Origin of the sequence: Streptomyces sp. SID14515 (genome assembly GCF_010548505.1) — a bacterium.
GTDB classification, from domain to species: Bacteria; Actinomycetota; Actinomycetes; order Streptomycetales; family Streptomycetaceae; genus Streptomyces; species Streptomyces caviscabies.
Window position 1 is genome coordinate 56,676 of sequence record NZ_JAAGMH010000136.1, and the last position, 56,776, is coordinate 113,451.

The 56,776-nt window shown below is 71.7% G+C and carries 51 protein-coding genes and 1 riboswitch (2 of these 52 only partly in view); of the genes, 35 read left to right on the forward strand and 16 right to left on the reverse strand.

From position 1 onward, the window contains the following. The 6 genes from G3I54_RS32855 to G3I54_RS32880 all read left to right on the forward strand — a co-directional run. Window positions 1–208 carry the 3' portion of a DUF2469 domain-containing protein gene (locus G3I54_RS32855; protein WP_003965949.1) on the forward strand. 101 nt of this gene lie to the left of the window's left edge, so only the last 208 of its 309 coding nucleotides appear in the window; the start codon falls outside the window, past its left edge; the stop codon is at window positions 206–208. Window positions 209–369: 161 nt separating this feature from the next. Next, the gene (locus G3I54_RS32860) at window positions 370–729 is read left to right on the forward strand and encodes a YraN family protein (RefSeq protein WP_164620104.1); all 360 of its coding nucleotides are present in this window, start codon (window positions 370–372) and stop codon (window positions 727–729) included. Continuing rightward, window positions 729–2,351 carry a YifB family Mg chelatase-like AAA ATPase gene (locus G3I54_RS32865; protein WP_164620105.1) on the forward strand — a complete coding sequence of 541 codons (1,623 nt, stop codon included), beginning with the start codon at window positions 729–731 and terminating at the stop codon, window positions 2,349–2,351. Before G3I54_RS32860 ends, G3I54_RS32865 begins: the two co-directional genes overlap by 1 nt. A gap of 416 nt (window positions 2,352–2,767) precedes the next feature. Continuing rightward, the gene (gene dprA, locus G3I54_RS32870) at window positions 2,768–3,904 is read left to right on the forward strand and encodes a DNA-processing protein DprA (protein WP_203687520.1); all 1,137 of its coding nucleotides are present in this window, start codon (window positions 2,768–2,770) and stop codon (window positions 3,902–3,904) included. Between the two features lie 254 nt (window positions 3,905–4,158). After that, window positions 4,159–4,995 carry an RNA polymerase sigma factor WhiG gene (gene whiG, locus G3I54_RS32875; RefSeq protein ID WP_003965944.1) on the forward strand — a complete coding sequence of 279 codons (837 nt, stop codon included), beginning with the start codon at window positions 4,159–4,161 and terminating at the stop codon, window positions 4,993–4,995. A 115-nt stretch (window positions 4,996–5,110) separates the two neighbouring features. Then, a complete protein-coding gene (locus G3I54_RS32880; RefSeq protein WP_164620226.1) occupies window positions 5,111–5,668 on the forward strand; it encodes a TetR/AcrR family transcriptional regulator in 558 nt (185 codons plus the stop codon). Here G3I54_RS32880 and G3I54_RS32885 read toward each other — a convergent pair. Continuing rightward, complete coding sequence (locus tag G3I54_RS32885) at window positions 5,619–6,344, reverse strand: M23 family metallopeptidase (RefSeq protein WP_164620107.1); 726 nt, start codon at window positions 6,342–6,344, stop codon at window positions 5,619–5,621. The genes G3I54_RS32880 and G3I54_RS32885 overlap by 50 nt on opposite strands. A 322-nt stretch (window positions 6,345–6,666) precedes the next feature. Here G3I54_RS32885 and rpsB point away from each other — a divergent pair, with 322 nt between their 5' ends. The 9 genes from rpsB to G3I54_RS32930 all read left to right on the forward strand — a co-directional run bounded on the left by rpsB (window position 6,667) and on the right by G3I54_RS32930 (window position 16,578). Then, a complete protein-coding gene (gene rpsB / locus G3I54_RS32890) occupies window positions 6,667–7,608 on the forward strand; it encodes a 30S ribosomal protein S2 (RefSeq protein WP_030629544.1) in 942 nt (313 codons plus the stop codon). A gap of 99 nt (window positions 7,609–7,707) precedes the next feature. Then, complete coding sequence (tsf, locus tag G3I54_RS32895; protein ID WP_164620109.1) at window positions 7,708–8,544, forward strand: translation elongation factor Ts; 837 nt, start codon at window positions 7,708–7,710, stop codon at window positions 8,542–8,544. 161 nt (window positions 8,545–8,705) lie between these two features. Continuing rightward, window positions 8,706–9,482 (forward strand): UMP kinase, encoded by a 777-nt coding sequence (gene pyrH, locus G3I54_RS32900; RefSeq protein ID WP_137234463.1) that lies wholly within the window; start codon window positions 8,706–8,708, stop codon window positions 9,480–9,482. 122 nt (window positions 9,483–9,604) lie between these two features. Continuing rightward, window positions 9,605–10,162 carry a ribosome recycling factor gene (gene frr / locus G3I54_RS32905; RefSeq protein WP_006127917.1) on the forward strand — a complete coding sequence of 186 codons (558 nt, stop codon included), beginning with the start codon at window positions 9,605–9,607 and terminating at the stop codon, window positions 10,160–10,162. Further along, window positions 10,162–11,247: a phosphatidate cytidylyltransferase gene (locus G3I54_RS32910; RefSeq protein ID WP_164620111.1), complete on the forward strand. Its 1,086-nt coding sequence runs from the start codon at window positions 10,162–10,164 to the stop codon at window positions 11,245–11,247. Before frr ends, G3I54_RS32910 begins: the two co-directional genes overlap by 1 nt. Window positions 11,248–11,356: 109 nt before the next feature. Further along, the gene (gene rlmN / locus G3I54_RS32915) at window positions 11,357–12,463 is read left to right on the forward strand and encodes a 23S rRNA (adenine(2503)-C(2))-methyltransferase RlmN (RefSeq protein WP_103531716.1); all 1,107 of its coding nucleotides are present in this window, start codon (window positions 11,357–11,359) and stop codon (window positions 12,461–12,463) included. An 85-nt stretch (window positions 12,464–12,548) separates the two neighbouring features. Continuing rightward, a riboswitch (TPP riboswitch) is annotated at window positions 12,549–12,665 on the forward strand. Window positions 12,666–12,746: 81 nt separating this feature from the next. Continuing rightward, window positions 12,747–13,844 (forward strand): thiamine ABC transporter substrate-binding protein, encoded by a 1,098-nt coding sequence (locus G3I54_RS32920; RefSeq protein WP_164620113.1) that lies wholly within the window; start codon window positions 12,747–12,749, stop codon window positions 13,842–13,844. A gap of 80 nt (window positions 13,845–13,924) precedes the next feature. Continuing rightward, complete coding sequence (locus G3I54_RS32925) at window positions 13,925–15,541, forward strand: iron ABC transporter permease (protein ID WP_164620228.1); 1,617 nt, start codon at window positions 13,925–13,927, stop codon at window positions 15,539–15,541. A 5-nt stretch (window positions 15,542–15,546) separates the two neighbouring features. Further along, on the forward strand, window positions 15,547–16,578 hold the full coding sequence (locus G3I54_RS32930; protein ID WP_164620115.1) for an ABC transporter ATP-binding protein: 1,032 nt from the start codon (window positions 15,547–15,549) through the stop codon (window positions 16,576–16,578). A gap of 38 nt (window positions 16,579–16,616) precedes the next feature. Here the strand turns inward: G3I54_RS32930 and G3I54_RS32935 are convergent, their stop codons facing one another. Then, window positions 16,617–17,288 carry a response regulator transcription factor gene (locus G3I54_RS32935; RefSeq protein WP_164620117.1) on the reverse strand — a complete coding sequence of 224 codons (672 nt, stop codon included), beginning with the start codon at window positions 17,286–17,288 and terminating at the stop codon, window positions 16,617–16,619. Beyond that, window positions 17,282–18,538: a sensor histidine kinase gene (locus G3I54_RS32940; protein ID WP_164620119.1), complete on the reverse strand. Its 1,257-nt coding sequence runs from the start codon at window positions 18,536–18,538 to the stop codon at window positions 17,282–17,284. The genes G3I54_RS32935 and G3I54_RS32940 overlap by 7 nt, the downstream gene beginning before the upstream one ends. Before the next feature lie 142 nt (window positions 18,539–18,680). Between G3I54_RS32940 and G3I54_RS32945 the strand changes: the two genes are divergently transcribed. From G3I54_RS32945 to G3I54_RS32955, 3 genes are all read left to right on the forward strand, one after another. Further along, on the forward strand, window positions 18,681–19,937 hold the full coding sequence (locus tag G3I54_RS32945; RefSeq protein WP_239144691.1) for a hypothetical protein: 1,257 nt from the start codon (window positions 18,681–18,683) through the stop codon (window positions 19,935–19,937). Beyond that, window positions 19,934–21,118 (forward strand): glycosyltransferase family 4 protein, encoded by a 1,185-nt coding sequence (locus G3I54_RS32950; protein ID WP_164620121.1) that lies wholly within the window; start codon window positions 19,934–19,936, stop codon window positions 21,116–21,118. The genes G3I54_RS32945 and G3I54_RS32950 overlap by 4 nt, the downstream gene beginning before the upstream one ends. 141 nt (window positions 21,119–21,259) lie before the next feature. Continuing rightward, window positions 21,260–21,715: an SRPBCC domain-containing protein gene (locus G3I54_RS32955; RefSeq protein WP_164620123.1), complete on the forward strand. Its 456-nt coding sequence runs from the start codon at window positions 21,260–21,262 to the stop codon at window positions 21,713–21,715. A 7-nt stretch (window positions 21,716–21,722) separates the two neighbouring features. Here the strand turns inward: G3I54_RS32955 and G3I54_RS32960 are convergent, their stop codons facing one another. From G3I54_RS32960 to G3I54_RS32975, 4 genes are all read right to left on the reverse strand, one after another. Next, on the reverse strand, window positions 21,723–22,883 hold the full coding sequence (locus G3I54_RS32960; protein ID WP_164620125.1) for a hypothetical protein: 1,161 nt from the start codon (window positions 22,881–22,883) through the stop codon (window positions 21,723–21,725). Next, window positions 22,865–23,602, reverse strand: coding sequence for an ATP-binding cassette domain-containing protein (locus G3I54_RS32965; RefSeq protein ID WP_164620133.1), 738 nt, complete (start codon window positions 23,600–23,602; stop codon window positions 22,865–22,867). Before G3I54_RS32965 ends, G3I54_RS32960 begins: the two co-directional genes overlap by 19 nt. A 216-nt stretch (window positions 23,603–23,818) precedes the next feature. After that, window positions 23,819–25,198, reverse strand: a complete 1,380-nt coding sequence (locus tag G3I54_RS32970; RefSeq protein WP_164620135.1) for an aspartate aminotransferase family protein — start codon at window positions 25,196–25,198, stop codon at window positions 23,819–23,821. Further along, window positions 25,183–25,674: an Lrp/AsnC family transcriptional regulator gene (locus G3I54_RS32975; protein WP_007452460.1), complete on the reverse strand. Its 492-nt coding sequence runs from the start codon at window positions 25,672–25,674 to the stop codon at window positions 25,183–25,185. The genes G3I54_RS32970 and G3I54_RS32975 overlap by 16 nt, the downstream gene beginning before the upstream one ends. 177 nt (window positions 25,675–25,851) lie before the next feature. Between G3I54_RS32975 and G3I54_RS32980 the strand changes: the two genes are divergently transcribed. From G3I54_RS32980 to G3I54_RS32990, 3 genes are all read left to right on the forward strand, one after another. Beyond that, window positions 25,852–27,291 carry a gamma-aminobutyraldehyde dehydrogenase gene (locus G3I54_RS32980; RefSeq protein ID WP_164620139.1) on the forward strand — a complete coding sequence of 480 codons (1,440 nt, stop codon included), beginning with the start codon at window positions 25,852–25,854 and terminating at the stop codon, window positions 27,289–27,291. Window positions 27,292–27,457: 166 nt separating this feature from the next. Then, complete coding sequence (locus tag G3I54_RS32985) at window positions 27,458–28,621, forward strand: spermidine/putrescine ABC transporter substrate-binding protein (protein WP_164620141.1); 1,164 nt, start codon at window positions 27,458–27,460, stop codon at window positions 28,619–28,621. Window positions 28,622–28,675: 54 nt separating this feature from the next. Further along, entirely contained in the window at window positions 28,676–29,218 is a 543-nt protein-coding gene (locus G3I54_RS32990; protein ID WP_164620143.1) for a hypothetical protein, read from the forward strand. 63 nt (window positions 29,219–29,281) lie between these two features. Here G3I54_RS32990 and G3I54_RS32995 read toward each other — a convergent pair whose 3' ends face one another. The 6 genes from G3I54_RS32995 to G3I54_RS33020 all read right to left on the reverse strand — a co-directional run bounded on the left by G3I54_RS32995 (window position 29,282) and on the right by G3I54_RS33020 (window position 35,132). Next, window positions 29,282–30,496 (reverse strand): serine hydrolase domain-containing protein, encoded by a 1,215-nt coding sequence (locus tag G3I54_RS32995; protein WP_164620145.1) that lies wholly within the window; start codon window positions 30,494–30,496, stop codon window positions 29,282–29,284. Window positions 30,497–30,569: 73 nt separating this feature from the next. Further along, entirely contained in the window at window positions 30,570–31,298 is a 729-nt protein-coding gene (locus G3I54_RS33000; protein ID WP_164620147.1) for a response regulator transcription factor, read from the reverse strand. Beyond that, the gene (locus G3I54_RS33005; RefSeq protein WP_164620149.1) at window positions 31,295–32,473 is read right to left on the reverse strand and encodes a histidine kinase; all 1,179 of its coding nucleotides are present in this window, start codon (window positions 32,471–32,473) and stop codon (window positions 31,295–31,297) included. Before G3I54_RS33005 ends, G3I54_RS33000 begins: the two co-directional genes overlap by 4 nt. Beyond that, window positions 32,473–33,270 carry an SAM-dependent methyltransferase gene (locus tag G3I54_RS33010; protein ID WP_164620151.1) on the reverse strand — a complete coding sequence of 266 codons (798 nt, stop codon included), beginning with the start codon at window positions 33,268–33,270 and terminating at the stop codon, window positions 32,473–32,475. Before G3I54_RS33010 ends, G3I54_RS33005 begins: the two co-directional genes overlap by 1 nt. A 91-nt stretch (window positions 33,271–33,361) precedes the next feature. After that, on the reverse strand, window positions 33,362–34,075 hold the full coding sequence (locus G3I54_RS33015) for a glycerophosphodiester phosphodiesterase (RefSeq protein WP_164620153.1): 714 nt from the start codon (window positions 34,073–34,075) through the stop codon (window positions 33,362–33,364). Window positions 34,076–34,097: 22 nt separating this feature from the next. Continuing rightward, window positions 34,098–35,132, reverse strand: coding sequence for an adenosine deaminase (locus G3I54_RS33020; protein ID WP_164620155.1), 1,035 nt, complete (start codon window positions 35,130–35,132; stop codon window positions 34,098–34,100). 121 nt (window positions 35,133–35,253) lie between these two features. Between G3I54_RS33020 and G3I54_RS33025 the strand changes: the two genes are divergently transcribed. Continuing rightward, on the forward strand, window positions 35,254–35,964 hold the full coding sequence (locus tag G3I54_RS33025) for a DUF4190 domain-containing protein (RefSeq protein WP_164620157.1): 711 nt from the start codon (window positions 35,254–35,256) through the stop codon (window positions 35,962–35,964). Between the two features lie 177 nt (window positions 35,965–36,141). On the opposite strand, the gene G3I54_RS33030 is transcribed toward G3I54_RS33025, so the two are convergent. After that, window positions 36,142–36,690: an NADAR family protein gene (locus tag G3I54_RS33030; RefSeq protein WP_164620159.1), complete on the reverse strand. Its 549-nt coding sequence runs from the start codon at window positions 36,688–36,690 to the stop codon at window positions 36,142–36,144. A gap of 206 nt (window positions 36,691–36,896) precedes the next feature. On the opposite strand from G3I54_RS33030, the gene G3I54_RS33035 reads away from it, so the two are divergent. The 8 genes from G3I54_RS33035 (at window position 36,897) to G3I54_RS33070 (ending at window position 46,676) form a co-directional block, all read left to right on the forward strand. Beyond that, a complete protein-coding gene (locus G3I54_RS33035) occupies window positions 36,897–38,411 on the forward strand; it encodes a gamma-aminobutyraldehyde dehydrogenase (protein ID WP_164620161.1) in 1,515 nt (504 codons plus the stop codon). Window positions 38,412–38,484: 73 nt separating this feature from the next. Continuing rightward, window positions 38,485–39,732, forward strand: coding sequence for a spermidine/putrescine ABC transporter substrate-binding protein (locus tag G3I54_RS33040; RefSeq protein ID WP_164620164.1), 1,248 nt, complete (start codon window positions 38,485–38,487; stop codon window positions 39,730–39,732). Window positions 39,733–39,813: 81 nt separating this feature from the next. Continuing rightward, on the forward strand, window positions 39,814–40,968 hold the full coding sequence (locus tag G3I54_RS33045) for an ABC transporter ATP-binding protein (protein WP_164620166.1): 1,155 nt from the start codon (window positions 39,814–39,816) through the stop codon (window positions 40,966–40,968). Then, window positions 40,965–41,906 carry an ABC transporter permease gene (locus G3I54_RS33050; RefSeq protein ID WP_164620167.1) on the forward strand — a complete coding sequence of 314 codons (942 nt, stop codon included), beginning with the start codon at window positions 40,965–40,967 and terminating at the stop codon, window positions 41,904–41,906. The genes G3I54_RS33045 and G3I54_RS33050 overlap by 4 nt, the downstream gene beginning before the upstream one ends. Further along, complete coding sequence (locus G3I54_RS33055; RefSeq protein WP_164620170.1) at window positions 41,906–42,709, forward strand: ABC transporter permease; 804 nt, start codon at window positions 41,906–41,908, stop codon at window positions 42,707–42,709. Before G3I54_RS33050 ends, G3I54_RS33055 begins: the two co-directional genes overlap by 1 nt. A gap of 23 nt (window positions 42,710–42,732) precedes the next feature. After that, window positions 42,733–44,148, forward strand: a complete 1,416-nt coding sequence (locus G3I54_RS33060; RefSeq protein ID WP_164620172.1) for an FAD-binding oxidoreductase — start codon at window positions 42,733–42,735, stop codon at window positions 44,146–44,148. A gap of 137 nt (window positions 44,149–44,285) precedes the next feature. Then, on the forward strand, window positions 44,286–44,759 hold the full coding sequence (locus tag G3I54_RS33065; RefSeq protein WP_164620175.1) for a hypothetical protein: 474 nt from the start codon (window positions 44,286–44,288) through the stop codon (window positions 44,757–44,759). A gap of 90 nt (window positions 44,760–44,849) precedes the next feature. Next, window positions 44,850–46,676, forward strand: a complete 1,827-nt coding sequence (locus tag G3I54_RS33070) for a glycoside hydrolase family 18 protein (protein WP_164620177.1) — start codon at window positions 44,850–44,852, stop codon at window positions 46,674–46,676. On the opposite strand, the gene G3I54_RS33075 is transcribed toward G3I54_RS33070, so the two are convergent. After that, complete coding sequence (locus G3I54_RS33075) at window positions 46,642–47,487, reverse strand: phosphatase PAP2 family protein (protein WP_164620179.1); 846 nt, start codon at window positions 47,485–47,487, stop codon at window positions 46,642–46,644. The two genes, G3I54_RS33070 and G3I54_RS33075, sit on opposite strands and share 35 nt — an antisense overlap. A gap of 159 nt (window positions 47,488–47,646) precedes the next feature. Further along, entirely contained in the window at window positions 47,647–48,987 is a 1,341-nt protein-coding gene (gene gabT / locus G3I54_RS33080; RefSeq protein ID WP_164620181.1) for a 4-aminobutyrate--2-oxoglutarate transaminase, read from the reverse strand. A gap of 249 nt (window positions 48,988–49,236) precedes the next feature. Between gabT and G3I54_RS33085 the strand changes: the two genes are divergently transcribed. The 5 genes from G3I54_RS33085 to G3I54_RS33105 all read left to right on the forward strand — a co-directional run. Then, window positions 49,237–51,636 carry an ATP/GTP-binding protein gene (locus G3I54_RS33085; protein WP_164620183.1) on the forward strand — a complete coding sequence of 800 codons (2,400 nt, stop codon included), beginning with the start codon at window positions 49,237–49,239 and terminating at the stop codon, window positions 51,634–51,636. 183 nt (window positions 51,637–51,819) lie between these two features. Further along, a complete protein-coding gene (locus G3I54_RS33090; protein ID WP_164620185.1) occupies window positions 51,820–53,394 on the forward strand; it encodes a PucR family transcriptional regulator in 1,575 nt (524 codons plus the stop codon). Window positions 53,395–53,449: 55 nt separating this feature from the next. Further along, window positions 53,450–54,046, forward strand: a complete 597-nt coding sequence (locus G3I54_RS33095) for a TetR/AcrR family transcriptional regulator (protein ID WP_164620187.1) — start codon at window positions 53,450–53,452, stop codon at window positions 54,044–54,046. Window positions 54,047–54,157: 111 nt separating this feature from the next. After that, a complete protein-coding gene (locus G3I54_RS33100) occupies window positions 54,158–55,390 on the forward strand; it encodes an MFS transporter (protein WP_164620189.1) in 1,233 nt (410 codons plus the stop codon). A 111-nt stretch (window positions 55,391–55,501) separates the two neighbouring features. Then, a protein-coding gene (locus G3I54_RS33105) for an aldehyde dehydrogenase family protein (RefSeq protein ID WP_164620191.1) crosses the window boundary here: on the forward strand, window positions 55,502–56,776 show its 5' portion. 171 nt of this gene lie beyond the right edge of the window; 1,275 of the gene's 1,446 nt are visible here — the first part of the coding sequence; its start codon is at window positions 55,502–55,504; its stop codon lies beyond the right edge, outside the window.

Sequence of the window (56,776 nt, forward strand, 5' to 3'; positions counted from 1 at the left end):
CGAACGGCGCTTCTACCTCACCAACGACTACGAGATGCAGGTGCACTCGGTCCAGGGTGAGGTTTTCTTCGAGGTGTCCATGGCGGACGCCTGGGTCTGGGACATGTACCGGCCCGCGAGGTTCGTCAAGCAGGTCCGCGTGCTGACCTTCAAGGACGTCAACATCGAAGAGCTCAACAAGAGCGATCTGGAACTTCCGGGAGGCTGACCCCGCGCGGCCCGCGGTGCGGGGCCGCCGATACGCGCGTTGCAGTGAGTGACCCGGTCACCCGTGTGGGTGGCCGGGTTTTCCACATCCGCGGAGTTGTCCACCAAGATCCACATCTTCGGGCGGGCCGGGTCACAGTCGGTGCCGGAGGTGGTGCCGATATGAACGCACGGGGGGCACTCGGGCGGTACGGCGAGGATCTGGCGGCACGGCTGCTGACCGAAGCCGGAATGGCGGTGGTCGAGCGCAACTGGCGCTGCCGCGCCGGAGAGATCGACATCGTGGCCAGGGACGGTGACGTCCTGGTCTTCTGCGAGGTGAAGACCCGCAGGTCAGACGCTTTCGAACACCCCATGGCCGCGGTCGGCCCGGTCAAGGCGGACCGGCTGCGACGGCTCGCCGAGATCTGGCTCGACCGGCACGGCGGGCCACCGTCCGGCGGCGTCCGTATCGACCTGATCGGGGTGATCGTGCCCCGGCGCGGGGCCCCGGTCACGGAGCACGCCCGGGGGGTGTCCTGATGGGCTTCGCACGAGCGTGCTCCGTGGCGCTGGTCGGCGTCGAGGGCGTGGTGGTGGAGGTCCAGGCGGACCTGGAGCCGGGGGTGGCGGCCTTCACCCTGGTCGGACTGCCGGACAAGAGCCTGGTGGAGAGCCGGGACCGGGTGCGGGCCGCGGTGGTCAATTCCGGGGCGGAGTGGCCGCAGAAGAAGCTCACGGTCGGGCTCTCCCCGGCCTCCGTGCCGAAGAGCGGTTCGGGCTTCGACCTCGCCGTCGCGAGCGCGGTCCTCGGAGCGGCGGAGCGGATCGACCCCGCCACGATCGCCGATGTGGTGATGATCGGCGAACTGGGTCTGGACGGCCGGGTGCGTCCGGTACGGGGCGTGCTGCCGGCCGTCCTCGCGGCGGCCGAAGCGGGATACGAGCAGGTCGTCGTCCCCGAGCAGTCGGCCGGGGAAGCGGCCCTGGTGCCGGGGGTCTCGGTCCTCGGGGTCCGGAGCCTGCGCCAGCTCATCGCGGTTCTGTGCGACGAACCGGTGCCCGAGGAGCCCGCCGACGACCAGGGGCGGCCCGACGCCATGCTGGCCGGGCTCATGATCCCCGGCACGGGCCTCGGCGCGGGGCTCGCCCCGGCCTCCGCGCGCGGTGACGGGCACCGGCCCGATCTGGCGGACGTCGCGGGGCAGCCGCGTCCGCGCCGGGCCCTGGAGGTGGCCGCGGCCGGAGGACACCATCTGCTGTTCTCGGGCCCGCCGGGCGCGGGCAAGACCATGCTGGCCGAGCGGCTGTCGGCGGTCCTGCCGCCGCTGACCCGGCAGGAATCCCTCGAAGTGACGGCGGTCCACTCCGTGGCGGGCATCCTCCCCCCGGGTGAACCGCTCGTCTCCCGGGCGCCCTACTGCGCCCCGCACCACTCGGCGACCATGCAGTCCCTGGTCGGCGGGGGCAACGGGATCCCGAGGCCCGGGGCGGTTTCCCTGGCGCATCGCGGGGTCCTGTTCCTCGACGAGGCCCCGGAGTTCTCGGGCAAGGCTCTCGACGCGTTGCGTCAGCCCCTGGAGTCCGGTCATGTGGTGGTCGCGCGGGCGGCGGGCGTGGTGCGGCTGCCCGCCCGGTTCCTGATGGTGCTGGCCGCCAATCCGTGCCCCTGCGGCCGGCACACGCTCACCGGCGCGGGCTGCGAGTGCCCGCCCTCGGTGGTCCGCCGCTACCAGGCGCGCCTGTCCGGGCCCCTGCTCGACCGGGTGGACCTGCGGGTCGAGGTGGAGCCGGTCGACCGCGCCGACCTCCTGGGGCAGGGCGGCCGGGGCGAGTCGACGGCCGTCGTCGCCGCACGGGTACGGGAGGCCAGGGCGCGGGCGGCCGAGCGGCTGGCCGGCACCCCGTGGACCACGAACAGCGAGGTGCCCGGCCATGAGCTGCGGACCCGGCTGCTCGCGGCTCCGGGAGCGCTGGCGGCGGCGGAGCGGGACCTGGAACGCGGCATCCTCACGGCCCGGGGCCTGGACCGGGTGCTGAGGGTGGCCTGGACCGTGGCGGACCTGCGCGGCGCGGACCGCCCGGACGACTCCGATGTGGCGGTCGCCCTGGAACTGCGGACGGGCATCCAGCGCGGGGTGCCGATGGGGGCGGGGGAGCGGTGAGCGGCGTGACGGGGGAACGATGGCACGGGCTGCCGGAGCGGGGCGGGGAACGCGGCGTGGGCCGGGAGCACGGGTTTGACCGGGAGCGCGGGGCGGACCTGGGGCGGGAGCATGAGTCGGGGAGCGGACCGGGACGGGAGAGTAGCGCGGAGGCGGACCGGGAATGCGGAGCGGAGCCGGCGAGGGGGCACCTGCCGGAGCCTGCCCGGGTGCGTGCGCCGGAGGTGGAGCGGGCGTGCCTGCCGGAGCCGCTGTGGGGGCACTCGCCGGAGCCCGACCGGGAGCGTGGTCGCCGTGGGCGTCCGGGCCGGGGGCGCGCGCCCGGCCCGGACGACGGGGACGGCGGCCGGGGCGAGGGCCGCGACCGGGGCGAGGGCCACGGCGGCGGCCGGGGCGAGGACCGGGAGCGGGAGCGGTTGGCCAGGGCTGCGTTGACCCGGGTGTTGGAGCCGGGGGACGAGCGGGCCGGGCGTTGGCTGCGGCGGACGGGTCCGGTCGAGCTGCTGCGGAGGCTCACCGTCGAGGACGGGTCCGCCGAGAGGCTGCCGGGGATGACCGCCCTACGGCTCGGCGGCTATCGGCTGCGTGCGGCCGCCGCGGAGCCGGAACGGGATCTGGCCGCGGTCGCCGAGGTGGGCGGGCGCTTCGTCTGCCCGGGGGACCGGGAGTGGCCGAGTCAGCTGGACGACCTGGGCGACGCGCGGCCCGTCGGACTCTGGGTGCGCGGGCGGCCCGACCTGCGGCTGTGGTCCCTGCGCTCGGTCGCGGTGGTCGGTGCGAGGGCCTGCACCCCGTACGGGGCGCATATGGCCGCGACCCTCGGCTCCGGGCTCGCGGAGCGCGGCTGGGTGGTGGTGTCGGGGGCGGCGTTCGGGGTGGACGGGGCCGCCCACCGCGGCGTGCTCGCGGCGGGCGGCGCGACGACGGCCGTGCTCGCCTGCGGTGTCGACGTGCCCTACCCGCGCGGGCACGCCGAGTTGCTCGGTCGGCTGGCCCAACAAGGGCTCGTCGTCGCCGAGTTGCCGCCGTCCTCGCATCCCACCCGCAGCAGATTCATCCTGCGTAACCGGGTCATCGCCGCGCTGACCAGGGGAACGGTCGTGGTCGAGGCCGAATACCGCAGCGGTTCGCTGGTCACCGCCCGCCAGGCGCAACGGCTCGGCCGCTTCGCGATGGGGGTGCCCGGACCCGCCACCAGCGGGTTGTCGGCAGGGGTCCACGAGCTGTTGCGCGGCGAGGGTGTGCTCGTCACCGATGCCGACGAAGTGGTCGAGCTGGTCGGGGACATCGGCGACCTCCCGCCGGTCCGACGCGGCCCGGTGCTGCCCAGGGACCACCTGGACGCGGCCACCGCGCGCGTCCTCGAAGCGCTCCCGTACCACGGTGTCAGCCACCCCCGTGACCTCGCCCGCGCTGCGGGGACGTCGGCCGACGAAACGCTCGGTCGACTGTACGAACTGCACTCACTGGGGTTCGTCGAACGCGAAGGCGACGGCTGGCGGTTGACGCTTCCTTCGGCACGCAACGACGACGCGCGGCGAGGCGGTTCTTGACCTGGAGCATTCGGGTGAAAAGGTAAGGCCGATGACCTCGCACGATCGATCGGTGACCTGTCCGGGACCCGCGCCCACTGCGTCGGCCCCGGCCCCCGGCGGGCGCGGGCAGCGCGAACGGCGACGCGCAATCACGCGGCATGGATCTCCCGTCCTGCGCGGACTGCGACGCCGCAGTCACGCTACGCTCACAAGGATTTCGCCCCAGACAAAAGTCCTCCAGCACTTCACGGCAGAACGGCTCAAGGCACCACATGCCCCAGCACACCTCCGGGTCTGACCGCGCGGCAGTACCACCGGTTGCGCGTGGCACTGTGCGCCCTCCCGCCCCCTCCTCCCTCGACGAGTTGTGGCGTTCCTACAAGACCACGGGCGACGAGCGGCTGCGAGAGCAGCTGATCCTGCACTACTCGCCGCTCGTGAAGTACGTCGCGGGCCGGGTGAGCGTGGGGCTGCCGTCCAACGTCGAGCAGGCCGACTTCGTCTCCTCCGGGGTCTTCGGGCTGATCGACGCCATCGAGAAGTTCGACATCGAACGGGCCATCAAGTTCGAGACGTACGCGATCACCCGGATCCGCGGCGCGATGATCGACGAACTCCGGGCGCTGGACTGGATCCCGCGGTCCGTCCGGCAGAAGGCGCGGAACGTGGAGCGCGCGTACGCCACGCTGGAGGCCCAGTTCCGGCGTACGCCGTCGGAGGCCGAGGTGGCTTCGGAGATGGGCATCGCTCTGGAGGAACTGCACGCTGTTTTCAGCCAGTTGTCGCTGGCGAACGTGGTCGCCCTGGAGGAGTTGCTGCACGTCGGCGGCGAGGGCGGCGACCGGCTGAGCCTGATGGACACCCTGGAGGACACCGCCGCCGACAATCCGGTGGAGGTCGCCGAGGACCGTGAGCTGAGAAGACTGCTCGCGCGGGCCATCAACACCCTCCCCGACCGCGAGAAGACCGTGGTGACCCTCTACTACTACGAGGGCCTCACCCTCGCGGAGATCGGCAACGTCCTCGGGGTGACCGAGAGCCGGGTCAGCCAGATCCACACCAAGTCCGTGCTGCAGCTCCGCGCGAAGCTCGCCGACGCGGGCCGCTGACGACCCCTTCCCGGCCCTCTCCGGCCCTCTCCGGCCATTCGGTCGGACGCCGCGCCCTTCCCCCGCACGTCTGCCGCCGTAGAGTGGACACGTGCCCAGGATTCGAGCGGCCTCCGTGGCCGAGCACCGGACCATGCAGCGCGGCGCCCTCCTGGACGCCGCGCGCTCCCTGCTGTCCGAGGGCGGTACGGAGGCGTTGACCTTCCCCGCACTCGCCGAGCGCACGGGCCTCGCCCGGTCCTCCGTGTACGAGTACTTCCGCTCCCGAGCCGCCGTGGTCGAGGAGCTGTGCGCCGTCGACTTCCCCGTCTGGGCGGCCGAGGTCGAGAACGCCATGCAGCGCGCCGAGACGCCCGAGGCGAAGATCGAGGCGTATGTGCGCCGGCAGCTCGACCTCGTCGGGGACCGCCGCCACCGCGCGGTCGTCGCGATCTCCGCGAGCGAGCTGGACGCGGGCGCCCGCGAGAAGATCCGGGCCGCGCACGGCGGGCTGATCGCCATGATCGTCGAGGCGCTGGGCGACCTCGGCAACGAGCAGCCGAGGCTGGCCGCCATGCTCCTGCAGGGTTCGGTCGACGCCGCCGTGCGCCGTATCGAACTGGGCGTCGCGGAGGAGCCGGGCGTCATCGCGGACACCGTCGTCGCGATGGTCCTGCGCGGTGTGAGCGGCTGACCCGGACGGCGTCCGGCTCCGGCTCCGGTACACCGAACACCGGAAGCAGCCGCGAAGGGCCCCTGCGCAGCAGTGCGGGCGGCAGCAGCGAGAGCGGGTCCAGATAAGCGTCCCCGCGCCGCAGCCCCCAGTGCAGGCAGCCCTCCGCGCAGTGGAACGGCCCCTCCTCCAGCACCCCGACCGGCTGCCCGGCCCGTACGCGCGCGCCCTCCTCGACCAGCGCCCGCACCGGTTCGTACGTGGTGCGCAGCGGCGGCGAACCGCTGCCAGCCACCTCGATGGCGAGCACCCCGCGTCCCGCCACCCGCCCCGCGAACGAGACCCGGCCCCCGGCGGCCGCCAGCACCCGCGCGCCCGGCCCCGCCGCGAGGTCCACGCCGCGATGGCCGGGCCCGTACGGACCGGCGGGCGGCTCCCACCCCCGTAACACCGCGGGCCTCCCGGCCAGCGGCCAGCTCCGGCCACCGTCGTCTGCGTTCACGTCCGCGGCGGCGTCCGCTTCCGCACTCGGCAAGGGCGCTGCGGCCCCGGTCGGCGCGATAGCTGCTTCCGGCGTGGACGGCCCGGCCGGGAGCAGCCCGCACAGCACGAGCAGGGGGAGCGGCAGGACCAGGGCCAGGAGCAGGAGCAGCGTGCGGCGGGCGGGGGAGTGGTGTGGGGCGGGCTGATGGCGCATGCCGCCACGATGGCCCGGAGGCCGGGGTTCCGGGGATCATGGACCGTTCCTGTGGACTACTCGCCGGTTGTGGATATCGCCGCCACCCGGCCGTGGGCGTCGCCGTCATCCGGTTGTGGACATCGCGGTCACCCGGCACTCAGCCGGTCCCGTACACTTCTTACGGCGATCCGGGTCACCGGGTCGACTTCGCACGCCCCGCCACCTCCCTCTTCTCGGAGGTGGCCGCGCTCCTCGGTCCCTCGTGGCACGGCGCGTCGGGGCGTCAGGCGCGAGCGCAAACCTGCGCTCGCGATAACCGAGTACCTCAAGGAGTACGGCCATGGCCGTCGTCACGATGCGGGAGCTGCTGGAAAGCGGCGTCCACTTCGGTCACCAGACCCGTCGCTGGAACCCGAAGATGAAGCGCTTCATCTTCACCGAGCGCAACGGCATCTACATCATCGACCTGCTCCAGTCGCTGTCGTACATCGACCGCGCCTACGAGTTCGTCAAGGAGACCGTCGCCCACGGCGGCTCCATCATGTTCGTGGGTACGAAGAAGCAGGCCCAGGAGGCCATCGCCGAGCAGGCGACGCGCGTCGGCATGCCGTACGTCAACCAGCGTTGGCTCGGTGGCATGCTCACCAACTTCTCCACCGTCTACAAGCGCCTTCAGCGTCTGAAGGAGCTTGAGCTCATCGACTTCGAGGACGTGGCCGCCTCCGGCCTCACCAAGAAGGAGCTCCTGGTCCTCTCGCGCGAGAAGGCCAAGCTGGAGAAGACCCTCGGTGGTATCCGCGAGATGCAGAAGGTGCCCAGCGCCGTCTGGATCGTCGACACCAAGAAGGAGCACATCGCCGTCGGTGAGGCGCGCAAGCTCCACATCCCGGTCGTCGCGATCCTCGACACCAACTGCGACCCCGACGAGGTCGACTACAAGATTCCGGGCAACGACGACGCGATCCGCTCCGTCACCCTGCTCACCCGCGTGATCGCCGACGCCGTCGCCGAGGGCCTCATCGCCCGCTCCGGTGCCGCCACCGGTGACTCGAAGCCGGGCGAGAAGGCCGCCGGCGAGCCCCTCGCCGAGTGGGAGCGCGACCTGCTCGAGGGCGACAAGAAGGACGAGACCGCGGCTGCCGCCGAGGTCCAGTCCTCCGCCGAGACCGAGAAGGTCGCCGACGCCGAGAAGCCGGCCGAGGCCGTCGCCGAGGCCGAGGCCGCTGTCGAGGCTCCGGCCGCCGACGCCCCGGCCGCCGACGCGGACGCCGAGCAGGCCTGACACCCGTCACGGCTGCTGACGGCGGGGGCCGACGCCACAAGCGTCGCCCCCGCCGTTCACCCGTAGATCTTTCAGACTTCGAGAGAGACATACAGACTCATGGCGAACTACACCGCCGCTGACGTCAAGAAGCTCCGCGAGCTCACCGGCGCCGGCATGATGGACTGCAAGAAGGCGCTCGACGAGGCCGACGGCAACGTCGACAAGGCCGTCGAGGCGCTCCGTATCAAGGGCCAGAAGGGCGTCGCCAAGCGCGAGGGCCGTTCTGCCGAGAACGGTGCCGTTGTCTCCCTCATCTCCGAGGACCAGACGTCCGGCGTCATCCTCGAGCTGAAGTGCGAGACGGACTTCGTCGCCAAGGGCGAGAAGTTCCAGGCCGTCGCCAACACGCTCGCCGCGCACGTCGCCGCGACCTCCCCGGCCGACATCGAGGCGCTGCTCGCCTCCGAGATCGAGTCCGGCAAGACCGTCCAGGCGTACGTCGACGAGGCCAACGCCAACCTCGGCGAGAAGATCGTCCTGGACCGCTTCGCGCAGTTCACCGGCGCCTACGTCGGTGTGTACATGCACCGCACCATGCCCGACCTGCCCCCGCAGATCGGTGTTCTGGTCGAGCTGGACAAGGCCGACGCCGAGCTGGCCAAGGGCATCGCGCAGCACATCGCCGCCTTCGCCCCGAAGTACCTGTCCCGCGAGGACGTCCCGGCCGAGGTCGTCGAGGCCGAGCGCCGCGTCGCCGAGGAGACCACGCGCGCCGAGGGCAAGCCCGAGGCCGCGCTCCCGAAGATCGTCGAGGGTCGCGTCAACGGCTTCTTCAAGGAGGCCACCCTCCTCGGCCAGCCGTACGCGCTGGACGCCAAGAAGTCCGTCCAGAAGGTCCTGGACGAGGCCGGTGTCACCCTGAAGCGCTTCTCGCGCATCAAGGTCGGCATCTGAGTCCGTCCGGGCGAACAGCACCGGACCCGATAGGGTCTGGTGCAGTCGACGGCCGCACCCACGCCGGACGACCGCAGATCTGACGAGGAGGCCATTGCCGCTGTAGGGACACCAGACCCACCGGCGATGGCCTTCTTCGTATGTGCACGAGGAGAATTTCCATGGACAAGGGCGCGGACGCCATTCAGGCCGACGACAAGCACGACGACGACAAGGGCTCCGGGCGCTTCATGCTGAAGCTCTCCGGTGAGGCGTTCGCCGGTGGCGGCGGCCTCGGCGTCGACCCCGACGTCGTGCACACCATCGCCCGCGAGATCGCCGCCGTCGTACGCGACGGCGCCCAGATCGCGGTGGTCATCGGAGGAGGCAACTTCTTCCGTGGTGCCGAGCTCCAGCAGCGCGGCATGGACCGGGCCCGGTCCGACTACATGGGCATGCTCGGCACCGTCATGAACTGCCTGGCACTCCAGGACTTCCTGGAGAAGGAGGGCATCGACTCGCGCGTCCAGACCGCCATCACCATGGGCCAGGTCGCCGAGCCGTACATCCCGCTCCGTGCCGTGCGGCACCTGGAGAAGGGGCGCGTCGTGATCTTCGGCGCTGGCATGGGCATGCCGTACTTCTCCACCGACACCACCGCCGCCCAGCGCGCCCTGGAGATCGACGCCGAGGCGCTGCTCATGGGGAAGAACGGCGTGGACGGGGTCTACGACTCCGACCCGAAGACCAACCCCGACGCGGTCAAGTTCGACGCACTGGAGTACGGCGAGGTGATCACCCGCGACCTGAAGGTCGCCGACGCCACCGCCATCACGCTCTGCCGCGACAACGAGCTCCCGATCCTCGTCTTCGAGCTGACCGCCGAGGGCAATATCGCTCGCGCGGTCAAGGGTGAGAAGATCGGCACGCTCGTGAGCGACGCGAGCACCCGGGCCTGACGGCCCCCCAGGATGGACAACGGCCTGCCGGTCGGACACCGTGCAGGTGAGGACGCGACGCAGGACCCGCAGGGCGCGGCGATGACGACGCCGGGCCCACCCAAGACACGCAGGAGCACGTGGTGATCGAAGAAATCCTCCTCGAGGCCGAGGAGAAGATGGAGAAGGCCGTTGTCGTCGCGAAAGAGGACTTCGCCGCGATCCGTACCGGCCGCGCGCACCCGGCGATGTTCAACAAGATCGTCGCCGACTACTACGGCGCGCTGACCCCGATCAACCAGCTGGCCTCGTTCTCGGTTCCCGAGCCGCGGATGGCCGTCGTGACGCCGTTCGACAAGACCGCGCTGCGCAACATCGAGCAGGCGATCCGCGACTCCGACCTCGGCGTCAACCCGAGCAACGACGGCAATATCATCCGGGTGACGTTCCCCGAGCTCACCCAGGACCGCCGCAAGGAGTACATCAAGGTCGCCAAGACCAAGGCCGAGGACTCCAAGATCTCGATCCGCTCCATCCGCCGCAAGGCCAAGGAGAACCTCGACAAGCTCGTCAAGGACAAGGAGTCCGGCGAGGACGAGGTGCGCCGCGCCGAGAAGGAGCTCGACGACACCACCGCGAAGTACGTCGCGCAGGTGGACGAGCTGCTCAAGCACAAGGAAGCCGAGCTGCTCGAAGTCTGATGAACGACTCTTCCTGGGGCGCCCCGCAAGGAGCCGGTTACTGGGGCACGCCCGAGATGAGCGCTGCCCCGGCGGGTCCTGCCCACGATGTGCGTGATGCCCAGCAGACTCGGCCCATGCCCAACGTGCCGGACGTGCCCGACGCAGGTAGAGACGCAGCCGACCGCGACGACCGGGACAGGGATGCCGCTCACGTCAGCGGCCCCCTGTTCCGTGACGAGATGCCGCAGGAGCCCATGTCCACCCCGCTGCCGCCCCCGCCGCAGAAGAAGCGTGCGGGGCGTGATCTGCGCGCCGCCATAGGGGTCGGCGTGGGTCTCGGCGCCGTCATCGGCCTCTCGCTGTTCATCGTGAAGGCCGTCTTCATCGGCGTGATAGTGATCGCCGTCGTCGTCGGCCTGTGGGAGCTCACCTCCCGCCTCCAGGAACGCAAGGGCATCAAGGCGCCCCTGGTGCCGCTGGCCGTCGGCGGAGCCGCGATGGTCGTCGCCGGTTACGCGCGGGGTCCCGAGGGGGCCTGGATCGCGATGGCCCTGACGGCCCTCGCGGTGCTGGTCTGGCGGATGGCCGAGCCGCCGGACGGGTATCTCAAGGACGTCACGGCCGGGGTCTTCGCGGCGTTCTACGTGCCGTTCCTGGCCACCTTCGTCGCCCTGCTGCTGACGGCGGACGACGGGTCGTGGCGGGTGCTGACCTTCCTGGTCCTCACCGTGGTCAGCGACACGGGGGCCTACGCCGTCGGCTGGCGCTTCGGCAAGCACAAGCTCGCCCCGCGCATCAGCCCCGGCAAGACCCGCGAGGGCCTGTTCGGAGCCGTCGCCTTCGCGATGGTCGCCGGCGCGCTGTGCATGGAGTTCCTGATCGACGGCGGCGCCTGGTGGCAGGGTCTGCTGCTCGGCTTCGCGGTCGCCGCCAGCGCCACCCTCGGCGACCTGGGCGAGTCCATGATCAAGCGGGACCTCGGGATCAAGGACATGGGCACCCTGCTCCCCGGCCACGGCGGCATCATGGACCGGCTGGACTCGCTCCTGCCGACCGCACCGGTCGTATGGCTGCTGCTGGTGCTGTTCGTGGGCTCCGGCTGAGCTCCCCGGCACACCGGCACCCTGTCCCACCTGCACGTTCTTCGAGTGAGGGTCCGTCGTCCACAGGGCGGCGGGCCCTCACCCGTCTGTCTGCCACACTGGATGAACCATGCCTAAGCCCGGAGAACTCACTTTCGTCGCGCCCCGCGGAGCCAAGAAGCCGCCGCGGCACCTCGCCGACCTCACGCCCGCCGAGCGCAAGGAAGCGGTCGCCGCGACCGGTGAGAAGCCGTTCCGCGCCCAGCAGCTCTCGCAGCACTACTTCGCGCGGTACGCGCACGACCCGGCGGAGTGGACCAACATCCCGGCCGCTTCGCGGGAGAAGCTCGCCGAGGCGCTGTTCCCCGACCTGATGTCCGTGATCCGGCACATCAGCTGCGACGACGACACCACACGCAAGACCCTGTGGAAGCTGCACGACGGCACGCTCGTCGAGTCCGTCCTGATGCGCTACCCGGAGCGCGTCACGATGTGCATCTCCTCGCAGGCCGGCTGCGGCATGAACTGCCCCTTCTGCGCCACCGGACAGGCCGGCCTGGACCGCAACCTGTCGACCGCCGAGATCGTGCACCAGATCGTCGACGGCATGCGCGCCCTGCGCGACGGCGAGGTGCCCGGCGGCCCCGCGCGGCTCTCCAACATCGTCTTCATGGGCATGGGCGAGCCGCTCGCCAACTACAACCGCGTCGTCGGCGCGATCCGCCGGCTCACCGACCCCGAGCCGGACGGCCTCGGCCTCTCCCAGCGCGGGATCACCGTCTCCACCGTGGGCCTGGTCCCGGCCATGCTGCGCTTCGCCGACGAGGGCTTCAAGTGCCGCCTCGCCGTCTCGCTGCACGCCCCGGACGACGAGCTGCGCGACACCCTGGTCCCCGTCAACACCCGGTGGAACGTCCGCGAGGTGCTGGACGCCGCCTGGGAGTACGCGGAGAAGTCCGGCCGCCGGATCTCCATCGAGTACGCCCTGATCCGCGACATCAACGACCAGGCCTGGCGCGGCGACCTCCTCGGCCGGCTGCTCAAGGGCAAGCGGGTGCACGTCAACCTGATCCCGCTCAACCCCACGCCCGGCTCCAAGTGGACCGCCTCGCGGCCCGAGGACGAGAAGGCGTTCGTCGAGGCCATCGCGGCCCACGGCGTGCCCGTCACCGTCCGGGACACCCGTGGCCAGGAGATCGACGGGGCCTGCGGGCAGCTGGCGGCCTCCGAGCGCTAGCCGCTCCCGGGCGGCCTCGTGAAGACCGGTGGCCTCACGGTCCGGCCGAAAACCGCCGGTGTAGCCTGGGCCCGAAATCAACTTCATATTCCGACAGGGGAGCGCCACAGCGCTGAGAGTGCGGCACCAAGGACAGGTTGGCCGCAGACCCTCTGAACCTCGCCCGGGTCATTCCGGGTAGGAAGTTCGGACCTTACTCAAGCTGTTGCGCCCTGCCCGCTTCCGGTTTGCCGGACAGCGGGCGGGGCCGCGTCTCTTCCTGGTCACCTCCAGGAGGAATCACATGAACACCACCACGAAGTACGCGGCGACCGCGCTCGCCGCCGCTCTCGGCGTCACCGTGCTCGCGGGCTGCGGCAGCGACGACGGCCCGTCGGGCTCCGGGGCGTCCAAGGGCAGCGGCTCCAAGACCGTCACCCTGGTCAGCCACGACTCCTTCAACGTCTCGGACAAGGTGCTGAAGGCGTTCACGAAGGAGACCGGCTACACGGTCGAGATCCTCAAGAGCGGCGACGCCGGGGCCGCGCTCAACCAGGAGATCCTGACCAAGGGCTCCCCGCGCGGCGACGTCTTCTTCGGCGTCGACAACACCCTGCTCTCCCGCGCCCTCGACAACGGCCTGTTCACCGCGTACGAGGCCAAGGGCCTGGACACCGTCACGGCGGACACGCAGACGGACGAGAAGCACCGCGTCACGCCCGTCGACACCGGCGACATCTGCGTCAACTACGACAAGAAGTACTTCGCCGACAAGAAGCTCGCGCCGCCGAAAACCTTCGAGGACCTGGTCAAGCCCGCGTACAAGAACCTCCTCGTCACCGAGAACGCCGCCAGCTCCTCACCCGGTCTCGGCTTCCTCCTCGGCACCATCGCCGCCGAGGGCGAGGACGGCTACGAGGCGTACTGGAAGAAGCTCAAGGCCAACGGCGTCAAGGTCGTCGACGGCTGGGAGCAGGCGTACAACGAGGAGTTCTCCGGCTCCGCGGGAGGCAAGAAGGCCAAGGCCGACCGGCCGCTCGTCGTCTCCTACGCCTCCAGCCCGCCCGTCGAGGTGCTCTACGCCGACCCGCAGCCCAAGGAGGCCCCCACCGGGGTCGCCACCGGCACCTGCTTCCGGCAGACCGAGTACGCCGGGCTGCTGACCGGGGCGAAGAACGAGGCGGGCGGCAAGGCGCTGCTGGACTTCATGATCAGCAAGACGTTCCAGGAGGACATGCCGCTCAACATGTTCGTGAACCCGGTCGTGAAGGACGCGAAGCTGCCGGAGCTGTTCACGAAGCACGGCGAGAGTGTCGAGACGCCGCCCACCGTCGCGCCCGAGAAGATCACCGCCAACCGTGAGCAGTGGATCCAGTCGTGGCAGTCGCTGGTCCTGAAGTAGGGCCCAAGGAGAAGGCCACCCGCCCCGCGCCGCCCGTCCGGGGGGCCGGGCGGCGTGGAGCCGCGGTGCGGCTCGGCCTGATGGCCGTGCCCGTCGCGTTCTTCGCGGTGTTCTTCGCCTACCCCGTGACCGCGATCGTCGGCCGTGGGCTCAAGGCGGGCGGCGACTGGCAGTTCGGGCGGATCGGTGACGTACTGGCCCGCCCGGACATTCTCGACGTCCTCTGGTTCACCACCTGGCAGGCCCTCGCCTCGACCGCGCTCACCCTGCTGATCGCGCTGCCCGGGGCGTATGTCTTCGCGCGCTTCGACTTCCCGGGCAAGCAGCTGCTGCGGGCGGTCGTCACCGTTCCGTTCGTGCTGCCGACCGTCGTGGTCGGCACCGCGTTCCTGGCGCTGCTCGGACGCGGCGGGCTCCTCGACGAACTCTGGGGCGTCCGCCTCGACACCACCGTGTGGGCGATCCTGCTGGCCCACGTCTTCTTCAACTACGCCGTGGTCGTCCGCACGGTGGGCGGGCTCTGGTCCCAGCTGGACCCGCGTCAGGAGGAGGCCGCCCGGGTGCTCGGCGCCGGACGGTTCGCCGCCTTCCGCCGGGTGACGCTGCCCGCGCTCGCCCCGGCCGTCGCCGCCGCCGCGCTGATGGTCTTCCTGTTCACCTTCACTTCCTTCGGCGTCGTACAGATCCTCGGCGGACCGGCGTACTCCACCCTGGAGGTGGAGATCTACCGGCAGACCGCGCAACTGCTGGACCTGCCGACGGCCGCCGTGCTGACCCTGGTGCAGTTCGCCGCGGTCGGCGGGATCCTCGCCGTGCACGCCGCGACCGTACGCCGCCGGGAGCGGGCGCTGAAGCTGGTCGACCCGGCGCAGACCTCCCGCCGGCCGCGCGGCCCCGGGCAGTGGGCGCTGCTCGGCGGTGTCCTGCTCACCGCGCTGCTGCTGATCCTGCTGCCGCTAGGGGTGTTGGTGGAACGCTCCTTCGATGGGCCGGGCGGTTACGGCTTCGGCTACTACCGGGCCCTCCAGTCGGCCGGGTCCGGCGGCTCCTCCACCTTCCTGGTCCCGCCGCTGGAGGCCGTCGGCAACTCCCTGCGGTACGCGCTCGTCGCGACGCTCATCGCCCTCGTCGTCGGCGGGCTCGCGGCGGCGGCCCTGACCCGGCGGGCCGGGCGGCTGGTCCGCGGCTTCGACGCGCTGCTGATGCTGCCGCTCGGGGTCTCCGCCGTCACCGTCGGCTTCGGCTTCCTGATCACCCTGGACAAGCCGCCGCTCGACCTGCGTACCTCCTGGATCCTGGTCCCGCTGGCGCAGGCGCTGGTCGGCGTCCCCTTCGTCGTACGGACCATGCTGCCCGTGCTGCGGGCCGTCGACGACCGGCTGCGGGAGGCCGCCGCCGTGCTGGGGGCCTCGCCGCTGCGGGCCTGGCGGGAGGTCGATCTGCCGCTGGTGCGGAGGGCGGTGCTGGTCGCGGCGGGCTTCGCCTTCGCCGTCTCCCTCGGGGAGTTCGGTGCGACGGTCTTCATCGCACGGCCGGACAACCCGACCCTGCCGGTGGCCGTGGCCCGGCTGCTGGGCCGGTCCGGGGAGCTCAACTACGGGCAGGCGATGGCCCTCAGCACGATCCTGATGCTGGTGTGCGCGGTGTCGCTGCTGCTCCTCGAACGTATCCGCACCGACCGATCCGGGGAGTTCTGAACCACATGCTGAGCTTGCAGGCCGCCACCGTACGGTTCGGGAAGCGGGCCGCGCTGGACGCGGTCGACCTGGAGGTCGCCGACCACCGGATCGTCTGTGTCCTCGGGCCCAGCGGCAGCGGGAAGTCCACCCTGCTGCGGGCCGTCGCCGGACTCCAGCCCATGGACGGCGGCCGGGTTCTGCTGGCCGGCCAGGACCAGGCGGGTGTCCCGGTGCACCGGCGCGGGCTCGGCCTGATGTTCCAGGACCACCAGCTCTTCCCGCACCGCGACGTCGGCGCCAACGTCGCCTTCGGCCTTCGGATGCACGGCGTCGGACGGGCCGAGACGAACGCCCGGGTCCGCGAACTGCTGGAGCTGGTCGGGCTTCCCGGGGCCGAACGCCGCGCGGTCGCCGCCCTCTCCGGCGGTGAGCAGCAGCGCGTCGCCCTGGCCCGCGCGCTCGCCCCGCGCCCGAAGCTCCTGATGCTGGACGAGCCGCTCGGCCAGCTCGACCGCAGCCTGCGTGAACGGCTCGTCGTGGAACTGCGCACGCTGTTCCAGGAGTTGGGTACGACCGTGCTGGCCGTCACCCATGACCAGGGCGAGGCGTTCGCGCTCGCCGACCGGGTCGTCGTGATGCGGGACGGCCGGATCGCGCAGGAGGGCAGCCCGCTGGACGTCTGGCAGCGCCCCGCCTCCGCGTTCGTCGCCCGGTTCCTCGGCTTCGACAACGTCACCGCGGCGACCGTGACCGGGCAGGCCGCCGCCACCGCCTGGGGCAAGATCCCGGTGCCCGAGGGCTCCCCGCAGGGCGAGGTCGATCTGCTGGTCCGCCCCGCCGGAGTCCGGATCGGCGCCCCCGAGGACGGCCTGCGCTGCACGGTCGGCGTCCGCACCTTCCGCGGGAACCACGTGACCGTGCGGCTGATGCCCGAGAACGCGCCGGTGCTGGAGGCCGAATGCGCTCTGCGGGACACCCCGGACGAGGGCGCGGCCGTGGGCGTCCGCTTCGACGCGGCGGAGACGGTGGTGCTCGCGGGAGGCGCTGGAGGCTGAGGCTGGGGGCGGGGAGGCGCTAGGGGGTGTCTTGCCGATCACGCCGGGCTCGCGTGCCCCGCCACCACGAGACCCAGCTCGTACGCCAGGATCACCGCCTGCGCCCGGTCCCGCAGCCCCATCTTCGCGAACAGCCGGTTGATATGGGTCTTCACCGTGTGATCGGTGATGGTCAGCCGGTCGGCGATGTCCGCGTTGGACAGGCCCCGGGCGATCAGGACGAGCACCTCGGCCTCGCGCGCGGTCAGCCCGTCGATCGAGCGCGGCGGGGGAGTGCCGACCCGCTGCCGGGCGAACTCCGCGATGAGCCGCCCGGTGATCTCGGGAGCCAGCAGGGCGTGGCCGCCCGCCACCACCCGTACCGCGTGCAGCAGTTCGGGGAAGGTCGCGTCCTTGAGCAGGAAGCCGCTGGCTCCGGCGGTGAGGGCGTCGTACACGTACTCGTCCAGGCCGAACGTCGTCAGCATCAGCGCCCTGGTCGCCCCGCCCGACGCGGCGACGATCTCGCGCGCCGCGTCGATGCCGCCGAGCCGGGGCATCCGGATGTCCAGCAGCGCCACATCGGGACGGAGTTCGGCCGCCTTGCGCACGGCCTGCTCGCCGTCCTCCGCCTCCCCGACCACATCGATGTCGTCCTGGGTGTTCAGCAGACCGGAGAACGCCGTCCGGACGACCGCCTGGTCGTCGGCCACCAGCACCCGGATCACCACGGAAGTTCCGCCTCCACGAGAAAGCCGCCGGCCGGGCCCCGGCCAGCGGTGAGCGTACCGCCGAGCAGCGCGGCCCGTTCCGCCATGCCCACCAGCCCGTGCCCCGGCCGGCCGGAGCCGCCGGACGGAGCGGGGCCGGGTCCGTCGTCGGCCACCCGGACCGTCAACAGCTTCGGCCGGTAGTCCAGTTCCACCACCGTGTGCGCGCCCGGTGCGTGCCGCCGGGCGTTCGTCAGCGCCTCCTGCACGATCCGGTACGCCGACAGCTCCCAGGACGCGGGCAGCGCCGCCCGCTCACCGGCGATGCGCAGCTCGGCCGCCCCGCCCACCGCCCGGTGCTGGTCCAGAAGGTCGTCGAGGCCGGCCAGCGAGGGCTGCGGGGCGGTGAGCGGGGCCGGATCGGTGCCTTCGCCCGTCCGCAGCACCCCGAGCAGCCGGCGCAGCTCCGCCATCGAGGACCGCGCCGTGCCCGCGATCTCCTGGAAGGCGTCCCGCGCCGGTGACGACAGGTCCGGAGTGGTGTACGTGGCGCTCTCGGCCCGTACCGCGATCACCGACACCGAATGCGCGATCATGTCGTGCAACTCCCTCGCTATCGCGGCCCGTTCCGCCTCGGCCGCCTGCCGTCGCTCCATCGCCAGCAGCCGCGACTGGGCGGCGGCCCGGGTGTTCCGGGCCTCTTCGCGCGCCCGCACCGCGTCGCCCGTGCTCACCGCGCCCAGGATCATCACCGTCAGCACCAGCGTCTCGGCGTAGAGCCCGAGGCTGAACCGGTCGGCGCCCTGGAGCGCGGGCAGCCCGGGGGAGCCGTCCCGGGCCCACCGGTCGATGTGCACCAGATTCACGGTCAGCGCGCCCAGCGAACCGGCCAGGACCAGTACCGCCGGATGCTGCACCCGGTGCCGCCCCAGCGTGTAGCAGCCGATCAGGGCGCCGGCGATGGTCGCGTACGCCATGTTGCCGTCGGTCCCGAAGCTGAGGAGGGCCGCGCCCACCGTCAGGAACCCCACGGCGGGCCGGGTCGCCCGCAGCGCCAGCGAGGACGTGCAGACCAGCACCCCGAACACCGTGGCCGCCGAACCCGGTACGACGACCAGCTCCACGACGGCGAAGAGCGTCAGCGCGGCTCCGGTCAGCCAGGCGTACGAAGGCGCCGCCGTCCAGTGCCGCAGCCGTCGCCGCATGCCGCGGTCCGGCGGCGGGGTGGCGGTGGCGGCGGCCGGGCGGGCCGCCGTGATGGTGCGCGTCATACGGAGATTCTTCGTCACGGCGTGGGGCCGACGCATCGGAGCACGGGTGGAGTTCGCGGTGCCGTCTCATGCCACGGGTTGACCCGGAGGACCGGACGGTGGTGTGACGACCCGTGAGCGGCCCGTTCCTAGCCTCGGATCCATGGCCACGTTCGCCCTTCTCACCCATCCCGACCAGCACCGGAGAACCCTCGCGCTGCCCGGCGGCCCCGTCTGGTGGGCCTTCTGCGCGGCCGCCGCCCTGGCGCTCGGGGCCTTCTCCTCGCTCGGCCCGCACCGGGTCTGGGGAGTCGCCGCCGCACTCGGCTACACGGCCGCCGCGGTCCTCGCCGCCCTCGGGCGGAGCCCCCGTACGGCCGGGGCGGCCGCCGTCACCGGAGCGGTGCTGCTGCCCCTGCTGGTGCTCCTCGCCGTGGACCGGGCGCAGTTGGAGGTCGACGTCGTCGCCCGCTCGGCGGGGCTCCTGCTCTCCGAGGGCACGCCGTACCTCGAACGGCCCGCCGCGCCCGAGGACTTCAACCCGTACCTCCCCGGCATGGCGGCCTTCGGGATCCCGGAGGCGGTGGCCGGTCCCGGACCGCTCACCGACCCGCGGCTGTGGATGGGCGCGGCCTTCCTCGGCGCGTTCGCGCTGGCCCTCCCGGCGGGCACCCGCCGCGAGCCGGCCCGGTGGATCGCCGCCTGCCCGCTGGTGGCGCTGCCGCTCGCGGTCGGCGGCGTCGATCTGCCGGTGGCCGGGCTGATGTGCCTCGGGCTGGCCCGGGCGGGGCAGGGCAGAGCGGGCCCGGCCGGACTGGCGCTCGGCCTGGCCGCCGCGCTCAAGTGGACCGCGTGGCCGGCGGTGCCGGTGGCCCTCGCGCTGCTCGCCGCGACTTCCGGGAGGGGCGGGCAGCGGGCGAACCGCGCCGCGTTCGTAGGCGACGGCCGCCGGAAGAGCGGGGCCGCCCTGCGCTGCGGGCTGGTCGTCCTGCTCACCGCCGCCGCGCTCGTGCTGCCCGCCGCCCTGCGTGACCCGGGAGCCTTCCGGACCCACGTCGTCGACTTCCCCCTCGGACTGACCGGCGCTGTCTCGTCCGCCGCGAGCCCGCTCCCCGGTCATCTGCTCGCCACCCACGTCCCCGGCGGCCGGACCCTGGCCCTCCTGCTGCTCGGGGTGAGCGCCCTGCTGCTCGCTCTCTCCCTGCTCGTCCGGCCCCCGGCTACTGCGGCGGCCGCCGCCGCGCGGCTCGCGCTCGGGCTGCTCCTGGCCATCGTGTTCATGCCCGCGACCCGGTTCGGCTATCTCGTGCACCCGCTGGTCCTCATGGCCTGGGCCGTCGCCCGGCAGGCATCCGCCCACTCCGTCCTCGAAGAACGCGCACGCGCACATGTACGCGCAAGGAAGCAGGCCATCCGATGACGCGCCGCCGCACCCTCGTGGTGACCAACGACTTCCCGCCGCGCCAGGGCGGCATCGAGACCTTCGTCCACGCGATGACCAGCCGGTTCCCCGCGGACTCCGTCGTCGTCCACACCTCCGCCGAACCCGGGGCGGCCGCCCATGACGCCGCCCTGCCCTACCCCGTGGTCCGCGACCCGGCCCGGATGCTGCTGCCGACGCCCCGCGTCGCCGCCCGCGCGGTCGAGCTCGCCCGCCGCCACGGCTGCGACAGCGTCTGGTTCGGGGCCGCCGCACCGCTCGGGCTCATGGCGGACCGGCTGCGCCGGGAGACGGGGGTGCGGCGGGCCGTCGCCACGACGCACGGGCACGAGGTGTGGTGGGCCCGTACGCCCGGCGCGCGGGCCCTGCTCCGGCGCATCGGCGACCGCACCGACACGGTGACCTACCTCGGCGCGGCCACCCGCGAGCCCATAGCCGCCGCGCTCGGCCCCGCCGCCGCCCGCCGCATGGTGCGCCTGGCGCCGGGCGTGGACGCGGAGGCGTTCCGCGTACGGGAAGGGGAACGGGAGGCCGTACGGGACGGGGCGCGCGACGGAGCACGGACCCCGGCGGGCGGTGTCCGCGAACGGTACGGGCTGGGCGGGCGGCCGGTGATCCTCTGCGCGGCGCGGCTCGTCCCGCGCAAGGGCCAGGACACCCTGATCCGCGCCCTGCCCGCGGTGCGGCGCGCGGTGCCCGACGCCGTGCTCCTGCTGACCGGGGACGGACCGTACGCCCGGGCCCTGCACCGGCTCGCCGCCGACATCGGGGTGGCGGACGCGGTGGTCCTGGCCGGCGGGCAGCCGCACGCGGCGATGCCGGAGCACTACGCGGCCTGCGACGTGTTCGCCATGCCGTGCCGCACCCGCAGGCGCGGGCTGGAGGTGGAGGGGCTCGGCATCGTCTTCCTGGAGGCGGCCGCCGCCGGGCTGCCGGTCCTCGTCGGCGACTCGGGCGGCGCGCCGGACACCGTACGGGACGGGGAGACGGGGCACCTGGTCGACGGACGCGACGTCGCCGCCGTCGCGGACCGGCTCGTCGCGCTGCTGCGGGACCGGGCGGCGGCCGCGGCGATGGGGGAGAAGGGGCGGGCGTGGGTCCGCGAGGCGTGGGGGTGGGAGAGGACGTACGACACCCTCGCCGGCCTGCTGACGTCCTGACCCGCCTCGCGACGACCGGACCGCCGCGCCCGTGCGCGGCGTGGCACGGGCGCGGCGGGCCGGGCAAGCTGGATGCGGACCATCCCGCGGCCGGCCCTCCGGGCGCCGTGGGGACGGCAGGACCGGACAAGGACCGTGATCATGACCGGTGGCACCCGCGAGGGCATCGACCTCACCCGCGTCCTCGACGCCCCGCAGCAGCGGGTCTTCGCCGCCTGGACCTCGCCGGAGGACTTCGCGGCCTGGTACGGGGGCGAGGCGGACGTTCCGCTGGACCGGGTGGCGATGGATGTGCGGCCCGGCGGCTCGTGGAGCCTGGTCATCGTGATGCCGGGCGTCGAGATGCCCTTCCACGGGATCTACCGCGAGGTGAGCGAGCCCGACGGTCTCGTCTTCACGCTCCTGGACGCCTCCGCGCCCGAGGACTCCGAGGGCGAGACCGTCACCGTCACCTTCAGCGATCTCGGCGACGGGACCACGGAGCTGGCCTTCCAGCAGCGCGGCGGCAACCTCACCGCCGAACAGTACGCGGCGGCGGAGGACGGCTGGGAGGCCTTCTTCGACGCCCTGGCCGCCCGCCTCGCCACCCACCCCTGACGCGGGTCTAATGCGCCAGCGGAAGCGCCGCCAGCTGTGCGATCACCCAGGTCAGCGGGGCGAACAGGGCCAGTAGCGCGCCCGCCCGCAGCGCCGTCGCCCTGCGCAGCGTGGCGGCCGGAGCACCCATCCTGAGCAGCGCCTCGACGGTGTGGGCGCGGGCGTGCTTGGCCTCCAGCGCCGAGGTCAGCAGCGTCGCCGTCGTACAGCCGAGGACCAGCACCGCGCCGAGTGCGGTGAGCGGGCCGTACGGGCGCTCGTCGCCCCCGTACAGGGCCGAAGCGGCGATCGCCGCGGACAGCACCGCGCAGACCACCCCGAGCGGGCGGCCGATCCGGCGCGCCTCGTCCATCAGGACCCGCCCGGCGAGCAGCCGTACGGCCCCGGGGCGTACCGCCTGAAGGGCGCGCCCGCACAGATACGTCAGGCTCGGGCCTGCCATCGCCAGGCCGACCGCCGTGAGCGTCCACCCGATCAGCACCGCCACCGGGGTGGCGTCGAACCGGCCGGGCAGCGGGAACGCGCTGCCCGCCGTCCCCCGGGACGCGTACGCCTCCACCGCGAGCCCGGCCGCCGTCAGCGCCACGCCCCAGGGCAGCCCGGCCGGGGCCGGTGCGGGCTCCGGCAGCTCCTCGGAGCCGAAGGAGTCCCGTGCCGGGTCGGGCCGCGACCGCAGCGCCAGCGCGCTCGCCGTCGAGGCGGCCACCGGGACGAGCGCCAGCAGCACCAGCGCGGCGGCCAGCGGCAGCGGGCTGCCCGCGCCGAGGAACTCCGCCGCGCCCCCGTCGAACGGCATCCCGGTCAGATCGCCGCGCAGATGCAGGAAGAAGAGCAGGGCCACCATGGAGCCCAGCGTGGTGGAGACGGCCGTGGAGACCGCGGCCAGCGCGGAGAGCCGGACCGGGCCGAGGCCCACGGAGGAGAGGCCGGGCCGGGGCCGGGTGCTCGGGTCGGTCCGGGCGACCGCCACGGCGAACTGCACGGTGGCGGCCAGCGGGACGAAGCACCACAGCAGCCGCAGCACCGAACCGGCGGACGCGGGGTGCGCGGCGGCGTACCCGAGGGCGCACAGGAGGAGGAATCCGACGCCGGCCGACGCGGCGGCCACCAGCAGCCGCCGGACCAGGACGAGGGGATGGGAACCGCGGGCTAGACGGAGAGCGAGCACGCCGCGCGGCCCTCCGCTTCCGGTTCCGCGGGCAGGGTGACGGTGGCGACGCGACGGCCGTCCAGCAGCGCCACGGCCCGGTCGGCGAGCGCGGCGACCTCGGCGTCGTGCGTGGCCAGCACCACGGTGATGCCGTGCGAGCGGGCCGCCGTGGTCAGGGTGCGCAGCACCTGGGTGCGGTCCGCGCGGTGCAGGGTCGCGGTCGGCTCGTCCGCGAAGATCACGGTCGGCTGCGCGGCCAGGGCGCGGGCCACGGAGATCCGCTGGCGCTGCGCCTGGAGCAGGGCGTGCGGCCGCTTCTTGGCGAAGGCGGCGATGTCCAGGCGCTCCAGCCACTCGGTGGCGGCCTTGCGGGCGGCCCGGTGCGAGACGCCGCGCAGCAGCAGGGGCAGCGCGGCGTTCTCCCAGACGGTCAGCTCCGGGACCAGCTCCGGGTCCGGGGCGATCCAGCCGAAGCGCTCCCGGCGCAGCTGTTCGCGGACCCGGGGGGCCATGGTGTGGACGGGGACGCTGTTGAACCAGACCTCGCCCTGCTGGGGCACCAGCCGGCCCGACAGGCAGTGCAGCAGAGTGGTCTTCCCGCTGCCGCGCGGGCCGGTCACGGCGAGGATCTCGGCGTCCTGGACACCGATGGAGACACCGCCGAGACCGGGCGATCCGTTGTGGGAGTGGTGCAGGGAACGCGCCCAGATCACGTCGTTGTCCGGCGGGGCCACCATGGCGTACACCTCGGTTCAGGTCAGATTTCCCGTTCCCCCGTACGGGGGAACGAAGACGCGGCCGATCGGTCACTCGGCACCGTAGATAGTCGGACCGGTGTGAGCGCACAGCACGCGGCCCGGATACGTCCCTTCTCACTCGAAGGGGCGTATCCGGGCCGGTGAACCGTATGAAATGACCGCCGGAGGGTGATCAGCCGGGGGGCCTGGTGATGGTCAGAGCTTCGACCAGGCCTCCGTGAGCACGGTTCGCAGGATGCCCTCGATCTCGTCGAACGTCGACTGGTCGGAGATCAGCGGCGGGGCGAGCTGGACGACCGGGTCGCCGCGGTCGTCGGCCCGGCAGTACAGGCCGTTCTCGTACAGCGCCTTGGAGAGGAAGCCGTACAGGACGCGCTCGGTCTCCTCGTCGGTGAACGTCTCCTTGGTGGCCTTGTCCTTCACCAGCTCGATGCCGTAGAAGTACCCGTTGCCGCGGACATCGCCGACGATCGGCAGGTCGTGCAGCTTCTGCAGCGTGGTCAGGAAGGCGTTCTCGTTGTCGAGGACGTGCTGGGTGAGGTTCTCGCGCTCGAAGATGTCGAGGTTGGCGAGGCCCACCGCGGCGGAGACCGGGTGACCACCGAAGGTGTAGCCGTGCAGGAAGGTGTTGCCGCCCTGGTAGAACGGCTCCGCGATCCGGTCCGAGACGATGCAGGCGCCGATCGGGGAGTAGCCCGAGGTCATGCCCTTCGCGCAGGTGATCATGTCCGGCACGTAGCCGAACTTGTCGCAGGCGAAGATCGTGCCGAGCCGGCCGAAGGCGCAGATGACCTCGTCGGAGACGAGCAGCACGTCGTACTTGTCGCAGATCTCGCGGACCCGCTGGAAGTAGCCGGGCGGCGGCGGGAAGCAGCCGCCCGCGTTCTGCACGGGCTCCAGGAAGACCGCCGCGACGGTCTCGGGGCCCTCGAAGAGGATCTCCTGCTCGATCTGGTCGGCGGCCCAGCGGCCGAAGGCCACCGGGTCGTCGCCGAACAGCGGGGCGCGGTAGATGTTGGTGTTCGGCACCTTGTGCGCGCCGGGGACCAGCGGCTCGAAGGGGGCCTTCAGGGCCGGGAGGCCGGTGATGGACAGCGCGCCCTGCGGGGTGCCGTGGTAGGCGACGGCACGCGAGATGACCTTGTACTTGGTCGGCTGGCCCTTGAGCTTGAAGTACTGCTTGGCCAGCTTCCAGGCGGTCTCGACGGCCTCGCCGCCACCGGTGGTGAAGAAGACCTTGTTGAGGTCGCCCGGGGCGTAGTCGGCGAGACGCTCGGCCAGCTCGACGGCCTTCGGGTGGGCGTAGGACCACACCGGGAAGAAGGCCAGCTCCTGGGCCTGCTTGTACGCCGTCTCGGCGAGCTCGTGACGACCGTGACCGGCGTTGACCACGAACAGGCCGGAGAGGCCGTCCAGGTAGCGCTTGCCCTTGTCGTCGAAGATGTACGTTCCCTCGCCACGCACGATGGTGGGAACGGGCGCGTTCTCGTAGTCCGACATGCGGGTGAAGTGCATCCACAGGTGGTCGTACGCGGTTCGGCTGAGGTCCTTGCTCACGGCTATCGGGTTCCCCACATATAGGTCTGCTTCTTGAGCTTGAGGTAAACAAAGCTCTCGGTGGAGCGCACGCCGGGAAGGGTCCGGATGCGTTTGTTGATCATCTCCAGCAGGTGGTCGTCGTCCTCGCAGACGATCTCCACCATCAGGTCGAAGGAGCCCGCGGTCATGACCACGTACTCGCACTCGGCCATGGCCGACAGGGCTTCGGCCACCGGGTCGAGGTCGCCCTCGACATTGATGCCGACCATCGCCTGGCGCCGGAAGCCCACGGTGAGCGGGTCCGTGACGGCGACGATCTGCATCACGCCCTGGTCGAGCAGCTTCTGGACGCGCTGGCGCACAGCCGCTTCGGAGAGGCCGACGGCCTTGCCGATCGCGGCGTACGGACGCCGTCCGTCCTCCTGGAGCTGCTCGATGATTGCGAGGGAGACGGCATCGACCGCTGGCGGTGATCCGTTCCCTGTCCTGGAGTCTGCGCTGCGACTGGCCACGGACCCACCATGCACCGCTCCTCGTCTGTCTCGCAACCCCAGATCGATGAAATTCGTTGTTTGGGTGCTTGGATCTGACTGAATCCGAAGTTGGGGGCGGGTGGGTATGTCGAAAGCGTCACCGGAGCGATTAGGGTGGACATCTCACCCATCGGACAGCCGACAGGAGGGGTGGTTGTGACCACCGAGGTGCGCCGTCTGCGCAACTACATCAACGGAGAGTTCCGGGACGCCGCGGACGGGCGGACCATCGATGTGGTCAGCCCGGTGACGGAAGAGGTCTACGCAACCTCACCGCTCTCCGGCCAGGCCGACGTCGATGCCGCCATGGAGGCCGCAGCGGCGGCCTTCCCCGCCTGGCGCGACACCACGCCCGCCGAGCGTCAGAAGGCCCTGCTGAAGATCGCGGACGCCTTCGAGGAGCGGGCCGAGGACCTGATCGCCGCCGAATCGGAGAACACCGGCAAGCCGCTCGGGCTGACCCGCAGCGAAGAGATCCCGCCGATGGTGGACCAGATCCGCTTCTTCGCGGGGGCCGCCCGCCTTCTCGAGGGCCGCTCGGCCGGCGAGTACATGGAGGGCCTGACCTCCATCATCCGCCGCGAGCCGGTCGGCGTCTGCGCCCAGGTCGCGCCGTGGAACTACCCGATGATGATGGCCGTGTGGAAGTTCGCCCCGGCGCTCGCCGCGGGCAACACCGTCGTCATCAAGCCGTCCGACACCACCCCGGCGTCGACGGTCCTCATGGCCGAGATCATCGGCCAGATCCTGCCCAAGGGCGTCTTCAACGTCCTGTGCGGCGACCGCGACACCGGCCGCGCCATGGTCGAGCACCCGACCCCGGCGATGGCCTCCATCACCGGTTCGGTACGGGCCGGCATGCAGGTCGCCGAGTCCGCCGCCAAGGACGTCAAGCGGGTTCACCTGGAGCTCGGCGGCAAGGCGCCCGTCGTGGTCTTCGAGGACGCCGACATCGCCAAGACGGTCTCGGGCGTCTCCGAGGCGGGCTTCTTCAACGCGGGCCAGGACTGTACGGCCGCCACCCGCGTCCTGGTCCACGAGTCGATCCACGACGAGTTCGTCACGGCGCTCGCCAAGGCCGCCGCCGACACCAAGACCGGTCAGCCGGACGACGAGGACGTGGCGTACGGCCCGCTCAACAACGCCAACCAGCTGAAGCAGGTCACCGGCTTCATCGAGCGCCTCCCCGCCCACGCCAAGGTCGAGGCGGGCGGCCACCGGGTCGGCGACAAGGGCTACTTCTACGCCCCGACGGTCGTCTCCGGTCTGAAGCAGGACGACGAGATCATCCAGAACGAGGTCTTCGGACCCGTCATCACCGTCCAGTCCTTCACCGACGAGGAGCAGGCCGTCGCGTACGCCAACGGCGTCGAGTACGCGCTCGCCTCCTCGGTCTGGACGCAGAACCACTCCCGCGCCATGCGCATGTCCAAGAACCTCGACTTCGGCTGCGTGTGGATCAACACCCACATCCCGCTGGTCGCCGAGATGCCGCACGGCGGGTTCAAGAAGTCCGGCTACGGCAAGGACCTCTCCGCGTACGGCTTCGAGGACTACACCCGCATCAAGCACGTCATGACGTCCATCGAGGACTGATCCTGGAATCGTCGTCGCGCCGTACGGCCCCGGGCTCCGGCCCGGGGCCGTACGCGTGCCTGGACAAGGTGTGCGGGGCGGGCCCGTCCCGCTGGACGCTTGGTCCATTGTCCGCGCGCCCGCCGACGGGCATTCTGCGCGGGTGCGAGCGATCAGGAAGAACCCCATGTCCCGCCGTTCCCTGCTGCGCGCCCTCGGGGCGGGAGCGGCCGGCGCCACGCTGACCGGCTGCGGGGTGCCCGCGGCCTTCGTCGAGCCGGGGGACCGGGCCGGGCACGACAGCTCCGCCACCGACCACACGCTGCATTTCGCCAACTGGCCGCTCTACATCGACACCGACGACGACAACGAGTCGAAGCGGCCCACCCTGGACGCCTTCTCGAAGCGGACCGGGATCTCTGTGACGTACACCGAGGAGATCAACGACAACGACGAGTTCTTCGGGAAGATCAGCCCCGCCCTGATGAACCGCCAGCAGACCGGCCGGGACCTGATCGTCATCAGCGACTGGATGGCCGCCCGCTTCGTCCGGCTCGGCTGGGTCCAGGAGATGGACCGGGCCAAGCAGCCCAACGTCGCCAAGTACCTCGACCCCCAACTGCGCACCCCCGCCTTCGACGAGGGGCGGCTGCACAGCGTCCCCTGGCAGTCCGGGATCACCGGCATCGCCTACAACCGCAAGAAGCTCGGCCGCGAGATCCGCTCCACGAACGACCTGTGGGCGGACGACCTGCGCGGGCGGGTCACCCTGCTCTCCGGTCTCGACGAGTCGTTCGCGCTGCTCATGCAGGGCAACGGGGTCGACATCACCCGCTGGAAGGCCGACGACTTCCACGAGATCTGCGAGCAGACGGAGAAGCGGGTTCGCTCCAAGCACATCCGCCGCTTCACCGGCAACGACTACATCAAGGACCTCGCCACCGGCGACGTACTCGCCTGCCAGGCCTACTCCGGCGACGTCATCCAGCTCCAGGCCGACAACCCCGACATCGAGTTCGTCGTCCCCGAGGAGGGCGCCGAACTGTGGGCCGAGTCCCTGATGATCCCCAACCTCGCCCGCCACAAGCGCAACGCCGAGCGGCTGATCGACCACTACTACGACCCCGAGATCGCCGCCGAACTCGCCACCTGGGTCAACTACGTCTGCCCCGTGCCGGCCGCCCGTGACGTCCTGGCCTCCGCCAAGGACGAGGAGACGGCCGCGCTCGCCGAGGATCCGCTGATCTTCCCCGACGACGCGATGCGCGAACGGCTCGCCATCGCCCGCGACATCACCTCGGAGGAGCGGATGGACTTCGCCAAGAAGTGGAACGGAATCGTCGGCTTGTGAAGCGCTGACAGGGGTGCCGTAAAGAGGCGGTAAACACGGGCGTACGCTGCGGATATGAGCGAGCGACAGGCCCTCACACGGGGGATACGCAGGTGGCTGGTCTTCTTCATCGTCTGTCTGGTGCTGAGCGGGCTCACGGCCTTCCCGCTCGTCACCGAACTCCGCTGGGCCGAGGACCTGCTGAGTGCCTCCGCCTCCCCGGTCCCCGAGCACTTCCCGGGCCTGATGGAGTGGATCACCCGGGTCCGTGAAGGGCTCGACACCATCGAACGCGACACGCCCTTCATGCTGTACGGCACCGACTGGCTGGCCTTCGCCCACCTGGTCATCGCGGTCGCCTTCTACGGCCCCTACCGCGACCCGGTCCGCAACATCTGGGTCATCGAGTTCGGCATGATCGCCTGCGCCGGGATCATCCCGCTCGCCCTGATCTGCGGCCCGATCCGCGGTATCCCGTTCTGGTGGAGCGTGATCGACATGTCCTTCGGGGTCTTCGGCGTCATCCCGCTGCTGATCGTCCGCCGGATGATCAAGCGGTTGGAGGTTCTGGAGCAGACGCCGCTCCCGCCGGTGACCCCCGCCCCGGCGAGCGCCTGACGCGTCCGCCTCGGCGGGGCCGCGACCGGCTCGCGCGGCGGGCGGGCTCAGGCCGTGCCCGGTTCACGCGGCGGGCGGCGGGCCGAAGGCGGCCACCGCGATGGCCATCGCCGTGGCGTTCGCGTCCTTCCCCTTCGCGTCCGTCGCACCGACGCTGTGGACCAGCGTCCGGGAGAGGTCGCGGGTGGCCGCCACCGCGGTGTTGTACCCCCAGCGGCCGCCGGTCTTGCCCCACACCTGGCGGCCGCCCAGGGTGAGCACGGAGAGACCGGCGCTGAACTGCGCGGGCTCCCCGGAGCCGTAGGTGCGCACCGAGGCGTCGGGCAGCGTGAACATCTCCTCCAGCAGCGGCCCGCGCACCACCTGCCCGCGGAACAGGGCGGTGGTGAAGCGCTCCAGATCGGCGGTGGTCGAGATGATGTCCCCGGCAGCCCACCCGTCGGTCGGCCCCCACACCGTGACATCCCGCAGCTCGACGCCCCCGCCCGGCGTCGGAAAGACCTGATACCCGCGGTTGTGCGGGCCACGGATCCCGGGGTCGGCGCCGGGGAAGTACGTGGACCGCAGGCCGAGCGGGCGCAGGATCCGGTCCGAGACCTCCCGCTCGTAGGTGTGCCCGGTGACGCGCTCGACCAGCAGCCCCAGCACCGTGTAGTTGATGTTCAGGTAGTGCTGGCTGACGCCCGGCGCGAACTCCCGCTCCTTCGCCGTCGCGGAGGCCACCATGGAGCGCGGGGTGTGGACGTCGAAGCGGTGCGCGTACCACTCCTCCAGGTTCGCGCCCGGCAGATCCGCCGCGGGGATGCCGCTGGTGTGGTCGAGCAACCGGCGTACGGTCACCTCCCCGTACGAAGCCGGGATCAGGTCCGGCAGGTAGTGCCGGGCGGGGCGGTCCAGGGACAGCTTCCGCTCGCCCGCCAGTTGCAGCACCGCCGCCGCCGTGAACACCTTGGTCACCGATCCCGCGCGGAAGCGGGCCGCCGGATCCGCCGGCCGGCCCGAGGGCAGATCGTGCACTCCGGCACTGCCGCGCCACGACCCGTCGGTACCGCCGACCCGGACGAGCGCCGCCACGGTGTCCTGGTGCGGCAGCCCGGCGATCGCGGCGCGCAGGGCGCGGGCGTCCGGAGCGTCCTGGGGCCGGGGCGCTCCGGACACCGCCGGACCGGAGCCCGCAGCACTGCCGGCGGGGACGCTCGCGGAAACGGGCCCGGTCGCCCCGCCGGCGATGCCGAGGACCAGAGCGATTGCCAGGAGCGTGCGGACGGATCTGTTCACCGAGTGCCTCCGAAGGAGAGAAGTCGTCAACTGCGTCTCGACTCCATCCTGTTGGCCCGGCCGCCGCGGCGGATCACCCGCCCGGGCGGTCCTCGGCGTGGGTGCGGCTCCCGCGCCCGGGGGAGGGCGCGCCGACGACTCCCCCGTCCGAGGGAGCCACCAACCCGGTCTCGTAGGCGCAGATGACGGCCTGGACGCGGTCGCGCAGCCCCAGCTTGGACAGCACGTTGCCCACATGGGTCTTCACCGTGTGCTCGCTCACCACGAGGGCCGCCGCGATCTCCGCGTTGGACAGGCCGCGCGCCAGGTGCAGCAGGGTCTCCCGCTCCCGGGCGGTCAGGCCCTCCAGCCGGCCGGCCGAGGGCGCGGGCCGGCCCGCCGGGCGCGAGGTGTACTCGGCGATCAGCCGCCGGGCCACCGAGGGGGCGACCAGCGACTCCCCGGCGACCACCACCCTCACCGCGTGCACCAGGTCGTCCCGGCGCACGTCCTTGAGCAGAAAGCCGCTCGCACCCGCGTGCAGCGCCTCGTACACGTACTCGTCCGCGTCGAACGTGGTCAGCATGATCGTCCGGCAGGACCCCGCGGCGGCGATCTCCCGGCACGCCGCGATGCCGTCCAGCACCGGCATCCGGATGTCCAGCAGCGCGATGTCCGCCCCGAGCCGGTCCACCGCCGCCACCGCCTGCGCCCCGTCCCCGGCCTCCGCCACCACCTCGATGCCGGGCTGGGCGTCCAGGATCATCGCGAAGCCGCTGCGCACCAGCTCCTGGTCGTCGGCGACCACCACCCGGATCGTCACGTCCGCACCCCTTCGGCCCCGGGCGCCAGCGGCAGCCCGACGACCAGCTCGAAGCCCCGGCCGCCGGGGCCGCCACCGGCCCGTACGGTGCCGCCGTGCGCGGCGGCCCGCTCCCGGATCCCGATCAGCCCGAGCCCCTGGGTGGTCCCGGGCCCCTGCCCGTCGTCCCGCACCGTGATCGTCAACTCCCGCTCCCCGTATTCCATTTCCACGTCCACCTGGTCGGCCCGCGCATGCTTGACGACGTTCGTCAGCGCCTCCTGCACGATTCGGTACACCGTCGCCCCGGTGTCCTGCGGCAGCGGGCGGACCGTCCCGCTCGTCGTGCAGGTGATCTCCGGGCCGCCGCCGCGCACTCGCGCCAGCAGGGCCGGCAGCTCCGCGGGACCCGGCTGCGGCGAACGCGGGGCGGTCGCCCGCCCGGGGCTGTCCTCGCGCAGCACCCCGAGCATCCGGCGCAACTGCACCATCGCGTCCCGGCCCGTCTCGGAGATCGCGTCGAACGCGGCCTCCGCACGCTCGGGGGCGGAGCGGACCGCCACCGGACCGGCCTCAGCCTGCACGATCATCAGGCTCACCGCGTGCGAGAGGATGTCGTGCATCTCCCGCGCGATCCGGGCCCGTTCGCGAGCCGCGGCCCGCTCCGCCTCGATCGCCCGGCCCAGCTCCGCCTGCCGGGCCCGGTCCTCCACCGCCGCCACATAGGCCTTACGGGTGTGGCTGAGCCGCCCGAAGGCGTACGCGGCGCCGAACACGAAGAGGGAGAACAGCAGCTCCCGGGCTTCCCCCGTGTTCCAGGCCACCGACGGGAACACCGCCGCGCCGACCAGTACCGCGACGGCCGACCGCTTCCGGGGCGAGGACAGTTCGGCGACCGTGTAGAAGGTCACCAGACCGGCGTACGGCAGGGGCTGGCCCGGACCGTCGACGGCCAGCGTGTACAGTGCGCCGGCCGCGAGCGCCGCCAGCAGTACGGTGACCGGTGCGTGCCGGCGGGCGACCAGCGGCAGCACGGTCAGGGTCGTCAGACCGTACGCCGCCCAGGTCGCCTCCGGCAGGTCCGGTGCGCGCGGCACGACGAACGGCATGGTCACCGCGGCCTGCACCGCGAGGGTGATCCACAGATCGACGGCCCACGGCCCGCGCAGCCGTTCCGGCAGGCCCGAGAAGCGCATCAGGGCTTCCGGGCCACCACACCGAACTGCGCGACCTCCGGCTCCCGCGGGTTCGTACGCCAGCGGGAGCAGGAGACGATCCCCGGCTCCAGGATCTCCAGACCGTCCAGGAACGAGGCGAACTCCTCGCGGCCGCAGGCGGTGATGGGCGGTGTGGCGTTCTCGTTCCAGAAGCGCATCGCCGCCTCGTTGCCCTCGCCGCCCAGCTCCAGCGTCGGGTGGGTCAGCACCAGGTGGCTGCCCGACGGCACGGCCGCCATCAGGGTCCGCACAACGGCCCGCGCCTCGTCCGTGTCCAGCACGAAGTTCAGGATGCCGAGCATCATCACCGCGACCGGCCGGTCCAGGTCCAGGGTGGGCTCGGCGGCCCGCAGGATCTGCTCCGGGCGGCGCGCGTCCGCGTCGATGTACTCGGTCGCGCCCTCCAGCGAGCTGGTCAGCAGCGTGCGGGCGTGGGCCAGCACGATCGGATCGTTGTCGACGTACACGATGCGCGCGTGCGGCGCGGTGTGCTGGGCGATCTCATGGGTGTTGTTCCCGGTCGGCAGCCCGGTGCCGATGTCCAGGAACTGGTCGACGCCCGCGTCGCCCGCCAGATGCCGCACCACCCTGCCGAGGAACGCCCGGTCCGCGCGGGCCACTTCGCCGATGCTCGGATACATCCCGGTGACCTGGTCACCCACCGCCCGGTCCACCGGGTAGTTGTCCTCGCCGCCCAGCCAGTAGTTCCACACTCGGGCGTTGTGCGCGACGTCGGAACGTATCCGGGCGGGGGCGGCCTGCGGGCGGGGGTCCATGACGTCTGGCTCCTCGGTGACGGAGGGGCCCGCGTGCCGCGTGGGGCGGTGCGGCGGCGGGCGGTGCGGGCCCTCCATCATGCCGAACCGATCAAGAGCCCCCGCGCTCGGGCGAGTTGGCGAGGAGCCGGTGGAGCGTGTCGATCCGGTTGGTGGTGATCGAGTCGACGCCGCGCTCGATCAGCCGGCGCATCGTGCGCTTCGTGTCGGCCGTCCACGCGGAGACGAGCAGCCCGTCCCGGTGCGCCCGGTCCGTCAGCTCCCGGCTCACCAGGCCGAAGCGGTAGTTCAGCCAGCGCGGCTTCACCGCGGCCAGCAGCTCCGGGCGCGGCGGCGCCAGCGTGGTCCAGGTCAGGGCGATCTCGGCGGACGGGTCGGCGGCACGCACCCGCAGCATCGCGTCCGCGCTCGCGCAGTAGTACGCCCGCTCGCCCGCCCCGCATTCCCGGACCGTACCCACGATCTTCTTCACCGAGGCGTCCGTGGAGCCGGGCAGATCCACCATCACCCGGTGCGCCCCGACGGCGAGCAGCGCCTCGCGGAGCGTGGGCACCCCGCCGCCGGTCAGCTCCTTCAGCTCGGCGTGGTCCAGCCGGTCCAGACGCCGGTCGTGGCCCCACAGCCGCTCCAGCGTCGCGTCGTGCAGCAGGACGGGCACCCCGTCGCGGGTCACCCGCACATCGATCTCGACCGCGTCCGCCCCCCGTTCGAGGGCGGAGCGGATCGAGGGCAGGGTGTTCTCGCGCGCGAGATACGGATCGCCGCGATGCCCCACGGCGGTGACACGGGTGACGGTGTTGGCCATGGGGCCATTGTCGACGACCGGGTCAGCGGCCGGGGGTCCGGAACCAGTTCGTCGTGTACGTGTCGATCTCCTCGGCCAGCTTCCGCTTGCCCGCCTGGTCGAGGAACGAGGCCTCCACGGCGTTCTTCGCGAGGTCCGCGATGCCGCGCTCGTCGAGCTCCAGCAGCCGGGCGGCCACCGCGTACTCGTTGTTGAGGTCGGTGCCGAACATCGGCGGGTCGTCGCTGTTGACGGTCACCAGCACCCCGGCCCGGACCATCTCGCGGATCGGATGCAGCTCGATGTCGGTGACCGCGCGGGTGGCGATGTTCGACGTCGGGCAGACCTCCAGGGCGATACGGTGCTCGGCCAGGTGCTCCAGCAGCTTCGGGTCCTGGACCGAGCTGGTGCCGTGGCCGATGCGCTCGGCGCGCAGCGCGGTCAGCGCGTCCCAGACCGTCTGCGGCCCGGTGGTCTCACCGGCGTGCGGCACCGAGTGGAGGCCCTCGGCGATCGCCCGGTCGAAGTAGGGCTTGAACTGCGGGCGCTCCACCCCGATCTCCGGTCCGCCGAGGCCGAAGGAGACGAGCCCCTCGGGCCGCCGCTCCACCGCGAGCCGGGCGGTCTCCTCGGCCGCCTGGAGCCCGGCCTCGCCCGGAATGTCGAAGCACCAGCGCAGGACGACGCCCAGCTCGGCCTCGGCCGCCTTGCGGGCGTCCTCTATGGCCTCCATGAACCCGACCTCGGGAATGCCCCGGCGGGTCGAGCTGTACGGGGTCACCGTCAGCTCCGCGTACCGGATGTTCTGCCGGGCCATGTCCCGCGCCACCTCGAAGGTGAGCAGCCGGACGTCCTCGGGGGTGCGGACCAGGTCCACCACCGACAGGTAGACCTCGATGAAGTGCGCGAAGTCGGTGAAGGTGAAGTAGTCGGCCAGCGCCTCCGGGTCCGTGGGGACCTTGGAGTCCGGGTGGCGGGCGGCCAGCTCCGCGACGATCCGGGGCGAGGCCGACCCGACATGGTGGACGTGGAGCTCGGCCTTGGGCAGCCCGGCGATGAAGGGATGCGGATCGGTCATCGGAAATCTCCCGGTTCGGCGTGACGTCGGCCGGGCGTACCGGCCGCACCGATCATCGTAGGCGGGGTCCGGGGCGGTCAGCCCTGGCCGTAGCATGACGGGACCACGATGGGGGAGGCCCATGTCAGACAACACAGAGCAGCCCGGGGGCGGGGCCGCGCCGCGCGATCCATGGGCACCGCCGGACAGCGGCAGGGTGGAACTGAACAAGCCGGGTGCGCACACGCCGCCGCCCGCCGCGCACACGCCGCCGCCCGCGGTCCACGATCAGCCGACCGTGACGTCGATGCCGGCCGCCGGGGACGGCACCGGGCCCATACCCCAGCCGGGCTTCGGACCCGCGCCCTCGGACGTACCGCCGCCGCCGATCGGCCCGAACGGCCCCGGCCACGCGGCACCACCACCGGCCGCCGGTCACTACGGCTACCCGGCTCCGCCCGCGCAGCCGTACGGCGGCTACCCGGGCTACGGCGCCTACGGCATGGGGCCGGCCGCCTGGGGCCCGGCGCCCAACAACGGTCTGGGCACCGCCGCGATGGTGATCGGCATCATCTCGGTGGTCGGCTTCTGCATGTACGGCGTCAACATCGTCCTCGGCATCCTCGCGCTGATCTTCGGCATCATCGGCCTCGGCCGTGCCAAGCGCGGCGAGGCCACCAACCGGGGCATGGCGCTCGCCGGGGTCATCCTCGGCTCCGTCGGCATCGTCGTCGGCGCCGCGATCCTCGGCCTGATCATCTGGGCCGCCACGGACGCGGACAGCGACAGCGACTACGGCGACACCTACGACGACCCGTTCGCCACCTCGCTGGTCGTGGAGGACCGCCGCTAGGGCGGACCCGACAGGGACGTCTTGTCGATCCCGGCCGGGCAGGGACCACTCCCCGCCCGGCCGGGCGTCGTAGCGGCGCCCGTACGAAGACCGCCTCGGCCCCGCGCCCGTACCGTGGACGCCTCGGCCCTTCGCCCACCGGCGACGCCTCGGCCCCGCGCCCGTACCGAAAAGGGCTCAGCCCGCCCGCAGCCGGTCCCGTGCCTCCATCAGGGCGAAGCCCAGCAGATTCAGCCCCCGCCACTGCTGCGGCCGCTCCACCCGCTCGTCGTCCGCCGCGAGCCCGATGCCCCAGATCCGGTCCAGCGGCGACGCCTCCACCAGCACCCGGTCACCGGTGGACAGGAGATAGCCGCCCAGCTCCGGGTCCTGCCCGAACTTGTGCACGCTGCCCGCCACGACGAGGGCGAACCGCTCCCGTATCCACACGTCCTCGTCGAAGCCGCGCACGAGGCGCCCCGCCTTCTTCGCCGCCGCCGGGCTCTTCGCCGAGACCGCCGCCCGCTCCGCCTCCGGGTCGCCGAAGAGCCGCGCCTTGCCCGCCATCATCCAGTGCTCGGCGCTCGCATATGTCACCCCGTCCACCGTGAACGGCGACGGCCACCACTGACTGAGGCAGCTCGGCCCGATCCGTCCGTCCGGACGCGGCCGGTGTCCCCAGAACGGCAGAAACTTCACCCGCCTGCCCCGCGCCACGTCCGCCAGAAGCTCATCGATCGGTTCCATGCATGTGAGTGTGGCATCCGCCACTGACACTCCGTACGGGGATTTCCGCACCGACACGACACATGGTCGACAGATTCCGTCGCGTAACCAAAAGGCAACAACGGAATCACTTGTTGGGCTTGAACCCCTCTGTCAGGATCGGCACTCAATTCACGAAGAAGCTACGCCGACCCCGCCCAGCGGGTACAGCGGCGGAGGAGAGCGTCATGAGCAACGGCTTCCAGGTTCAGGACCGCTTCGCGGAAGGTGCGCAGTACATCGGCGGCAAGCTGCTCCCCGGCACGTCCGGCCGCCACCACGAGGTGGTGAACCCCGCGACCGGCGAGAGCGTGCTTCGCTACGAGCTGGCGGGCGCCGACGACGTGGACGCGGCCGTCGCCGCCGCCCGCGCCGCCTTCCCCGGCTGGTCCGGCGCGACGCCCGGCGAACGCTCCGAGGCGATGCACCGCTTCGCCGCCGTCCTCGCCGAGCAGGCCGACGACTTCGCGTACGCCGAGTCCCTCCAGTGCGGCAAGCCGATCAAGCTCTCCACCGAGTTCGACGTCCCCGGCACCGTCGACAACGCCGCCTTCTTCGCGGGCGCCGCACGCCATCTGGAGGGCAAGGCCGCCGCCGAGTACGACGGCGACCACACCTCGTACGTACGCCGCGAGGCGATCGGCGTCGTCGGCTCCATCGCCCCCTGGAACTACCCGCTCCAGATGGCCGCCTGGAAGGTCCTCCCGGCCGTCGCCGCGGGCAACACCATCGTCCTCAAGCCCGCCGAGCTGACCCCGCTCACCTCGCTGATGTTCGCCCAGGCCGCCACCGAGGCGGGCATCCCCGACGGCGTGATCAACATCGTCACCGGCGCGGGCAAGGACGCTGGTGAGCACCTCGTCGGCCACCCCGACGTCGTGATGACCTCCTTCACCGGCTCCACCGCCGTCGGCAAACGCGTCGCCGAGATCGCCACCGCCACCGTCAAGCGCCTCCACCTGGAGCTCGGCGGCAAGGCCCCCTTCGTGGTCTTCGACGACGCCGACCTGGAGGCCGCCGTCCACGGCGCGGTCGCCGGATCGCTCATCAACACCGGCCAGGACTGCACCGCCGCCACCCGCGCCTACGTCCAGCGTCCCCTCTACGACGCCTTCGTCCGGGACGTCGCCGCGCTCATGGAGACCGTCCGGCTCGGCGACCCCTTCGACGCGTCCACCGACCTCGGCCCGCTGATCAGCCACGCCCAGCGCGACCGCGTCGCCGCCTTCGTCGAGCGCGCCCGCGGCTACGCCCGCGTCGTCACCGGCGGCGAGGCCCCCGGCGGCGACCTCGCCGACGGCGCGTACTACCGGCCGACCCTCGTCGCGGACGCCGCCCAGGACAGCGAGATCGTCCAGTCGGAGATCTTCGGCCCGGTCCTGGTCGTCCTGCCCTTCGACACCGACGACGAGGGCATCGCGCTCGCCAACGACACCCCGTACGGACTGGCCGCCTCCGCCTGGACCCGCGACCTGTACCGCGCGAACCGCGCCACCCGCGAGATCCAGGCGGGCTGTGTGTGGGTGAACGACCACATCCCGATCCTCTCCGAGATGCCGCACGGCGGATACAAGGCCAGCGGCTTCGGCAAGGACATGTCGGCGTACTCCTTCGAGGAGTACACGCAGGTCAAGCACGTGATGTACGACAACACCGCGGTCGCCCGCAAGGACTGGCACCGCACGATCTTCGGGGACCGATAGCAGCTGCCGCACGATCGGGGCCCGTCCACGACGAGGGGCCCCGGCGGCCTCCCACCCGAAAGGGCAACAGCGTATGGAGAGTTACGAGCCCGAGCGCCTTTCGCCCGCCCAACTGGCGGCCATGAGGCGATCCTTGAACAGCGGCAGAGGCGCCCTCACCCGCCGCTCCCTGCTGCGCGCCTCCGGCATGGGCGCGCTCGCACTGGGCGGTACGGCCACCCTCGGCGCCTGTGGCATCCCGCCCGCCAAGCGCGCCGACGCCGGTGCGGCCTCCGACGACCACTCGGCCGAGGAGAAGGAAGTCACCTTCTCCAACTGGACCGAGTACATGGACGTCAGCGAGGACGAGAAGAGCCGGCCCACCCTGGAGGCGTTCACCAAGCGCACCGGGATCAGGGTCAAGTACACCGAGGACATCAACGACAACGTCGAGTTCTTCGGGAAGATCAAACCGCAGCTCGCGGCCGGCCAGAACACCGGACGCGACCTCATATGCGTCACCGACTGGCTCGCCGCCCGCATCATCCGGCTCGGCTGGGCGCAGAAGCTCGACCCCTCGAACCTTCCGCACGCCTTCGCCAACGTGTCCGCCCAGTTCCGCACCCCCGACTGGGACCCGGGCCGCGCCTACTCCTACCCCTGGACCGGCATCCCGACCGTCATCGCGTACAACGTGAAGGCGACCGGCGGCCGCAAGGTCGACTCGGTCACCCAGCTCCTCGACGACCCGAAGCTCAAGGGCCGCGTCTCCTTCCTCTCCGAGATGCGCGACTCCATCGGTATGACCCTGCTCGACCAGGGCAAGGACCCGGGGAAGTTCACCGACGCCGACTTCGACGGCGCGATCGGCCGCCTCCAGAAGGCCGTCGACAAGAAGCAGATTCGCCGCTTCACCGGCAACGACTACACCGCCGACCTCAGCAAGGGCGACATCGCCGCCTGCGTCGGCTGGGCCGGGGACATCATCCAGCTCCAGGCCGACAACCCGGACATCAGGTTCGCGATCCCGGCCGCCGGATACATCACCTCCAGCGACAACCTCCTGGTCCCCGCGCAGGCCCGGCACAAGACCAACGCCGAGAAGCTCATCGACCACTACTACGAACCGCCGGTCGCCGCCCAGCTCGCCGCGTACATCAACTACGTCTGCCCGGTCGACGGCGTACGCGACGAACTCGCCAAGATCGACAAGTCGATGGCCTCCAACACGCTGATCCTTCCCGACAAGGAGATGGCGGCGAAGTCCCGCTCCTTCCGCTCCCTGAGCACCGAGGAAGAGACCGCGTACGAAGAGAAGTTCGCCAAACTCATCGGCGCCTGACCAGGCACGCACCCACGCCAGGTCACCCCCTCCCTTCCCGAACTTCCCTGAACTCCCCCGAACACACTGGGACTGCGACCCATGACACAGCAGCAGCAGACCGCGGGCGGCGATGTCCGCCTCGCCGGGATCAGCAAGACCTACGGCTCCTTCACCGCCGTACAGCCGCTCGACCTGACCGTGCCGCAGGGCTCCTTCTTCGCCCTGCTCGGCGCGTCCGGCTGCGGCAAGACCACCACCCTGCGAATGATCGCGGGCCTGGAGGAGGCCACCACCGGCACGGTCTTCCTCGGGGACAAGGACATCACCGACCTGCCCCCGTACAAGCGGCCGGTCAACACCGTCTTCCAGAGCTATGCGCTCTTCCCGCACCTGGACATCACCGAGAACGTCGCCTTCGGACTCCGGCGGCGCGGTATCAAGTCGGTGAAGAAGCAGGTCGACGACATGCTGGAGCTGGTCCAGCTCGGCGACTTCGCCCGCCGCAAACCGCACCAGCTCTCCGGCGGCCAGCAGCAGCGCGTCGCCGTCGCCCGCGCCCTCATCAACCACCCGCAGGTCCTGCTGCTCGACGAACCGCTCGGCGCCCTCGACCTCAAGCTCCGCCGCCAGATGCAGCTGGAGCTCAAGCGGATCCAGACCGAGGTCGGCATCACCTTCGTGCACGTCACCCACGACCAGGAGGAGGCCATGACCATGGCCGACACCGTCGCGGTGATGAACGGCGGCCGCGTCGAGCAGCTCGGCGCGCCCGCCGACCTCTACGAGAACCCGCGCACCACCTTCGTCGCCAACTTCCTCGGCACCTCCAACCTCATCGAGGGCGAGATCGTGTCCACGGGCGGCGATCTGGTGGTGGCCGCGGGCGGCGGAAAGCTCACCCTGCCCCGCGAGCGATGTTCGGCCCCGACCACCGCCGGCGGCCGGCTCCTCCTCGGCATCCGGCCCGAGAAGATATCGCTGGCCCACGCGGACGACGCGGACGGCATAGCCGCCGGCCGCAACCGCGTCACCGGCCGCGTCACCGACTCCAGCTTCATCGGCGTCTCCACCCAGTACGTGGTCGAGAGCCCGGCCGGAACGGCCCTCCAGGTGTACGAGCAGAACATCGAGCGCGACACGCGCCTGGTCCCCGGCGCCGAGGTCGTCCTGCACTGGAACCCGGCCCACACCTTCGGACTCGACGCCGCCCAGGACATCGACGCGGGCGCGACCAGCGTGGAGGACGCGGAATGAGCGCCACCGAAGCGCCGCCCGCGCCCACCGCCGAACCCCAGGAGCCGCAGGGGCTGAAGCTCCGCAAGCCCTCCACCCGCAAACGGCTCGTTCCCTACTGGCTGCTGCTGCCCGGCATCCTCTGGCTGCTCGTCTTCTTCGCCCTGCCGCTCGTCTACCAGGCATCCACCTCCGTACAGACCGGCTCGCTGGAGCAGGGCTTCGAGGTCACCTGGCACTTCCAGACGTACGTGGACGCGCTGCGCGAGTACTACCCGCAGTTCATCCGGTCCCTGCTGTACGCGGGCACCGCCACGATCCTGTGCCTGCTGCTGGGCTACCCGCTCGCCTACCTCATCGCGTTCAAGGCGGGCCGCTGGCGCAACCTGGTCCTGGTGCTGGTCATCGCCCCGTTCTTCACCAGCTTCCTCATCCGTACGCTGGCGTGGAAGACGATCCTCGCCGACGGCGGCGCGGTCGTGGACGTGCTCAACACGCTGCACGTCCTGGACGTCACCAGCTGGCTCGGCTGGACCGAGTCCAACCGGGTCCTGGCCACTCCGATGGCCGTCGTCTGCGGCCTCACGTACAACTTCCTGCCGTTCATGATCCTGCCGCTCTACACCTCGCTGGAGCGGATCGACGGCCGGCTGCACGAGGCGGCGGGCGACCTCTACGCCACCCCCGCCACCACCTTCCGCAAGGTGACCTTCCCGCTCTCCATGCCCGGCGTCGTCTCCGGCACCCTGCTGACCTTCATCCCGGCCAGCGGTGACTACGTGAACGCGGAACTCCTCGGCTCCACCGACACCAAGATGGTCGGCAGCGTCATCCAGAGCCAGTTCCTGCGGGTCCTGGACTATCCGACGGCCGCCGCGCTCTCGTTCATCCTCATGGCGATCGTCCTGCTGGCGGTCACCTTCTACATCCGCCGCTCCGGGACGGAGGACCTGGTCTGATGCCCGTACTGCGCTGGATACGCCGGAACCTGATCGTCATCGCGGGTCTGCTGACCCTCGCGTACATGATCCTTCCGAACATCGTCGTGATGGTGTTCTCGTTCAACAAGCCGAACGGGCGTTTCAACTACGCCTGGCAGCGGTTCTCGCTGGACGCCTGGAAGGACCCCTGCGGCGTCGCCGACCTCTGCGGATCCCTTTCGCTCTCGCTCCAGATCGCCTTCTGGGCGACGCTGGGCGCCACCGCGCTCGGCACGGCGGTCGCCTTCGCGCTGGTCCGCTACCGCTTCCGGGCGCGCGGCGCGATCAGCTCGCTGATCTTCCTGCCGATGGCGATGCCCGAGGTCGTCATGGCCGCGTCGCTGCTCACGCTGTTCCTGAACATGGGCGCCCAGCTCGGCTTCTGGACCGTGCTGATCGCGCACATCATGTTCTGCCTCAGCTTCGTGGTGACGGCCGTCAAGGCGCGCGTCATGTCGATGGACCCGAGACTGGAGGAAGCCGCCCGCGACCTGTACGCCGGTCCGGTGCAGACCTTCGTCCGGGTGACCCTTCCGATCGCCGCACCGGGAATCGCGGCGGGAGCACTGCTCGCTTTCGCGCTCTCGTTCGACGATTTCATCATCACGAATTTCAACGCGGGCTCCACCGTCACGTTCCCCATGTTCGTCTGGGGTTCGGCACAGCGCGGCACGCCCGTGCAGATCAACGTCATCGGCACCGCCATGTTCATCATTGCGGTACTGGTGGTTCTCGTCGGCCAGCTGATCGCGAACCGGCGAAAGAGCACCGCTCGAACCTGAAAGTCCTGAAGGAGTTGGAAACCATGGCCCCAGCTGCCATGCGTACTGCCGCACAATCGATCGCCGGCGCCAAGCCGGTCTCCTACTGGCTCGACGACCCGGCCAAACCCGATGCGCTCCCGGCCCTCACCGGCGACGAGCACACCGACCTGCTGGTCATCGGCGGCGGCTACAGCGGACTGTGGACCGCGCTCAGCGCCAAGGAGCGCGACCCGGACCGCGATGTCGTCCTCATCGAGGGGCACGAGGTGGGCTGGGCCGCCTCGGGCCGCAACGGCGGCTTCTGCGCCGCGTCCCTCACCCACGGCCTGGCCAACGGCGTGGAGCGCTGGCCCGACGAGATCGCGAAGCTGGAGGAGCTGGGGGAGCGGAACCTCGACGCGATCGAGGCCGCCGTCGCCCGCTACGGCATCGACTGCGAGTTCGAGCGGACCGGCGAGATCGATGTCGCCACCGAGCCCCACCAGCTCGAAGAGCTGCGGGAATGGCACGAGGGGATCGTGAAGCTCGGCATCACCGGCGTGGACTTCCTGGACCGTGAGGCCCTGCGCGCCGAGGTCGACTCGCCCACCTTCCTCGGCGGGCTCTGGGACCGGCGCGGCGTCGCGATGCTGCACCCGGCGAAGCTCGCCTGGGGCCTGAAGCGGGCCTGCCTGGAGCTCGGCGTACGGATCCACGAGCACACCCGCGGTCTGGACCTCGTCCGCTCCGGTACGGGGATGGCGGTCCGCACCCCGTACGGCCGGATCTTCGCCCGTCGCGTCGCGCTCGGCACCAACATCTTCCCGTCGCTGGTCAAGCGGGTCCGGCCGTACACCGTGCCGGTCTACGACTACGCGCTGATGACCGAGCCGCTCAGCCCCGAGCAGCTGGCGTCCATCGGCTGGAAGGGCCGCCAGGGGCTCGGCGACAGCGCCAACCAATTCCACTACTTCCGGCTTTCCGCCGACAACCGAATCCTGTGGGGCGGATACGACGCGATCTATCCGTACGGAGGCCGGCTCAGCGCCGATCTCGATCAGCGCCCGGAGACGTTCCTGAAACTCGCGGAGCAGTTCTTCGACTGTTTTCCGCAGCTTTCCGGACTGAATTTCTCGCACGCCTGGGGCGGCGCGATCGACACCTGTTCCCGCTTCACGGCTTTCTTCGGAACGGCGCACCAGGGGCGGGTCGCGTACGCCGCCGGATTCACCGGGCTCGGCGTCGGCTCCACCCGCTTCGGCGCCGATGTGATGCTCGACCTCCTCTCCGGCGAGGAGACCGAGCGGACCCGGCTGGAGATGGTCCGCTCCAAGCCGATGCCCTTCCCGCCGGAGCCCTTCGCCTGGGCCGGTATCGAGATCACCAAGCGGTCCCTCGCCCGCGCCGACAGCAACGGCGGGCACCGCAACCTGTGGCTGAAGACCATGGACAAGCTGGGCCTCGGCTTCGACAGCTGACCCAGGTCACCACAGCTGTGACCCAGCTCACTACCAACTAGTAGCCTCAACCCGCGTCATAGTCGGCGCCGACCGCTCTCTCGCCTGTGTACGCACCGCAGAACCCTGCCGGTGTTCACGTCAACGGGAGGCTGGTCATGACTGGCTCGGAAACGAAGGCCGCGGTCGAGTGGCTGACATCGGTGGCACCGGACCCGGCCGCCTGTCGGTGGGAGTGGGAGCGCAATCCCCAGGGGATCGCGCTCCTGCCCGCCGGCAAGCGCTGGGACGTCCTGATCCTCCCGGGCGATCTCGGCTATCCGACGCTCGACGTCCTCACCCGGCTGATCGACCGACCGGGCCCCGTCCTCGCCGACTTCGGCGAGTCCCGCATGGGCTTCTTCGTCCCGCCGGGCACCGTCTCCCGCTGGATCGGCACCGGGATCAGGGGCTGCGGCCAGGGCACCTGGATCGTCGTCCCGTATCCGGGGCGGGCCACCGGGGGAGTGCGCTGGCTGGTCCCGCCGGACGGCTCGGGCACCCTCACCGACGCCGGAATCCTCGAACTCGCGATGCATGAGGCGGCGGGCGCCGCCGCCCGGGACGCCCGGGAGGAGCGACCGGAGGGCTGAGTCGGCCGCCAGAGGTCTTGACAACCTGATTGGTCTGGACCATGTTGTGCGCACGCCACACCCCCAATTTCCCCCTGCGCGGAGGCTGTTGTGGAACGCACCGGACCAACCGTCAGATTTTCCGGACTTCTGGCCGTCTGCTCGGCCACCCTGCTCGCAGCCGCCACGCTGGTCGCCTCCGCCCCGGCGGCGGGCGCCGCCGACGCGGATCTGGTGCGCAACGGCGGCTTCGAGGCAGGCCTGGACGGCTGGAACTGTGCGAATCAGAGCGGGGCGGCCGTCACCGCGCCCAAGCGCAGCGGCGGCTACGCGCTCAAGGCGACCCCGGCCGGCAACGACCACGCCAAGTGCTCCCAGACCATCACCGTCAAGCCCAACTCCTCGTACACGCTGAGCGCCTGGGTGCAGGGCAGCCACGTCTACCTCGGCGCGTCCGGAACCGGCACCACCGACGTCTCCACCTGGACCCAGTCACCCGACGCGTGGAAGCAGCTCACCACCACCTTCACCACCGGCCCCTCCACCACCTCGGTGAGCGTCTACACCCACGGCTGGTACGGCACCCCCGCCCACTACGTCGACGACCTCACCCTCATCGGCCCCGGCGGCGAGCCCGTCGTGGTCCCGGCCGTCCCCGCCGGTCTGAAGACCACCGCGCTCACCTCGTCGTCCGTGGCGCTCTCCTGGAACGCCGTATCGGGTGCGAGCGGCTACAACGTCTACCGCGGCGGTACGAAGGTGGCCACGGCCACCGGCCCGTCCGCCACCGTGACGGGCCTGACGCCCTCCACCGCGTACAGCTTCCAGGTCACCGCCACCAACGCGGCCGGCGAGTCCGCGAAGTCGACGGCGATCACGGCGACCACCACGGCAGGCGGCGGCGGAGGCGGCGACACCAAGCTCCCGGCCCGGGCGCTCGTCGGCTATCTGCACTCCAGCTTCGCCAACGGCTCCGGCTACACGCGGATGGCGGACGTGCCCGACTCCTGGGACGTCATCAACCTCGCCTTCGGCGAGCCCACCTCCGTCACCTCCGGCGACATCCGCTTCGCGCTCTGCCCGGTCGCCGAGTGCCCGAACGTCGAGTCCGAGGCGGAGTTCAAGGCCGCGATCAAGGCCAAGCAGGCGGCGGGCAAGAAGGTGCTGATCTCGATCGGCGGCCAGAACGGACAGGTGCAGCTCGGCACCACCGCCGCCCGGGACGCCTTCGTCACCTCGGTCTCGAAGATCATCGACACCTACGGTCTCGACGGCCTCGACATCGACTTCGAGGGCCACTCGCTCTCGCTGAACACCGGCGACACCGACTTCCGCAGCCCCACCACACCGGTGATCGTCAACCTGATCTCCGCGGTGAAGACCCTCAAAGCGAAGTACGGCCCGGACTTCGTCCTCACGATGGCGCCCGAGACCTTCTTCGTCCAGCTCGGCTACCAGTTCTACGGTTCCGGCCCCTGGGGCGGCCAAGACCCGCGCGCCGGTTCCTATCTGCCGGTCATCCACGCCCTGCGCGACGATCTGACCCTGCTGCACGTCCAGGACTACAACTCGGGCCCGATCATGGGCCTGGACAACCAGTACCACTCGATGGGCGGTGCGGACTTCCACATCGCGATGACCGACATGCTGCTCGCGGGCTTCCCGGTCGCGGGCGACACCAGCCGGGTCTTCCCGGGCCTGCGCCCCGACCAGGTCGCCATCGGCCTCCCGGCCTCCACCCAGGCGGGCAACGGCCACACCTCACCGGCCGAGGTCGACAAGGCGCTCGACTGCCTGATCAAGAAGACCTCCTGCGGCTCCTACCAGACCCACGGCACCTGGTCCGACCTGCGCGGCCTGATGACCTGGTCGATCAACTGGGACCGCTTCAACAACTGGGAGTTCAGCCGGAACTTCGACGCCTACTTCGGCAGCTGACCCACCACAGGGGCGCCAGCACCAACGGCCCCAGGCACCAACTGGCCAGCACGTCCAGCGGCCAGTGGTAGCCGTGCAGCACCAGACCGATGCCCGTCGCCGTGGTCAACAGGATCGCGGCGACGGGCATCATCCACGTCCGGGGCCAGGACGCCTCACGCAGCCACGCCGGGCGCGGCAGTGCCAGCAGCACCAGGGCCGAGGCCCCGTACGCCACGGCGGCCGTCGCCGTATGACCGGACGGGTAGTAGTTGACCGCCTCGGTCAGCGGGCCCTGCCGGGCGGTGGCCACCTTCAGCGGGATCACCAGCGCGGGCACCGCCGCCATGGTGAGGGCCGCGTACACGGCGAGCCGCAGGGCGCGGCACCACAGGGCGTACGCGATCACGACGGTCAGCACGGGAAGCGCCACCGCCGTCCCGCCGAGATCGGAGAGAACCTGGGTCAGCGCGGCCGGGCCCCGCCCGAAGAGCTTCGGGCCCACCCGCTCGTCCAGCCGCAGCAGCGGACCGTCGACGGCGACCTGCCAGGTGATCAGCGCGAAGAGGACCGCGAGCAGACCGAGGAAGCCGGAGACGTATCCGGAAACGAGGGGGGCCGGCCACCCGGGAACAGGGGGGGTTGTTCCGGGATGGCCGGCGAGATCGGTTCGCCGCGCGCCCCGGGGGGTGTGGGGCGGGCGGCCGTCCGATCGGTGAGGAGTCCCGGAGCCGGAGGCTCCGGTGTGCGCGAACGCACGCCCCGGACGGCGCTGGGGAAGCCCCGGCCCGGAGTCGGCCGCGATGTCCCGCGACCGAGGTGTTTCTCTCATCTGCAGAAACCGTACGGCAGCGGAAGGGCGGCGGACAGTCGCCACCGCCTCCCGCCATCGCCCCCGCACACGTTCTTCACAGGCCCTCACCCGGATGCCGGACGGAAGCGGCGAAAGACCGCCCCGTCCGCATTCCGGTTCGCTGAGATCTTCGACGGATCAGAGCTGACCGAAAGCCTGCTCGATCAGGTCGAGGCCCTCGTTCAGCAGGTCCTCGCCGATCACCAGCGGCGGCAGGAAGCGCAGGACGTTGCCGTACGTCCCGCAGGTGAGGACGAGCAGCCCCTCGGCGTGGCAGGCCTTCGCGAGCGCGCCGGCCGCCTCCGGGTTCGGGTCCTTGGTGCCGGACTTCACGAGCTCGATCGCGATCATCGCGCCGCGGCCGCGGATGTCGCCGATGATGTCGCCGTTCGGGAGCTTCGCCCGCATCTCCGCGAGGCGGCCCTTCATGACCTCCTCGATCCGCTTGGCCTTCCCGTTCAGGTCCAGCTCGCGCATCGTCTCGATGGCCCCGAGCGCACCGGCGCAGGCCACCGGGTTCCCGCCGTACGTACCGCCCAAGCCGCCCGCGTGCGCGGCGTCCATGATCTCGGCGCGGCCGGTCACGGCGGACAGCGGCAGACCGCCCGCGATGCCCTTGGCGGTGGTGATCAGGTCCGGGACGATGCCCTCGTCCTCGCAGGCGAACCACTGGCCGGTACGGCAGAAGCCGGACTGGATCTCGTCCGCGACGAACACGATGCCGTTGTCCTTGGCGAACTGCGCGATCGCCGGGAGGAAGCCCTTGGCGGGCTCGATGAAGCCGCCCTCGCCGAGCACCGGCTCGATGATGATCGCGGCGACGTTGTCCGCGCCGATCTGCTTGGTGATCTCGTCGATGGCCTGCGCGGACGCCTCGGCCCCGGCGTTCTCGGCACCGGTCAGCCAGCGGTAGCCGTAGGCGACCGGGACACGGTAGACCTCGGGCGCGAACGGGCCGAAGCCCTGCTTGTACGGCATGTTCTTCGCCGTCATGCCCATGGTGAGGTTCGTGCGGCCGTGGTAGCCGTGGTCGAAGACGACGACGGCGGTGCGCTTGGTGTAGGCGCGGGCGATCTTCACCGCGTTCTCCACGGCCTCGGCGCCCGAGTTGAACAGCGCGGACTTCTTCGCGTGGTCGCCCGGCGTCAGCTCGGCGAGCTGCTCGCAGACCTCGACGTACCCCTCGTACGGCGTGACCATGAAACAGGTGTGGGTGAAGTCCGCGAGCTGCGCGGAGGCGCGGCGCACGACGGCCTCGGCGGACGCGCCGACGGAGGTCACGGCGATCCCGGACCCGAAGTCGATCAGCCGGTTGCCGTCCACGTCCTCGATGATCCCGCCGCCCGCACGGGCGGTGAACACCGGCAGGGTGGAGCCCACACCTGCGGCGACGGCCGCGACACGGCGAGCCTGCAGCTCGACCGACTTCGGGCCGGGGATGGCAGTGACGACGCGGCGCTCCTGCGGGATTGCGGTCATGAGGGGCTCCTGGGGGGGTGTTTCGGACGCTGTTCTTCGCGGACGCTTTTCTTTCTGCAGGCTAGGGGCGGGGGAGGGGTGCGGGCATGCTCCGATCGGGAGTGGTGGGGGTGTGTCCTTGTCCTTGGCGGACAGATGGCGGGATGAGGCGGTCCGGGAACCGGGAATGACCATGAAGCGCTGAATCCGGGTACTAGATTGAGCGACTGCACCGAGATACCGCCTGGGCACGTCAGGGGAGCAGTGGCAATGGGCACCGAGGGCACGTACGACCCGCAGCGTGAGCAGGGCGGGCAGGGTGCGGACGATGCCGGCACGCGGTGGCTCGGCCATTCCCACGGGAGCGATGCCGCCGCCCGAGTGCCCCGTCCCACGCCGCCTCCGCCGCCGATGCCCCCGCTCCCGCCCCGGTCGCCCGCGGCGGTCTTCGATGTGCGGCACTGGCTCCGGGCGCATCGCGCGGACGCGGAGCCGGGCCTCTGGCGGTACGAGTACCGGCCGAGGCCGACCGGAGGCTCCGACGAGGTGCCCACCCGCGCTCTGGTCGTCGGCGCGCTCATCTCGATCGTCTGCGGGATCTTCGCGTGGGCGGTCTGGAGCACCGACTACATCGCGGTGCAGCGCCTCCCCCTGAAACTGTTCACCCCCTCCGACTGGTGGCGCGGTGAACCCGGACAGCCCGCGCGCACCGCCAGCGCCGTCTACAACAGCCTCTTCGCCGCCGTCCTGATCTATTTCTGCGGCAGGCTCGGCAACTGGCCGGCGCTGTACCGAAGGCTCGTGCTGGACCGGCCGCAGCCGGGCCGGGCGCTGGCCGCCGCGCTCACGGGCCTCCTGGTGGTGTGGATCGTCCTGGCGACGAACCTGCTCCCCTTCTTCTACGCGGCCCTTCACCTGCTGGTGCCCGTGTCCGTGCTCCGCGGGGACCCGGGCGTGGCTGCCGTGGTGGGAGTGGCTATCTACGCACTGATCGCGACGGCCCTGCTGTGGCCGTTCGCCCGGACGGGCGGCTGGCTGCAGCTCTCCCGGAAGCCCGGCCCCGCCGTTGCCCCTCCCGAGACCGAGACCGGGCCCGAGCCGAGGGAAGATCCCGCCGGGTGGCCGCGGCTGCGGGCGGCGGGGCAGCCCGGAGCCGCCGACCGGCTGGCTGCCGAGGTCGCGGGCGAGCGGTTGAACGACGTCGACTGCGCGAGGATCGACCATGCGTGGTCGCGTGTGGAGGCGGGCGCCCTTTCTCCCGGAGCTTTCGTCGACGGAGTGATGAAGCAGGGGGCGGCGGCCTGTCTGCATCCTTCCGGCGAACGCGACCTCCCGGTCCGCGCTGCCACCCACGATCTGCTGACCGCGCAGGTGAAGGTGGGCGTCTACGCGGAACACCCGCGCAATCCTTCCGCCCGGCGAGGCGCGGGAGCGGCTCTCGACCCTTCCGTGCTCGGCACCTCGCTCCTGGCCGTCGGACCCCACGGCTCCGACCGGACCCGACGCCTGGTGAGGCCGGTGGTGGAGTCGCTGTCCCTTCAGGCGCTGGCCGGGCGGGCGGCCGTGGTCGTCGTCGCCGCCCAGGGCGCCGATCTGGGCCCCGAGGACTCCTACGACGTCGTGGTGAAGATCGGTGACGCCGACTCGGTGTACGACCTCGATCTGTACGGCGGGATCACCGACCCCGACGAGGCCGCGATGCTCCTGTCCGAGGCCTTCACCGGTGATCTGCCGGACGTGGACAGCCGCCGGGCCGCCGTCACTCTGGGCCAATTGATCGGCCCCTTCAACGCCGCCCGCGGACGGTATCCGTCGCTGCCGGAACTCCGAGAGCTCCTCGACGGCGGCCGTCCGGCACTGGACCTGCTCCGCGGGGGCCTCCACGCGGAGGAGCACCGTTCCTATCTGCGGGAAGTCGACGCGCGCGAGCGCCAACTGGGTACGTCCGCGGACCTCAGCGGGGTGCTCGCGGACCGCATCGCCTTTCTCGACCGGCCCGCCTTCAGCGCGTTCTTCGACACCCGGGGCCGGTCACGGCCCTTCTCGCTGCGAGCCCTGGAGCATCCGGTCCGCGTCCGGATCGTGCTGCCGGAGCGGAGCCACCCCGAGGCTTCGCGCATTCTCACCCGGCTGGTCTTCGCGCAGTTCGTGTCCAGCGTCGGTGCGCGTCGTGACGCGTCGCTGTTCGCTGCGCTCGTGCTCGACGACGCCGCGAGCGCGATGACCACCGATTCGGTCCGGGCCCTGCAGCGCCTGCGGCAGCTGAACGCCGGAGCCGTCCTGGCGGTGCGATCCCTGGACGACGTGGGGCCGCATCTGCATGCCGCGCTGCTCGGCGCGGTCGGCTGCCTGATGACGTTCCCCGGCATCACCACCTGGGAAGGCAAGCGGTTCGCCGAGGCCTGGGGCAAGGAATGGGTCGAGACCCGCGAGGTCGCCCAGCACACGGTCTTCGCCGACCAGCCGTTCACCCGCGCCCTGCACGCCCTGCGCAAGCTCGTCACCGGCAAGGCCGTGACCACGGACGCGGTGACCGTACGGCAGGTCGAGCGGGAGCGCTGGTCGGCCTCGGAGCTGGCCTACTCCGTCCCCGCCGGGCACGCGGTCCTCTCCCTCACGACCGTCCAGGGCGAGCACGCACCCCCTCTCCTCGTCCGCCTCGACGGCTGAGACGCCTACCGGGAAGTAACGCGCCGGGCCACGGAGAGCGGTTACCCGCACCCTGCCGCCCTGGCAGAATCGGAGACAGCCGTTCATACGGGACGGCGCAATGCGGAGCCGTCGCGGCCGGGGATCCGGCCGTCCGTACGGCGGCGCCGTGACCTCGTCCCCGACCTTGAGGGTTCCCCGCCCATGCCCCCCACGCTCGCCTCGCTCGTCCAGCACTCGGCGCTCAAGCTCACCGTGCGGGCGGGCGCGGACCGGCTCGGCACGCCTGTGCGGTGGGCCCACGCCAGCGAGCTCGCCGACCCCGTCCCGTACATGGACGGCGGCGAACTCCTCCTGGTGACCGCCACCAACCTCGACGCCGAGAACGCCGAGACCATGCGGCGGTACGTGCGACGGCTGGCCGGAGCCGGGGTCGCCGGGGTCGGGTTCGGGGTCGGGGTGAACTACGAGGACATCCCGGCCGCCCTCGTGGACGCCGCCGAGGAGGCCGGGTTGCCGCTTCTCGAAGTGCCCCGCCGCACCCCGTTCCTCGCCATCAGCAAGGCCGTCTCCGCCGCCATCGCCGCCGACCAGTACCGCGCGGTCACCGCCGGCTTCGAGGCTCAGCGCGAGCTGACCAGGGCCGCGCTCGCCGGGGACGGGCCCGCCGATCTCCTCGCCCGGCTCGCCGCCCACATCGACGGCTGGGCCGCCCTGTACGACACCTCCGGCGCGGTCCTCGCCGCCGCCCCGGACTGGGCCGCCCGCCGCGCCGCCCGCCTCACCCCCGACGTCGAACGCCTCCGGGACAGACCCGCCCCCGCCAGCGTCGTCGTCGGCGACAACGAGGACCGGGTCGAGCTCCAGTCGCTGGGCACCGGCCGCCGGGCCCGCGGCGCGCTCGCCGTCGGCACCGGAGCCGCACTGGGCACCGCCGAGCGGTACGCCGTGCACTCCGCCGTCGCCCTGCTCACCCTCACCACCGCCCGCTCCCGCTCCCTCCAGGGCGCCGAACAGCGCCTGGGCGCCGCCGTCCTGCGCATGCTGCTCGCCGGGCAGCCCGACCACGCGCGGGCCGTCGCCGGGGACCTCTACGGCGGGCTGCTCGACGCCCCGTTCCGGCTGCTCATCGCCGAGACGGCCGTACCCGCCGGGTCCGAACTGCTCACCGAGACCATGGAGGCCGCCGCCGCCCGCTCCGGCGAGGCGCTGCTGATGGTCCCCGAGGGCGACCGCGTCGTCGTGCTCGCCGCGGACGGCGGCTCCGCCGTCGCCGCCTGCGCCTCCTACGCCGAGGCCCAGGACGACCGCGCCCCGCGCGAGGGCGGCGCCGAGGACAGCGACGTCGTGGTGGGGCTCTCCGCGCCCTCCGGCCCGATCGCCGTCGCCGCCGCGTACAAGCAGGCCGAACAGGCCCTCTCCGTCGCCCGCCGCCGGGGCAGGGCGCTGGTCGAGCACGAGGAGCTGGCCGCCGGATCCGTACTGCCGCTGCTCGCCGACGACGCGGTACGGGCCTTCGCCGACGGCATGCTCCGCGCGCTGTACGAGCACGACGCCAAGGGCCGCGGCGACCTCGTGGCCTCCCTGCGCGCCTGGCTCTCCCGCCACGGCCAGTGGGACGCCGCCGCCGCCGACCTGGGCGTGCACCGGCACACCCTGCGCTACCGGATGCGCCGGGTGGAGGAGATCCTCGGCCGCTCGCTGGACGACCCGGACGTCCGCATGGAGCTGTGGCTCGCCCTCAAGACGACCGAGGCGGCGACGCCCGCCGAGGAGTGAGCCGCCGCGCCGGACCGGTATTGCAACGACCGGTCCAAAACCCTAGAGTGCTGCCATGGCCCGACCGAGACAGTTCGACGAGGAACGGGCCCTGGACGCCGCGATGCGCGCATTCTGGGAGTACGGCTACGAGGCCACCTCCACCCAGGACCTGTGCGCCGCCACGGGGCTGGGGCGCAGCAGCATCTACAACACCTTCAGCAGCAAGCGCGAGCTGTTCTCGCGCTCGCTCGCGCGCTACCTGGACACCATGGCCGACGCCCAGGACGCCGTGCTGGAGGACGCCACCCGCCCGCCCGTCGAGCGGGTGCGCGCCCTGTTCGACAAGATCGTGGCCGATGAGTTCGACCACCGCCCCGGCGGCCGCAGCCTCGGCTGCCTGGGCGTCAACAGCACGGTGGAGCTGGCGGCCCGCGACCCCGAGGCCGCTCGGCTCCTGGACCGCGACGCCGCCCGCCGGCTGCGGACCCTGTCCGCCGTCATCGCCGCCGGGCAGCGCGACGGTTCCATCGCCGCCACGCGGGGCCCCGACGCCCTCGCCCGGTATGTCAACGCCGTCATCGGCGGCATGCGCGTCACCGCCCAGGGCGGAGCCGACCGCGCCGCGGTCCAGGCCGTCGCCGACACGGCCATGGACGCCCTGACCCGCTGAAGGTCACCCCGCCCGCCTGCCGTGTGAAGGCGGGCCGACCCATGCCCAAGTTTTGAACCGATCCATACAAAACAACGTCCGCGTACCGCACGCACCTACAGGGGGAACTCCGTGCCTCGTGCCGTCCACGTACTGGCCTTCGGCATCTTCGCCATGGTCACCAGCGAATTCGTCGTCGCCGGGCTGATGCCGCAGATGGCCGAAGGCCTCGGCGTCACCGTCCCGCAGATCGGCTACCTGATCACCGTCTTCGCCCTCTCCATGGCGCTCGGCGGCCCGCTGCTCTCCATCGCCCTGCTGCGGCTCCCGCCGAAGACCGCGCTGATGGTCCTCTTCCCGCTCTTCCTGGCCGGCAACGTGCTGGCCGCCACCGCGTCCGGCTACCCGGCGATGGTGGTCGCGCGCATCATCACCGGGGTCGTGTCCCAGGCCTTCTTCGGCGTCGCGATCTCGCTCGGCTCCCAGCTCACCCGCCCCGAGATACGCGGCCGGGCCGTGGCGGTCATCCTCAACGGGCTGATGCTCGGCACCCTGCTGGGGCTGCCGCTGGCCACCCTCACCGGCGAACGGTACGGCTGGCGAGCCGCGTTCTGGGCCATCTCCGCGCTGACGGTCGCCGCCGCCCTGTGCACCGCGATCGGCGTACGCCGGACGGGCCGGCCGGAGGGCAGCGGCACCTTCCGCTCCGAGCTGACCGCCTTCCGCGCACCCCGGCTCTGGCTCACCCTGCTGACCAGCACGATGGTCATCGGCGCGACCTTCTCCGCCTTCAGCTACCTCAACCCGATCCTCACCCGGGTCACCGGATTCTCCTCGGGCACGGTCCCGCTGCTGCTCCTGGCGTACGGCGCCGCCACCGTCATCGGCAACACCGTCGTCGGTCGGCTGGCCGACCGCCACACCCTCCGCGTCCTGCTCGGCGGCCTGTCCCTGAACGCCGCGTTCCTGGCCGGATTCGCCCTGCTGGCCCGGTTCGAGGCCTGGGCGGTGCTGTGCATGCTGGGCATCGGCCTCGTCGGGGTCACCATGAACCCGGCCCTGGTCACGCGGGTGCAGCGGACCGGCAACGCCCGCCCGCTCGTCAACACCGTGCACAGCTCCTTCATCACCCTCGGCGTGGTCCTCGGCTCCGCACTGGGCGGCCTGGGCCTCGACCGCTTCGGCCTGCGGGCCCCGCTCTGGCTCGGCGCGGGCCTCGCGGTGACCGGCCTGCTCACCCTCGTACCGGATCTGCTGCGGCGTACGGAGAAGCCGGGGAGGCCCGGAGAGGCCGGACCGGGCGGCCCCTCCGCCAATTCGGAGCACCCGGCACCCGCTCCGCTCCACGCCGGACAAACGCCCTGAGCGCCTCCCCGCCCTACCGTGGGACCACAGAGGGGAGCCTTCCGGGCGCCCACGACGTACGTGACCACCTCCTCACCGCATCCTCACGACCTCCGAAGGGCCGGAACCTCCATGACTTCGCCCCACGCCTTCTGGGTGGCCGGCCGCCGGGCCACCGGTGCCGACAGCTTCGACGTCACCAACCCGTACGACGGACGCCTCGTCGGCACCGTCAGCGTGCCGACCGACGCCCAGGTCGAGGAGGCCGTCGCCGCCGCCCACGCCGTACGCGACGAGTTCGCCGCCACCCCGGCGCATGTCCGGGCCGCGGCCCTCGACCACGTCGTACGGCGGCTGACGGAGCGCACCGAGGAGATCGCCCAGCTGATCTCGGCGGAGAACGGCAAGCCGATCAAGTGGGCGCGCGGCGAGGTCGGCCGGGCCGTGTCCGTGTTCCGGTTCGCCGCCGAGGAGGCCCGCCGCTTCAACGGCGGAGAGGCCCAGCGGCTCGACACCGACCTCGGCGGCACCGGCCGCCTCGGGCTGGTCCGCCGCTTCCCGCGCGGGGCCGTCCTCGGCATCGCGCCTTTCAATTTCCCCCTCAACCTCAGCGCCCACAAGGTGGCCCCGGCCATCGCCGTCGGCGCGCCGATCATCCTGAAGCCGGCCCCGGCCACCCCGATCTCCTCCCTCATCCTGGGCGAGCTGCTGGCCGAGACCGACCTCCCGGCCGGCTCCTGGTCCGTCCTGACGGTCCCGAACGACAAGATGCCCGCCCTGGTCCAGGACGAGCGGCTGCCGGTCATCTCCTTCACTGGCTCCGGCCCGGTCGGCTACGCGATCATGGAGTCGGTGCCCCGCAAGCACTGCACCCTGGAGCTCGGCGGCAACGGCGCGGCGGTCGTCCTCGGCGACTACGCCTCGGACGCGGACCTCGACTGGGCCGCCACCCGGATCGCCACCTTCTCCAACTACCAGGGCGGCCAGTCCTGCATCTCGGTGCAGCGCGTCATCGCCGACGCCTCGGTCTACGACCGACTGGTCCCGAAGATCGTCGCCGCCGTCGAGGCCCTGGTCACCGGCGACCCGGCCGACGCCACGACCGACGTCGGCCCGCTCGTCAGCGAGGACGCGGCCAAGCGCGTCGAGTCCTGGGTCGACGAGGCCGTCCAGGGCGGCGCGGAACTCCTCACCGGCGGCAAGCGCGACGGCGCCACCTACGCCCCGACGGTCCTGGCCGGCCTCCCCGACGACGTGAAGCTCTCCTGCGAAGAGGTCTTCGGCCCGGTCATGTCGCTCCAGAAGGTCGACGGCGAGGCCGAGGCGTTCGCCGCCGTCAACTCCTCCAAGTACGGCCTCCAGGCCGGCGTCTTCACCCACGACCTCCAGACCGCCTTCCGCGCCCAC

Excerpts from the sequence above, each read along its gene's own strand:
- G3I54_RS32860 (WP_164620104.1), top strand. The coding sequence starts at position 370 with ATGAACGCACGGGGGGCACTCGGGCGGTACGGCGAGGATCTGGCGGCA.
- G3I54_RS32865 (WP_164620105.1), top strand. The coding sequence starts at position 729 with ATGGGCTTCGCACGAGCGTGCTCCGTGGCGCTGGTCGGCGTCGAGGGC.
- whiG (WP_003965944.1), top strand. The coding sequence starts at position 4,159 with ATGCCCCAGCACACCTCCGGGTCTGACCGCGCGGCAGTACCACCGGTT.
- G3I54_RS32885 (WP_164620107.1), bottom strand. The coding sequence starts at position 6,344 with ATGCGCCATCAGCCCGCCCCACACCACTCCCCCGCCCGCCGCACGCTG.
- rpsB (WP_030629544.1), top strand. The coding sequence starts at position 6,667 with ATGGCCGTCGTCACGATGCGGGAGCTGCTGGAAAGCGGCGTCCACTTC.
- tsf (WP_164620109.1), top strand. The coding sequence starts at position 7,708 with ATGGCGAACTACACCGCCGCTGACGTCAAGAAGCTCCGCGAGCTCACC.
- pyrH (WP_137234463.1), top strand. The coding sequence starts at position 8,706 with ATGGACAAGGGCGCGGACGCCATTCAGGCCGACGACAAGCACGACGAC.
- G3I54_RS32910 (WP_164620111.1), top strand. The coding sequence starts at position 10,162 with ATGAACGACTCTTCCTGGGGCGCCCCGCAAGGAGCCGGTTACTGGGGC.
- rlmN (WP_103531716.1), top strand. The coding sequence starts at position 11,357 with ATGCCTAAGCCCGGAGAACTCACTTTCGTCGCGCCCCGCGGAGCCAAG.
- G3I54_RS32920 (WP_164620113.1), top strand. The coding sequence starts at position 12,747 with ATGAACACCACCACGAAGTACGCGGCGACCGCGCTCGCCGCCGCTCTC.
- G3I54_RS32925 (WP_164620228.1), top strand. The coding sequence starts at position 13,925 with ATGGCCGTGCCCGTCGCGTTCTTCGCGGTGTTCTTCGCCTACCCCGTG.
- G3I54_RS32930 (WP_164620115.1), top strand. The coding sequence starts at position 15,547 with ATGCTGAGCTTGCAGGCCGCCACCGTACGGTTCGGGAAGCGGGCCGCG.
- G3I54_RS32940 (WP_164620119.1), bottom strand. The coding sequence starts at position 18,538 with ATGACGCGCACCATCACGGCGGCCCGCCCGGCCGCCGCCACCGCCACC.
- G3I54_RS32945 (WP_239144691.1), top strand. The coding sequence starts at position 18,681 with ATGGCCACGTTCGCCCTTCTCACCCATCCCGACCAGCACCGGAGAACC.
- G3I54_RS32950 (WP_164620121.1), top strand. The coding sequence starts at position 19,934 with ATGACGCGCCGCCGCACCCTCGTGGTGACCAACGACTTCCCGCCGCGC.
- G3I54_RS32955 (WP_164620123.1), top strand. The coding sequence starts at position 21,260 with ATGACCGGTGGCACCCGCGAGGGCATCGACCTCACCCGCGTCCTCGAC.
- G3I54_RS32965 (WP_164620133.1), bottom strand. The coding sequence starts at position 23,602 with ATGGTGGCCCCGCCGGACAACGACGTGATCTGGGCGCGTTCCCTGCAC.
- G3I54_RS32985 (WP_164620141.1), top strand. The coding sequence starts at position 27,458 with ATGTCCCGCCGTTCCCTGCTGCGCGCCCTCGGGGCGGGAGCGGCCGGC.
- G3I54_RS32990 (WP_164620143.1), top strand. The coding sequence starts at position 28,676 with ATGAGCGAGCGACAGGCCCTCACACGGGGGATACGCAGGTGGCTGGTC.
- G3I54_RS33005 (WP_164620149.1), bottom strand. The coding sequence starts at position 32,473 with ATGCGCTTCTCGGGCCTGCCGGAACGGCTGCGCGGGCCGTGGGCCGTC.
- G3I54_RS33010 (WP_164620151.1), bottom strand. The coding sequence starts at position 33,270 with ATGGACCCCCGCCCGCAGGCCGCCCCCGCCCGGATACGTTCCGACGTC.
- G3I54_RS33015 (WP_164620153.1), bottom strand. The coding sequence starts at position 34,075 with ATGGCCAACACCGTCACCCGTGTCACCGCCGTGGGGCATCGCGGCGAT.
- G3I54_RS33020 (WP_164620155.1), bottom strand. The coding sequence starts at position 35,132 with ATGACCGATCCGCATCCCTTCATCGCCGGGCTGCCCAAGGCCGAGCTC.
- G3I54_RS33025 (WP_164620157.1), top strand. The coding sequence starts at position 35,254 with ATGTCAGACAACACAGAGCAGCCCGGGGGCGGGGCCGCGCCGCGCGAT.
- G3I54_RS33030 (WP_164620159.1), bottom strand. The coding sequence starts at position 36,690 with ATGGAACCGATCGATGAGCTTCTGGCGGACGTGGCGCGGGGCAGGCGG.
- G3I54_RS33035 (WP_164620161.1), top strand. The coding sequence starts at position 36,897 with ATGAGCAACGGCTTCCAGGTTCAGGACCGCTTCGCGGAAGGTGCGCAG.
- G3I54_RS33040 (WP_164620164.1), top strand. The coding sequence starts at position 38,485 with ATGGAGAGTTACGAGCCCGAGCGCCTTTCGCCCGCCCAACTGGCGGCC.
- G3I54_RS33045 (WP_164620166.1), top strand. The coding sequence starts at position 39,814 with ATGACACAGCAGCAGCAGACCGCGGGCGGCGATGTCCGCCTCGCCGGG.
- G3I54_RS33050 (WP_164620167.1), top strand. The coding sequence starts at position 40,965 with ATGAGCGCCACCGAAGCGCCGCCCGCGCCCACCGCCGAACCCCAGGAG.
- G3I54_RS33055 (WP_164620170.1), top strand. The coding sequence starts at position 41,906 with ATGCCCGTACTGCGCTGGATACGCCGGAACCTGATCGTCATCGCGGGT.
- G3I54_RS33060 (WP_164620172.1), top strand. The coding sequence starts at position 42,733 with ATGGCCCCAGCTGCCATGCGTACTGCCGCACAATCGATCGCCGGCGCC.
- G3I54_RS33065 (WP_164620175.1), top strand. The coding sequence starts at position 44,286 with ATGACTGGCTCGGAAACGAAGGCCGCGGTCGAGTGGCTGACATCGGTG.
- G3I54_RS33075 (WP_164620179.1), bottom strand. The coding sequence starts at position 47,487 with ATGAGAGAAACACCTCGGTCGCGGGACATCGCGGCCGACTCCGGGCCG.
- gabT (WP_164620181.1), bottom strand. The coding sequence starts at position 48,987 with ATGACCGCAATCCCGCAGGAGCGCCGCGTCGTCACTGCCATCCCCGGC.
- G3I54_RS33085 (WP_164620183.1), top strand. The coding sequence starts at position 49,237 with ATGGGCACCGAGGGCACGTACGACCCGCAGCGTGAGCAGGGCGGGCAG.
- G3I54_RS33090 (WP_164620185.1), top strand. The coding sequence starts at position 51,820 with ATGCCCCCCACGCTCGCCTCGCTCGTCCAGCACTCGGCGCTCAAGCTC.
- G3I54_RS33095 (WP_164620187.1), top strand. The coding sequence starts at position 53,450 with ATGGCCCGACCGAGACAGTTCGACGAGGAACGGGCCCTGGACGCCGCG.